A 57,671-nucleotide genomic window follows, 5' to 3' on the forward strand; every position below is an offset into this window, starting at 1 on the left:
TCCAAAAAGAAGAGCTGCAGGGCTTACTGCCACAGTGGCCAAAACCTCCGCAGGGGCGCTCAATTATACTCCGGTGGCCAAGGTGACGAATTTATCTGCCACCATCGAGGAGCTTAAAGAACGGGGACTCTGGTTTGTCTGCGCCGACATGGGAGGCGAGAGCATGTACCGCCTGAACCTGAAAGGGCCCATCGGCCTGGTGATTGGAAATGAGGGAGAGGGCGTGAGCAGGCTCGTGAAGGAAAAATGCGATATGGTGGCGTCCATTCCCATGAAGGGGGATATCGATTCTCTGAATGCCTCCGTGGCGGCCGGTGTGCTGGCGTATGAGATTGTAAGACAGAGAGAGGTTGGATAGCGTCAGGCACAGGAAAGCCGAAAGGAATGCCGATGTCTGGGCGGAAGCCTGATAACTGATAAGAGATAGGGAAAAATAAGAAACTCCTGAAAGCTGACAGAATAGCTGCCGGCTTTCAGGAGTTTTTTATATAACAGGAAACTTCGTCCCCTGTTATATGAAAACGCTTCGCGGGGATCGCACTGCGGCGGAAAGGAAAATGCCGCTTTTGCGGCCCGCCGCAGGCGGAGAATCCTGCGAGGCAGGATTCTTACTTATGATAATGCGGGTGACAGGACTTGAACCTGCACACTCTCGTACCAGAACCTAAATCTGGCGCGTCTGCCAATTCCGCCACACCCGCAAAGACTTATATCATTATAAGAGAGAACAGGGAAATTGTCAAATAGTTTATCGTCTGAAGCAGTGGGGGAAGCGGCAAGGCAGAATAAAAATCGAGAAGACGCAGCTATCGCAGAAAGCCGTAAAACAGGCAGATCCGGGGACTTTGTTCCGGTTTCTTGCAGTCTTTCGGAAGATTGTCCCCACTTCAGGAATATTTATTAAACAGATATGCATAAACTCGCAAAAAGGGAATGACTTTTCAACTGTTCTGTGCTAGAATACACAGGAATCTATATGTTTGTATATATTTGGGAAAGGAAGTGAAGCCATGAAGATTCTGATGACAGGTTTTGAACCCTTTGGCCTTCACAAATTAAATCCATCCTGGGAGGCGGTGAATGCTCTGCCGGACAGGATAGAGGGGGCAGAGATTATTAAGCTGCGCCTTCCGGTTTCCTTTGGAAGATTTACGTCTCCTCTCGAGGAGGCAGTGCGCAGAGAATGTCCTGACTGCCTGATTTCTGTGGGTTTAGCCGGAGGAGAAAGACAGATAAGCATAGAGCGCGTAGGTATCAATCTGGAGGAGGCCAGGATTCCGGACAATGACGGAGAGCAGCCATTTGACACTCCTGTGAGGAGGGACGGACAGAATGCCTATTTTTCCACCCTTCCTGTAAAGCGGATCGCAAAGGAGATCGAGAAGGAGGGAATCCCTGTCTGCGTGTCCTACTCTGCAGGCACATTTGTGTGCAATGCAGTGATGTATACAGGGCTTTATCTGGCAGAGCAGGAGAACCGGAATATGAGGTGCTGCTTTATCCATGTGCCCTACGACGAGACCATGGCGGAGGCCGGGAAGGGAGAGCCGTTTCTTCCAAGAGCAGAGATGGTGAAAGCGCTGAAAGCGGCTGTGCGTGTTGCTGTAAAGGCAGCCGGGGAGGGAGCCGGGGACCTGCGGGAAGCAGCCGGAACCATTTTTTAGGGGGAAAACAGGAAATAAGAAAATAAAAACAGATACAGGGGAAAGGAACTCCAATATGATTTTGATAAAGAATGCCCATCTGTACGGCCCTGAAGACATGGGAATCAGGGACGTTCTGATTGGAGGCGGAAAAATTTTAAGGATTGCGGAAAACCTTCCGGAAGAGGAGGCCTATGGGCTCACAGTGATCGACGGCACGGGGAAAGTTCTGATGCCCGGGCTGATTGACGCCCATGTGCATATCCTGGGGGGCGGCGGAGAGGGCGGTTACCATACAAGAACGCCGGAGCTGATGCTCACAGATGCCCTGGAGGGGGGAGTGACCACTATTGTGGGATGCCTCGGAACAGACGGGACCACGAGAACCATGACAAACCTGATTGCCAAGGCCAGAGGTCTTGAGGAGGAGGGAATTACCACGTATATTTATACAGGCTCCTACCAGGTTCCTGTCCGTACCCTCATGGGAAGCGTGATGGATGACCTGATTCTGATTGACAAGGTTGTGGGAACAGGGGAGATTGCCGTCTCCGATCACCGTTCCTCCCAGCCGACAAAAGAAGAATTTGCCAAAATCGTGGCTGATACCAGAGTGGGGGGAATCCTGTCCGGCAAGGCCGGAATTGTCAACATTCATCTGGGCGACGGCAAGGAGCAGCTCTCCTTTCTGCGCTATGTGCTGGAGGAAACACAGATTCCGCCGTCCAACATGCTTCCGACGCATATCAACAGAAGCCGTTCTCTGATGGAGGATGGCATCGACTATGCGAAACATATGGGAGGATACATTGACCTGACCACCAGCTCGGATCCCGATTTCCTGGATCCCGAGGAGGTAAAGGCCAGCACAGGGCTTAAAATGGCGCTGGATGCGGGAGTTCCCGCGGAGCATGTGACATTCTCCTCCGATGGCCAGGGAAGCCTGCCTGTGTTTGACAGCCAGGGAAAATTCCTGCATCTGGGGGTGGGAAAGGTTTCGTCAATCTACAGAGAGATGCGTGACGCAGTGCTGACGGACGGCGTTTCTCTTACGGATGCCCTGAGGACAGTGACTTCAAATCCTGCCTCCCTTCTGAAATTTTCCCACAAGGGCAGAATTGCCGAAAATGCAGACGCCGATCTGGTGCTGTCTGATTCGGATACATTGGAAATCCACACAGTTCTCGCCAAAGGCGAGCTGATGGTTTCCGAAAAAAGGGTTCTGAAAAGGGGGACCTTTGAATACTAAAAGGAGAGTATGATTATGGAGAAACAGAAGAAAACATTCCAGATGCCTCACACGTATATAATCATTTTCCTGGTTATCTGTGTGGCGGCTATTATGACACTGTTCATCCCGCTGGGGACGTATCAGCAGAAAGAGATTACGTACATCCAGAATGGGGAGGAAGTGACGAAGACAGTTCTCGATCCTGACAGCTTTGAGTATGTGCTGGATGAAAACGGAAATAAGGTAACTAAGGCAGCTCCGCTCTGGGGAACCGAGGATTTCGGCGGCCAGGGAATTCTGAACTTTGTGTTTGAGGGAATGACGGTAGGAGACAAAAACGGGACTGCTGTAGGAATTATCGCCTTTATTCTGGTGGTGGGCGGCGCATTCGGAATTGTGCTGAGGACCGGAGCAGTGGATGCAGGAATTATGAGGGTTATTGCCATCACCAAGGGGCGGGAGATTCTCCTGATACCGATTCTGATTACGCTGTTTTCCCTGGGAGGCGCAGTCTTTGGAATGGGAGAGGAGGCGATTCCCTTTGTCATGATCCTGGCGCCTATGTTTGTGGCCATGGGATATGACGGAATTGTGGGCATTCTCTGTTCCTATGTAGCAACCCAGATCGGCTTTGGCTCATCCTGGATGAATCCCTTCAGCCTTGCGGTTGCCCAGGGAATCGCGGGAATACCGGTTATGTCCGGCGCGCCGCTCCGTATTGTCCTGTGGATTCTGTTTACAGGACTTACCATCGTGTTTACCATGCGCTATGCGGCTAAAATCAAGAAAAATCCGAAGCTTTCTGTGGCATATGAATCAGACGCTTACTACAGAAATGAATTCAGGATGGACAGCAAGCAGGAGCTTCCCTTTACGCTGGGACACAAGCTGGTTCTGTTATCCATTCTGGCCACGATAATCTGGACAATCTGGGGCGTTATAACCCAGGGATATTATATTCCGGAGATTGCATCCCAGTTCTTCGTGATGGGATTTGTTTCCGGTATTATCGGCGTTGTGTTCAAATTAAATGACATGAGGCTCAACGATATTGCAAAAGCATTTGACAAGGGAGCAGCTGATCTTCTGGGAGCGGCTCTCTGCGTAGGTATGGCTCAGGGAATTATTATCGTCCTGGGAGGAACAAGCCCCACAGACGGAACGGTTCTGAATACGATTCTTCACACGATTGGCGAGGGAATGAAGAATTTCCCGCCGGTTATCTCCGCATGGCTGATGTACGTGTTCCAGTCTGTGTTCAACTTCTTCGTTGTATCTGGTTCAGGACAGGCTGCTCTGACTATGCCGATCATGGCGCCGCTGGCAGATATCGTGGGCGTTTCCAGACAGGTTGCTGTCCTTGCCTTCCAGCTGGGAGACGCATTTACGAATTTCATTGTTCCGACCTCAGGCTGTCTTCTCGGCGCTCTTGCCGCTGCGAAGCTTGATTGGGGAAAATGGGCAAAGTTCCAGATTAAATTCCAGGCTATCCTGTTTGTATGCTCATCCCTTGCTGTAATTATTGCAGTGATGATTGGATTCTCATAAAGGGGGATGCACAGGGGAAGTTCTTTTTAGTCCGCTCTTGACTTTCCCGAAAAAAGCCCTTATAATAGCACATAACCTGCAGGGGGCAGATTCAGCTGACAGGAGCTGAAGGCAAGGTTTGAACCGGCAGGAATGACAAACAGATACCAGGCGTTGACGGGAAAAAGTAGCCGCCCCGCACCCCATACAGAGAGCCGCCGGATGGTGAGAGGCGCATGGAGGAGAGGCAGACGAATACATCCCAGAGCCCTGCACCGAAGGGAAGAGAGCGGGAGAGCTTTTGATTTCAGCTTTACGATGTCAGCGGACCGGAAGGCTTCCTGTGTAGGCTGCAGCGGGGTCGCCGCACGTTACAGCGGCGGGAGTATAGCGGCAGGCTGAAAGCAGGTTTGATAATATGCCGATTGTACTCGGTGAGGCGGGACATGCGAGTGTTTCCGCGAAATAAGGTGGTACCACGGAAGTTTAAGGCTCCGTCCTTTTGAAGAAGTTCAGAGGGATGGAGCTTTTTGTAGTTTGAGCTTTTAAAGCGGTAAAAATTTCAGGCCAACGGTTCTGTCCCGGAACAGAAAATGCCTTAAATGCAGTCTGGGTTCATCCTGAAGCGGCATGAGACCGGAGGGGCGAAGCCAGACGATATGAAAAATGAAAAAGGAGAATCAGTATGAAAATCTACGAAGAGCTGGTTGCCCGCGGGCTGATTGCCCAGGTGACCAATGAGGAAGAAATCAAAAACATGGTGAACGAGGGAAAGGCCACCTTCTATATCGGCTTTGATCCCACTGCCGACAGCCTTCACGTAGGGCATTTCATGGCTCTCTGCCTGATGAAGCGTCTGCAGATGGCCGGCAACAAGCCGATTGCCCTGATTGGAGGGGGAACCGGATATATCGGCGATCCGTCCGGAAGAACAGACATGAGATCCATGATGACCCCGGAGATCATCCAGCACAACTGCGACTGCTTCAAAAAGCAGATGAGCCGTTTTATCGACTTCTCTGACGGAAAGGCCCTGATGGTAAACAATGCGGACTGGCTTTTAGGGCTCAATTATGTGGAGCTTCTCCGTGAGGTGGGCCCCCACTTCTCTGTAAACCGTATGCTGACAGCTGAGTGCTACAAGCAGAGGATGGAGAGAGGACTGAGCTTCCTGGAGTTTAACTACATGATCATGCAGAGCTACGACTTCTACATGCTGTTCCAGAAATACGGCTGCAATATGCAGTTTGGCGGCGATGATCAGTGGAGCAATATGTTAGGCGGAACTGAGCTTATCAGAAGGAAGCTTGGAAAGGATGCCCACGCCATGACCATCACCCTGCTTTTGAACTCTGAGGGAAAGAAGATGGGCAAGACACAGTCAGGCGCTGTGTGGCTGGATCCAAACAAGACATCTCCGTTCGAATTCTACCAGTACTGGAGAAATGTGGCGGATGCAGATGTCTTAAAATGCCTGCGCATGCTGACCTTCCTGCCTCTTGAGCAGATTGACGAGATGGATCAGTGGGAGGGAAGCCAGTTAAACAAGGCAAAGGAGATTCTGGCCTATGAGCTGACTGCCCTGGTTCACGGGGAAGAGGAGGCAGTTAAGGCGCAGGAAGCTTCCAGAGCCTTATTTACAAGCGGAAATGCTGCCAATATGCCTACGGCGAAGCTCAAAGAGGAGGATTTTGCGGACGGCTCGATTGACATCCTCTCCATCCTTCAGAAGTCGGGTCTGGCACCGTCCCGCTCTGAGGCGAGAAGAAATGTGGAGCAGGGAGGCGTCTCCGTGGACGGAGTTCAGGTGAAAGATATTAAGGCTGCATTCACGAAGGATCAGCTCTCCGGCGAGGGAGTCGTGGTAAAACGCGGAAAGAAGAATTTTAAGAGAGTTGTGCTGGAATAACGAGGGTGAACAGCAAAAAAAGACAGATTCTGAAAAAACGAAATATTCATACCAGTTCCGGTATGAGATAAACAGATCCAAAAACTGCGGCTCTGCTGAAGCGGGAAATATCCCGGTCCGGTAAAGCCGCAGTTTTTCGGCTTTTTCGCGCAAAATGTTAAACTTTACATGGTTGCCGTGAGGATTGTGAAATGATATGGTTGAAATATACAGTTTCGCAGGATAAGGGGAGTTTACGTGGTGGAAAAGGAAAAAAGGGTGGTGGAACAGGCCTTAATGAACCTGGCGGAGGAGTGTCTGGCACTGGGGAAAAAGGAGCGGCCTGAAAAGCAATGGTTGAAGCGGGTATATGACCGGTTCCGGGCAGAGAATGGACAGATGGGAAAAGCGGCGGCAGACGAGCTTCTTTTCAGGAGAATGTACGCCGCAGAGCCGGACAAACCGTCCGACACGCTGAAGATCCGCTACTGGAGAACCGGCAGGCATCTTCCTGTCAACAGAGAACAGTGCGAGATGTTTGGGCAGGCGCTGAATCTGTCAGAAGGGGAGAGGAGGTTTCTGATTCAGGGATACTGTGACCGGTGTGACCGGGTGTTTGAGGCTGGTACAGAGGAGGCGGTTTACAGGGAACGGCTGGCGATTCTGGAGGAACTCAGAAGGGAGTACCTGGATAAGGTGTATCCGGCCATGAAGAGACAGCTGTACCATGCCGGAGCGAAAATGGAACACAGTTTGCGCCACCTTTACTACACGGATGCCAGGAACTATATTCATTTTCGGCAGGAAGGGACTGCCTTCCAGGTAGGAAGACATATTTCCAGTATCAATTATATGTCGGAGTTTGGCCGGCAGATGAAGCTTCTGGGAGAAATCCCCAGAAAGACCATGATCCGGCATCTGCTGATTTTTTCCATTCCCTTCGTGAACGAAGAGCGGCTCAGCCGGTGGCTTAGGAAGCTGGGATATCTGGGACTTGATGAAAACCACACTCAGGCGGATGCGGGGCGGCTGGACCGGCTGCTGTTGGGATTTTTGAGACTTTATGAAGACTGCTGCGCCGGGAGAGAGCCGGCAGACTGCTGCGCCTGGCTTCGGGAATCCAGTCAGCTCCTGGACAGATATCTGGAGAAACGGCAGAATGTCAGTCTGCGAATTTTCTATTTTAAAGCATTAAAAGACTACGAGTGACGGATCGTTCGGAGCGGGGGGGGGGATGAAATGGTTCGATTTACAGAAAAAATTTCAGAGAGGGAGCTGGCACTTTTTCTGCTTCCGCTCATGTTTTCCAGTATTTTTCAGCAGCTTTACACACCCTTTGGAGCGGCTGCCGCGGGACGGTTCTTAAATGAGGAGGCAGTGGCTGTCATTGGCGCCTGCAGCGCGTGGGAATCCATCCTGGATGCACTGTTTGTGTCTATGACCACGGGTTTTGCCATTTCCATTAACCGGATGGCCGGTCTGGGGGAGGAAAAACGGCTCCGGGAGACTGCTCAGGGAGCCGTTTTTCTCTCTGGAATCCTGGCAGCTGGAAGCTTTTTCCTGGCGCTCTTTCCGGAACCCTTTATGGTGCTGGCCAATATTCCGGTGCAGATGCGTGAGATATCCAGGGAGTATCTGAGATTTCTCCTTCTCGGCGGCGGCTTTCAGGGGATCCAGAATCTGCTTATCTGCGTCATACAGGGAGGCGGTGAAAGCCGTTTCCCGTCTATGGTTTCTATTGGGGCAGCCATCGTCCAGACCGGTCTGTCCCTGACATTTCTGGGATATTTTCATATGGGAGTGGAATCTGTTTCCCTGGCGGTTTTGTTAAGTCAGGCAGGAAGCTCCCTTCTTTTGTCTGCTTATCTTTTGAGGAGTCAGTGGGGAAGGCTGCTGTTTTTGCCGTTTCAGGGCGGAAATCCTGCTGTATGGCGGGAGCTGTCAGCCAGCGGCATGGCCAAGACCATGATGACCATGCTGGCAAACACCGGGGCTTTCGTACTTCAGCGGGAGATTAACAATTTCTCTGTGGACACCATCGCCGGCTACACCTACGCCAATTCTCTGATGAACCTATTTATGCAGCCGCTCTGTGCCTATGCCGTCGCTGCCAATATTATGTCGGCTCAGAATGTGGGGAGGGGCAACTGGGAGCTGGCAGTTTTCTGCAACAGAAGAATGACGGTACACAGCATGGTATGGTGCGCCCTGTATGGAATAGCGGCGCCGGCAGCAGTTCCTGCCCTGATCAGGCTGATGGCGGGTGCAGGGGCCTGCGCGCAGCTTCTCGATGCGGGAACTGCCTGGCTTTTTGTGGCGGTCTATTCGTATCCGTTTCTGGTATTTCTGATGATCTGCCGCAATGCCCTGCAGGGGATGGGGCGGTATTCCAGCCTGATTCTGCTGGGATTTCTGGAGATGCTGGCAAAATTTGCAACGGCCTGGGTTTTGATTCCCCGGCTGGGCTATGGGGCAGTCTGCCTGAGTACAGCTTTCATCTGGGCGGTTCCGGGGCTTACGGGGCTTTGGCTGTATCGGCGCAGGCTGAGAACAGTGAGAAGGGGATAAAAATGGAGACGAGAAAGGATATGGAGTGGGAGCTTCTGGAGTGGAAAAAAAGAATGTTTGAACTCCGGAAAAAGTACACAGATACACCTCCTGGCTTTCGGGACAGCAGGGAGGAGGTGGTGTGCCGGACAGAACTTTTCCGTGCGCAGGAGGAGTACCGGAAAAAGAGGGAACACCGACTGGAGGCATGCTGGGAGCCTCAGGGGGCTCTGTTTGCCGGAAGAGAGGAGCAGATGGAGCAGATCGCAGAAATATTCAGGTGCGCCAAAGGTCCGGCAGTTTTATACGGGATCGGGGGAATTGGAAAGACGGCAATCGCCAGGGCTTACGCCCTTCGCCACAGGGAGGAATATGACACGGTACTTTTTTTATCCTGCAGCGGAGATTTTCAGATGCTGTTCGGCGACGATGTGCGGGTACCAGTTTCGAATCTGCACTATTCTCAGGATAAATATGGGAAAAAAGGCAGATATGTCCGTGAAAAGCTGAAAGTCCTTGCGGAAATAGGAAAAAAACAGCGTCTGCTGCTGATTCTGGATGACTGCAATATGGAAAAGGATCGCTATATGAAGAGGGTTTTTGCTCTTCCCTGCCATATACTGGTCACCACAAGAAGAAATCCGGCAGTCTGGGGCGGCTGCAGCGCCATACCTGTGGGAAAGCTGGGCCAGAGGGAATGGCAGGAATTTGTCCGCGTTTACCGGAGCGGAGAGCCGGGAACCGAGGAGTGGGAAGAACTTTCCAGGTATTGGGAACAGGTGGGCGGTCATACCCTTCTTATGATGCTGAAGCTTCGCGGTGTGGAGGCAGGAACCAGGCTGCCGGATGTTCCGGAAGACTTTGCAGAGGATCTGTTCCGGCGTTTTCCTTTGAAAAAGCAGGAAAAACAGATTCTGCGGGAGCTGTCCCTGATGCCGGTTCAGGGAATCCGTAAAAGCCTGTATTTTAAGGTGTCAGGAGCCGACAGTGCGGCTTTAAGGCGGCTGGAGAGCTGTCTGTTGGTCAGCAGGGAGAGCATAGAGGAGGGGCGTGACAGTCTGATTTCTCTTCATCCTGTCATCGCGGAGGCGGCCAGGAGGGCCTTTTCCCCTACCCAGTCCAACTGCCGCAGGATGCTTCACGGATTTTACGAGATTGCCAGAAATTCCTGGAACTGCACTTACCTGGAGAATCAGAAGATAGAGCCCTACGTATTTGCACTTTTTCAGGCGTTTCCGGAACCGGAGGCCTGGCTTGCCAGGGAGTTTGACGCCCTGTCTACCTGGCTGTGGATCCAGGGATATTTTAAGGAGGCGAAAGAAGCGTGTGGGAAGCTGACGGCTTCGGTGGAGCGTTATTATGGAACCTGCCATCAGATCACCGGAGAAATTTATCTTCGGATGGCGGCAGCCTGCTATAATGCCATGGATTTTGAGGAGTCTGAGCGCTGGTACTGTCAAGGCTTTGACTGTCTGAGCAGATGCTGTCCCTTCGATGACCTTTACTATCACGCCCGCAGCACGGCCTGCTCTAAAATTTCTCGCATTTACCGCTACAGAGGCGGAGAGGAAAATTTGAAAAAAGCTCTGGCAATGATCAGAAAGGCCCTGAAATATGAGAAGAAATACTGGGATTTCTGTAAAAAAAACAGTATCTGGCACGAGGAGAATGATCCGGAAAACACCTACCGTCACTGGCAGCTGAACGAAGCCAGAATCCTTTTTGATATGGGAAGAACAAAGGAAGCCCTGGCGCTGGGAAGGGAGGCCCGGGCGGGGATTCTCCGGGAAATTGGAGAGGGAAAAAATTACCGGTATGAGTTAAATGAATTTGACCGTTTTCTCATAAAAGCCATGGCGGCCCGGGGAGAATTTTCCACGGCAGAAGAGCTGGCCAGGCAGGTAGTGGAAATTGCCCGCCTTTACCGAAACGAGCAGTCGAAAGAAATGGTCAGCAGTGAAGAACAGCTGGCGGACGTGTGGCTGGCGGCGGGCCGGTTTGAGGAGGCGGCAGAGAGGTATGGCCAGATTCTTTGCCGGCTGGAGGAAGATTTTCCATATCAGAAAAAATGGATTGGAAAGATCCGTGAGAAATGGAGACGGGCAGTTCTTCAGGAAGGAAATGGTTAAAGGTTACCTTGTTGACAGGGGAAAAGGGGAGAGATAAGGTACAGGCAGAATGTAGGACTTTATTGTTTTGCTGTGCATTATCAAAAGGAGGAGACAGGTGAAAAAGTGTGTGGTTGGCGCGGTGTGCGCGGCGGTTTTGCTTGCACTTGTGCTGGTGCCCGAGTACCGTAAAGGAAAGGAGTCTGCGTCTCCGGTCAGATCCACCCAGACAAAGGACAGCGAGAAAAGTCAGAGGGCCATGGAAGCTCTCGCAAAGTCAGAAACTCTGGAGACGCAGACGGACGAGTACGGGCTTGTGGAAATGACGGCATCTGTGAAGATACCGGATTACAGCCAGTATTTTTCTCAGTGCTGGGAGGAGGCCGCAAGGGGTGCGAAGGATGAGGCAGATTTTGAGAGACGGCTCTTTTCTCTGGCAGAGGAGAAGCTCCAGGACGGAGAAGTCCAGTGGACTACAAGGGAGGTTTCTGTCAACCTCTCTCTGAAGGACGCGGCGAAGAAAACGTGGAAGGATGAGGAGCTGGAAGAACTGGCCGCAGGAGAGGCCTTTGAGCAGGAAATGTGGGAGTTCGCTCTGGAGATCATGGGGGATGTGATCAGTGAGTACACGAACTGGGAGACCCTGGCACAGACCGGAGAGGAGGAGCAGTAATATGAAAATGAGACGTTTCTTCCGGTCGGCAGCTGCTCTTTTGCTGGCAGTGGCCATGACGTTTCTTACGCCTGCCCAGACAGTCCTCGCTGCCGGGGAAAGTGAGCCGTCTGAGGAATATCTGGACGGACTTTTTGAGCGGTGCTCAGCTTATCTGGGACTGGAGGAAGTCAGCAGTTATGAGAATCTGCTGAATCCGGATAATTATCTCCACTGCATCTGGGCAGCTGAGATCAGACGAATGCTGGGGAGAGAAAGCTACGGGCTTGAAGATGGAGATGAGAAAAGCTTTTTAGAAAAAGCGTCGGAGTATGTGGATACGGCACTTCACAACATGTCTGCTGATGTAAAGATCGTGTTTACCTGGGCGGGTCATGCTCTCACGGATACGGAGCTTAATGAGGAATCGTATATCGATTATCTGTCTAAAATTATGGCCATGCAGGAAAAGGGCTTCCTAGAGACAGCCTGGTCCCAGGCGGACTACAGCATCCGCGTAAATGCCTGGACGGAGCTAAAGAGCGTGGGAAAAAAGAGTCTGAGTCTGGCTTTGAAGGATAAACAACTTCCAGGTTCTGTCACAGTGAAGCTCAACCAGGTGCTTGGGGAAGACACCGTGAAGGAGCTGGATAAATTATTTAAAAAGCTCAAAAAGACAAAAAAATTTGTGGATTTTGCCGACAAGGAGGTTATGAGCCTTGCAGAAGCCGGCGCACTGGGGATTTACGTAAGTCTCCATGAGGAACAGAAGGCATTCCTGGAGGCAATCAGGGACTATGCGGATCAGAAGGATCAGAAGGAGCTTCGCAAGGCGGCAGAAGACCTGATCGATGCCTCCAGCATGAGACTGGCAGGGTTAATCATGTCCGACGACGGCGAGATTGGCGATTTTGCCAAGATGGCTTCCTATCTGACCGGCGGAGAGCTGGATCTGGATAAGTGTGTGGACGATATGGCAGAGATGGTTTCCAAGAAAACGAAAGAGCTGGCAGCCAGTGTGGGGAATACAGCCGGCGCTTATCTGCTGAAGGGCGTCAGCGCCCTGGCATCCAATGCTGCCCTGATCAGCGCCGGATTTGAAATCGGCGGCCACCTGGGCCGGGTTTTGTTTGGAATGGGAGACGAGTATGAGCACTACCGGGAAATGATTATTATGGATGACATTGGAACAGCTCTGGCGGCGGCATTTCCGAAATACGCCGCACCGGCGGGAGATAAGCACGTGGTGGGAGACAGCCGCTATGACACCACCTTCCGCATGGTAGCAGCAGGAGAAGCGCTGTGCTACGTTCGTCTGAAGGGAGAGTACAGCATCCTGGAGTATGAGAAAGGAAAACAAGGAGCACCTGACGATAAGGAACTGGACCGTCTCTATGCAAGTGCTGCAGACAGAATGAATCTGTGCTATATGGCCCTGGCGTCGATCTTTCCGGAGCCGGCTCCCCGGGTATCTGTCTATGCTGACATTGAGCGGGAAAAGGTACCGGCAGGAAACAATAAGGTCAGCCGGGATCTTGCCATTCCTACGGTTTACATTGAAGGAAATGAAGAGGCGGCTGAAAAGATCAATGGCAGCGACAAGCTGAAAGAACTGGCAGACTCATCCATGAAAGTGTTTGAGAATGCTAAGAAGGGAGCAGAGAGAATGACCGGCCCTCTCTGGGTGAATATGGAAGGAGGCGTCCATCTGTGGCTGGAGGATGTCTTCTCCACGAAGCAGGCTGTCAGCATGCGGTTTAAGCAGGTCTCCTATGAGGTTGGCTCCGCCCACCCCAACCATGTGATTGTCTGCACGAATTATGACACTTCTACCGAAGCGTATCTGACCCTGGAAGATATTCTGGACGGGGAGAATACAGAGAAAGCCAGGGAAAAGCTTCAGGAGCTTTTGGGGAAGGCCCTGGAAAAGGCCTATCCGGAGTGGGATTTATGGTATATGGGACGGGTTGAGAGTACCGAAGAGATTGTAAAGACGGCATTTCTGGATGCCTCTGCGGAGCTGAAAAACCGCCACTGGTATTTCTCCTCAGACGGTTTCCACATTGCCTTTGATCCCTATGAGATCGCTCCTTATACTGCCGGCAGCATCACGGCAGCGGTGCCATACAGCCAGCTGAAAGGAGTGATCAAGGAGGAATATCTTCCGGAGGAGCTGCGGGGAACAGAGGTGTCGGGAACACCAAAGCTGATCAGGTGGGATGAACTGGAAAGAGGAGATAAGTCTAAGTTCACCGGCGGCCGTGTATACGGGATGCAGAATGAGAGCTACAAGGCGGTGGTTACGGATGAAACGCCTGCAATGTCAGAGTTCAGAAGGATTACAATGTAGTCTTCTACTCCAGCCGCATGATGCCTAATGATGTGGCATGGATGAATGATATGGAGGAGATCGACAGTCTGGGCGGTGAGGCAGAATATACCATCACCAGCGAGACAAATTTAATCAGATAAAAGAAGGGGGAAAACTATGATTTCACTGACGATACCTTACATACTGACTTTTATAGGAATCATCATCGGAGGCGTTCATGATTTTATGGCCATGGCTGTGTTTCTGACAGTGATCGGCGCTGTGTGGACGGCAATCGCCTGTACCGTTAAGGATTATTCTAAGCAGGGCCTTCTGATCGCAGAGGCGGTTCATGGAGCAATCTGGATTATCTGTAAATTTTTTCCCATGTTTGGGGCAAAGCTGTTAGGAGGCGCCGTTGGTCTTGCAGTGGCGGTTGTCCTGGTTCTTTTCGTTTACGCTTATTTCTTTGCTCCGTCCGATGAAGGAGGAGACAGGCGTTCAGACAATGGGGAGACGGAGAAAGCGCGGCAGCTTCCCAATCGAATTTATGATGAAGGAAATAATGCGTGGGAGTGCACCTGGCGCAGCAAAACCAGCCAGGAGGCGGATTATGTGAATAAAAATACAGGGGAAACAATGCGCATCTACAACTACAATATCAGCGGAAAAAGTGCTCTGACGGACAAGGGGACATTTCGCTGGCATTAAAAAAGGGAGGCAGTTATGAAAAAGGATGTATTTGGAAAAGGAAAGATGGCGGCAGCCGCCGCAGGTCTGGCACTGGCATTTGCTGTGGGAACAACCGGCTGCGCTGCGGGAAGCAAAGCTGAGAGCGGCTCTGCCAGGGAGGCTGCTGCCAATTCAGAAGAAGGCGGGGCGGATGTTCAGAAAAACAGTCAGGAGCCTGAAAACGGGGAAAGCCGGGAGGCAAAACTTTCAGAGTACACGCCGGTAGATCTGGCTTCCGTGGCGGATAGCGCCGAGGAGGATTTCATGTTTGAAGACCTGGGCGACGGTCTGATTTCTATTACCGGCTACCTGGGGGAGGGCGGTCAGGTGAAGATTCCGGAAAAGCTGGGAGGAGCGGAGAGGATAATCATCACATCCGATGCGTTTAAGACCAATGATACGATCACCTACATGTATATTCCGAAGACAGTGACCCTGATTGAGGAGTATTCCTTCCGTGACTGTACGGCTCTGGAGGAAGTTTATGTCGGAGGACAGGTTTCAACGATTGAGAAATCCACATTCCGGGGCTGTACTGCCCTTCGCCGGGTGGAGCTGGCGGGAGGGGTAAGCAGCATCAAAGGAGAGATGGACAGCGGAGCCTTTCAGGACTGCACTTCTCTGACAGAAGTGGTATTTCCCGATACTTTTAACGACCGCATTGATACGAATGCCTTCTACGGCTGCACAGCTCTGGAGACGGTTGATCTGTCGGGCACTCAGCTTCTGGGGATTGGCCAGCTGGCTTTCGGCTACTGCGAAAACTTAAAGACGGTAAAGCTCCCTGCTACCGTGCAGTGGGTGGAGAGCAATTCGTTTTTAGCTACTCCGTCTCTGGAAGAATTTACGATCGAGGATGGAAATTCTGTGCTGGAAACAGAAGACGGAGTTGTTTATACCATTGATTTCTGCGGCCCGGAATCGCCGAATGTGGCACTCTTTGGACTTGAGGGCGCAGCAGGGGAGGATGTGGCAATCCGGGAAGGCACGGAGAAAATTGCCGGACATTCTTTCTCACACAATCATACGATTCAGACGCTGAAACTTCCGGACAGTGTAAAAGAAATTGACAGCAGAGCCTTTTCTGACTGTGCCAGTCTGACGCAGGTAGACTTTGGAACTGGCCTGGAAGAGATCAAAGACCATGGATTTGAGAACTGCACCAGTCTGGAGGAAATTGAGCTCCCCGCATCCCTTACGAAGCTTGGAGACGGCAGCTTTTCCTTCTGCGGGCTGAAAAAGGCAGCGCTGCCTGACGGTGTGAAATATTCTTCCGGGAGCACTACTCAGAAATATGTTTTTGCGGGAAACGAGGACGCGGTTTTTACCTACCAGGGGCAGGAATATACCTACAATCAGGCCGCTCAGCTGGATTCTTTTTTAATGAAGTAAAGGAGAAACACGATGAAATTCCATAGAAATACAGCGTCAGCAATTATGTTTGCCGCAGCTCTTTCCCTGACAGCCTGCAGCGCGGGAGGAGAGAAGACGGATGTTACTCAGAGAGCACCGAAGGAGACGGAGGCAGGGATGGGGGAGCTGATTTCCGAATTAAAGGGAGAAGAGGCGAAGGAGCCCATGAAAGGGGATAATCAGGCTCTGGTAGAAATTGGGACAGCTCAGGAGCTGGAGCAGTTCCGTGACCGTGTCAATGAAGGCGAAGCAGCGCTGGACGCTGTGCTGACAGCAGATATTGACCTGTCGTCTGTATGCGGAGCGGATGCCGGGAACTGGGTTCCTTTTGAAGAGTACAATGGCGTGTTTGACGGCGGAGGGCACGAGATCAGCGGACTTTATATCGAAGCTGAAGAGGGAGACGGAGCACTGTTTCAGACTATCGGATATACCGGAATCGTGAAAGATCTTGGAATTGCCGGAGCCAGAATCCAGGTGCCGGGTACTGCTGCGGCTCTGGCCATCAGAAACGAAGGAATCGTTGAAAACTGCTACAGCAGAGACGGACAGCTCAAGGGCCATGAGGCAATGGGGCTGCTGCGGGAATCGGCAGAAGAAAGTTCGGTCTCAGGCTGCTATGTTACCGGCTCTGTGGAGGGCAAAGACCGGGCAGCCGGGATTGTGGGATTTACCTACAGCGCAGAGCTGTCCGGCTGCCGCAACGAAGCAGGCATTATCACAACAGAGCAGAGCGGGTGTGCTGCCGGAATTGCAGGCTCTGTGCAGAACTCCAGGGTGGAAAACTGCTCCAATTCAGGGACTGTCGACGGAGCCTGGGACACCGGCGGAGTGATCGGCGGGGCCTCGGAACAGAGCATGATTACTGGCTGCTGCAATACAGCCGCCGTAACCGGGAAAGGAAGGACAGCCGGCATTGCCGCCATGCTGGGGCAGTCCGTGATCGACCGCTGCTATAATACAGGTTCTGTAAGCGGTGTAAATGCAGTAGCCGGTATTCTCGCCATGACAAAGGGCAGCACGCCCCAGACCAAGTGCGTGGTGGCAAACTGTTTCAACCGCGGGGAAATCTCTGCCGATCAGCTCTGCGCGGGAATAAGCCTCGGGGGAAACTGCGTAATCGTAAACAATTACAGCAGAGGCTCTGTTCTCAGCGGGAATAACGGAATCTACGGCGCAGCCGGTCTGAGCGACCGGGGAGGCATTATGAGCGGAGACGAGGTGGAAACCTTCCTGTACAACAGCTATTCTGCCTGTACTCTGTCAGAGAAGGCAGGAGGCTTGAGTTACTCCGATACAATGACAGAGATGGATTCTGTTTTTTATCAGAGCGATACAGCGGTAGGGTACTATTTTAACCGGCGGGACGGAGTTCAGGATAAATCTTTCGCTGTTTCAGAGGAGCAGCTTACCGGCAGGGAAATATTAGATCAGCTGAACGCTTATGTGGACGGACACCCGGCTTTGCCCGAAGGCTGCGCCGAAGGAGCAGAAGAGGTTGTGCTGGATAAATGGAAAGCCGGAAATGACGGTTATCCTGTATTTGAATGGGAATAATCTGAAAAAATAACTGGGGAGAGCTGCGAAATACTTTGGAATTTTGCAGTTCTCCCTTTTCCTTTTTCCAGAAGGCTTTTCCGCCGGTATCTCCCTTTCAGATAAAAACAGGAGGCTTGAAGTTTCTTCCCGGCTGTGCTACTGTTAAAAAAACAGAATCTGCCGGATACCGGCAGCAGGAAAACGCATAAGGTTTTGCACAGTGACGGCTGAAACTGTATGGAGCGAATGTGTAAAAAGGCTTGTATTATGGGCCGGACAGGGGGAAAAATGAAAAAACGGGCGAGCACAGGAAAAGTGCAGACAAAAAAGCAGCTGGAACAGGCCATAGCCGCCTACCAGAAGCTGGCTGAGGAGGATTGGCTTACAGGCCTCTACAACAGAGGAGCCATTGAAAAGCGGGTGGATGAGCAGCTGAAAAAGAACAGAGCCGGAAGCATGATCGTGATGGATATTGATCAGTTTAAGAAGGTCAATGACACCTATGGCCACATCATCGGAGATCAGCTTCTCAGAGAGATTTCCTCTGTCCTTAAAAAGATGATGCCGCCTTTCTGCCTGTTAGGGAGAACCGGAGGGGATGAATTCGTTATTTTCTTTCCCCAGACCCTCGGGAAGGAGGAGCTGGAACGGCGGTGCAGCCAGATTCGGGAGAGATTTTCCAGGGTTGAGGTGAACAGCAGGGTGCTTCTGCGCCTTTCTCTGAGTATCTGCTCAGGAACCTACCATCCCGGTTTCGGGTACAGGGAGCTGTTTGACCTGGCCGACCAGCAGATGGTGAAGGAGAAGCGGAGCCGGGACGCGGGAAAATTCGGAAAGGGAACTGTGACGGATACAGAGGGAGACGAGATCCGGATTGACATGAAAATCCTGGCAAAGGAGATGCGTGAGGAGGATCCCCATCCAGGAGCCTACTGTCAGGACTATGAGACCTTCAAGAGTATCTACCGCTTTGTAGAGCGCCGGATGACGCGAAAGGATATGGGCGCCTTTCTGATTCTGTTTACGCTCACAGACACCTCCAATGAGTTTCCCACCCTGGAGAAAAGGGATTACCAGCTGGAAGTTCTGGGACAGGAGATACAGAATAATCTGCGCATGGGAGATCTCTATGCACAGTACAGCAGCTGTCAGTACCTTGTCATGCTGTCGGACACGACGGAGGAAAATGTGGAGATGATTGCAGAACGTATCTGCAGGGCATTTTACAGCGAAAACGGTACGGAGGAGGAGCTGATTCTCCACCACACCTACCCGCTGAAGCCTGCCGGAAAATAGCGGAGGCTTTCCCGGAACCTTGGATTTGCTGGACTGTTCAGGCATCAGGGACGGTTATATGAAAAAAGCATCTGTCTTATAAAAACAGATGCTCAATCAGAATTTTGGAGCCGATGAGAAGGAGAATCGTACCTCCTGCAAGCTCAGCCCGCGATTTGTATCGTATTCCAAATACATTTCCTGCCTTTACTCCCACGATGGACAGGGAGAAGGTGATGATGCCGATAAAGGACACTGCCGGAACGATGTCAACATTTAGGAAGGAGAGGGTGACTCCGATTGCCAGGGCATCGATGCTGGTAGCCAGGGCGAGGACGCACATGGTTTTGAAGTCAACGGATGCGTCCAGTGATTCCTCATCCTCGTCCTTGGAGCGTGATTCCCGAATCATGCTGAGTCCGATGGCTGCCAGGAGCACGAAAGCGATCCAGTGGTCCACCGAGGTGATGGCGTCCTTAAAATGCCAGCCCAGGAGATAGCCGATAAACGGCATTCCTGCCTGGAATCCACCGAAATAGACTCCGATTATAACGGCATGGCGCCAGTTCAACTGTTTCATGGAAAGTCCTTTACAGACTGCGACAGCGAAAGCATCCATGGAAACTCCCACTGCAAGAATAAAAAGCTCAGCTAAAGACATAGGTGAGCACCTCCTGAAGTTATTTTTATAATATCAGTGTTTGGCAGATGAATATGCCGAAACTGCCCTGACAGCGGATTAGAAAAGTCGGGACTTACTCCTCACCGTCCGTATCCCGGTTCAGGCGCAGGCGTTCCAGATATTCCTGCAGGGCCGGATCGGCGTAGTCGAACAGACGCATCTTATAGCTCTTGATCTTGTCGAGATGCTCTTTTTTGATAACAGCGTCCGTTTCACGTATCTCTTTTTCCAGGTCCCTGGCTGACATGCGGACGGCTCCCTTTCCGAGAATGATCACCTGCTCCAGGCGGTCTGAGGTGGCAACTCTCACATGGTACTGGCGTCCGATCTCCTGGGTGACCTTTTCTATGTACTGATCTGCCGTCTCCGCTTCTTTTGTGAATATTACGTGGATATTGTGGTATTTGATGACTGAGCCGGGATTGCCCTTCACCTTGTAGCCGTCAAACACCAGGATCACATTGCATTTTTTAAAGCCCTGATAATTGCAGAGAATATCCTGCAGCTTTGTGCGGGCCGAATCGATATTCTGTTCTGCAATTTTTTTTAAATCTGTCCATGCAAATATGATATTGTAGCCGTCCACCAGCAGATACTCTGAACTCATTGCGCAGGCCTCTTTTCTCTAGTCTATGGGATAGGGAAGGCTCCATATCCTTCGGATAGGGAGACTTAGGCGGGACGAAGTGCCGGGACTTATACAGCAGGAGCTGAAATCTGCCCCGGTAATAGGATCCGCTTCGGGTCATTATACCATTGATGGGAAAGCTGTGCAACGTAAAAAGGTATAAATCCACGGTCAAAAAGAGATTTAAAAGCAAAAGGAGCCTGCAAAAAAATCTTGTCAATAAAACTGCGTTTTGATATGATAAATAGGAAAGACTGAATTTTTTAGAATAAGATGGCCGAGAGAGCCTGATAACAAGGAGGATTTAGAGGGAATGAAGCCTTACAGCGAACTTACAAAGGAAGAATTAGTGGCACTCAGCCATGAACTGAACGCACAGTACCGGGCATTCCAGGCAAAGGGGTTAAAGCTTGATATGTCCCGCGGAAAGCCGTCTGCAGAGCAGTTAGACCTTTCCATGGGCATGATGGATGTGCTGAACAGCTCCACCGATCTCACCTGTGATGACGGCACAGACTGCCGCAATTACGGCGTGCTGGATGGAATCAGTGAGGCCAAGGAACTGATCGGAGATATGATCGAGGTGCCTGCATCTAATCTGATTATCTATGGAAACTCCAGCTTAAATGTAATGTACGATACGATTTCCCGTGCTATGACACATGGAATTATGGGAAATACTCCGTGGTGCAAGCTGGATAAGGTGAAATTCCTCTGTCCTGTTCCCGGTTACGACAGACACTTTGCGGTTACAGAATATTTTGGCATTGAGATGATCAATGTGCCGATGACAGAGGACGGTCCTGACATGGACATGGTGGAGGAGCTGGTTGCAAAGGATGAGGCAATCAAGGGAATCTGGTGTGTTCCCAAGTATTCCAATCCAAGCGGAGTCTCCTACTCCGATCAGACGGTACGCCGTCTGGCGAGATTAAAGCCGGCTGCAAAGGATTTCAGAATCTTCTGGGACAATGCATACGGAATCCATCATTTATATGAGGACAAGCAGGATCAGGTGACAGAGATTCTGGCAGAGTGCAAGAGAGCCGGAAACCCGGATCTGGTTTACAAGTTTGCATCTACTTCCAAAATCAGCTTCCCGGGCTCCGGAATTGCGGCTCTTGCCACATCCCAGAATAACCTGGAGGACATCAAGAAGCAGTTAAAAATCCAGACCATCGGACATGACAAGGTAAACCAGCTGCGCCATGTACGCTTCTTTAAGGACATTCATGGAATGGTAGAGCACATGAAGAAGCACGCTGATATTCTCCGCCCGAAGTTTGAGGCTGTTGAGGAGATCCTGGATCGGGAGCTGGGCGGTCTGGAGATTGGAAGCTGGACAAAACCCAGGGGAGGATACTTTATCTGCTTTGATTCCTTAGAGGGCTGCGCGAAGGCGATTGTGGCCAAGTGCAAGAAGGCAGGTGTGATCATGACAGATGCAGGCGCTACCTATCCATACGGAAAGGATCCGAAGGACAGCAACATCCGTATTGCTCCTTCCTATCCGCCGCTTCAGGATCTGATCACAGCAACAGAGCTCTTCACACTGTGCGTGAAGCTGGTGAGCGTGGAGAAGCTGTTAAGCGAGCTTTAATTCAGGCAGAAATTTGGCAGAGCTCTGCCAGAAATGCAGATGTGAAAGGCCGTACGGCCTGGGATGGAACAAGGGTGTTTGTTTATCCATCCGTTTGAAGGCGTGAAAATAGAAGGGCGGGAACATGTGAGAAAACAGGCTCCCGTCCTTGCTTTTTGCAGAAAAAAACATTACAATAAAAGGCGGCGTTCAGGCGCCGGACATACAGGCAGAGATAACAGAGATAAGACGAAAAGAAAAAAGAGAAAAAGAGAGCAGAGGAAGCAGAAAGTATATGATTAGAAAATTATGGGAAGCCTTGTGGTCAAAGTTTGTGAACAGGGAAACCGTGTCCTACTTTATCTTCGGTGTGCTGACCACAGCGGTAGACTGGGTGGGATATTTTGTCCTTTACTACATGGGATACTCCGTTGTATTTTCCCAGACCATATCGTTTGTGGCCGCTGTCCTGTTTGCATTTGTTACCAATAAGATTTATGTGTTTCAGAGCAAAACCTTACATCCGGCAAAGCTGCTGAATGAGCTGACGTCCTTCGTGGCATGCAGGCTCTTTACAGGAGTCATCACGATTGCCGGAATGGAGATCATGGTAAATGGCCTGGGATGGCCGAATCTGATCGGAAAGATCGCAGTATCTGCGGTATCTCTTGTTTTGAACTATGTGCTCAGCAAGCTGTTCATTTTCAGGAATAAGCAGGAAGCGAGATAGGAAATTTGGAGGTTCTATGAGAGAAGATGAGATAGCCGGAATTTCCAGGGAGTTTGACAGGGTTTTAAATCAGGTGGCTGCAGGGGCAGACAGGGAACCGGGACAGAACGAGGAGAGAGCGGCTGAAAGGAAAGATACCGGTCCGGACAGAGAAGAGGGACGGGTGGACGAAATGGAACCCGCCGGGATAAAAGAGGCTGCAGCCAGCCAGCGGCGGGTGAGAAAGCCGGAAAACGGCACAGAGGACAGACTGAGGCCTGGCAGAGGTCAGAGGGAAGGTCAGAAGGCGGCCGTTTTAGGCGCCAGGGAACGGTATCCGGAGAGAAGCCGGAAACAGGAAGAGGATCGCCCGGGACTTTTGAGGGCGAGAGACTGTTACGCAGCGGCCTTCCTGATCCCTGTGATAATCATGATTATTATTTTTGCCCAGCGCGGAATCTTCCCTTTTGGAGAACAGAGCTTTCTGAGGACGGATATGTACCACCAGTATGCTCCGTTCTTTTCAGAGTTTAAACACAAGCTGTCACAGGGAGGAAGCCTGCTCTACAGCTGGAATATAGGGCTGGGAGTTAATTTTGCGGCGCTTTATGCCTATTATCTGGCGAGCCCTTTGAACTGGCTGATCATTTTCTGCCCAAAGGAGTTTATCATCGAATTTATGACAGGCTCCATCGTGCTGAAGATCGGACTTGCAGGCCTTGCCTTTACCTGGTATCTGAGAAAGCACTGCAGAACTTCCGACTTTGGGACGTGTTTTTTCGGTATTTTTTATGCCCTATCCGGGTATATGGCGGCCTACAGCTGGAATATCATGTGGCTGGACTGCATTGTGCTGTTTCCGGTGATCCTGCTGGGGCTTGAGAGACTGGTCAGTGAAAAAAAGGGGCTTCTCTACTGCGTGGCCCTGGGACTTTCGATTCTGTCCAACTACTATATTTCCATCATGATCTGTATTTTCATGGTGCTGTATTTTATTGCCCTGGCGGTTCTCGACTGGGACAGCTTCAGGGACGGATGGGGGAAGACCATCGGACTGTTTGCCGGGTATTCCCTGCTGGCCGGAGGACTGGCAGCTTTTGTGCTTCTGCCTGAAATTTATGCTCTGCAGAGCACTGCCTCAGGAGAGATGAGCTTTCCGGAAACGGCGGAGAGCTACTTCTCCATCCTGGATATGCTGGCCCGCCATATCGGGAATGTACAGGTGGAAATCGGTCTTAATCACTGGCCGAACATCTACTGCGGCGTGGCTGTGCTTATGTTTTTTCTGCTGTATCTGGCCTGCAGGAAAATTGAACTTAAGGAAAAGGCAGTTTACTGTACGCTTCTGCTGTTTTTCCTTGCCAGCTTTTCCATCAATGTGCTGAATTTTATCTGGCATGGCTTTCACTATCCCAACAGCCTTCCTGCAAGACAGTCCTTTATCTACATTGCGCTGATGCTGACTGTCTGCTGCAGGGCCTATACCAATCTGGAAGGGATTTCTTCCAGGAGCGTGTCCGTGGCCTTCTGGGGCTCTGCGTCCTTTGTCCTCCTGGCACAGAAATTCACGGAAGGGGACGAGGCCTACCACTTTGCCGTATTTTACGGGGCGATCTTTTTCCTGGCGCTCTACACAGGGCTGATTTTCCTCTACAGGAGCAGCAGGGAGAGATGCGGCCAGAGATGGCGGGGCAGACAGGCCCTGATTATGCTTCTGGCTCTTCTTACAGTCAGTGTGGAGGCGGCGGTCAATACGACCTGCACCAGCGTCACCACTACCAGCAGAACTGCGTACACGCAGGACAATGAGGCGGTTGAGATTCTGGCTGACAGTCTTAAGGGGCAGGAGGGATTTTACAGAGTTGAAAAGACGGATCAGAGGACGAAAAATGACGGTGCGTGGATGCACTTTCCTTCAGTCTCTCTGTTTTCCTCGGTGGCCAGCGCGGATGTGACGGATTTCATGAGGCACATGGGCTGCGAGGCCTCCACGAATGCCTACAGCATTACGGGAAGCACGCCTCTGGTGGACTGCCTTCTGTCGGTGAAATATGCATTTTATCCGGAGGAGCAGAGAAATCCCCGGGTGGAGTATATTCAGGATTACAGAGGCGTGTACCTGTACGCCAACCGGTATACCCTGCCTCTGGGATTTCTGATCCCGGATATCATGGAAAATGAGTGGCAGCTTGACATGGTAAATCCCGCTGATGTGCAGAATTCCCTGTGCGGTCTGTTTGACGCGCCGGATGTGCTTATGGAAGTTGGCGGGCTCGGCAGCGGGCCCAGTTTAATCTATACACCGGAGGAGCCGGGAGAGTACTATGCTTACGTCTCCAACAGACAGGTGAAAGAGGTGTCTCTGAAAAAAGGAGAGAAAGAACAGACCTTTGACAATGTAAACAGAGGCTATCTGATTGAAGTGGGACTTGTAGATGAAGGCCAGACGCTGACCTTCCAGAATGAGGAGGGAAGTGAGGATCTGGGAATCCGCCTGTACCGCTACAATGAGGCTGCCCTGGAGCATGTCTACAGAAAGCTGGCCCAGAGTCCCCTTGAACTGACTGTCTGGGAGGACAGCAGACTCAAGGGAAGCGTGGAGACGGAGGCGGGAGGAACGCTGTTTCTGTCTATCCCCTATGACGAGGGATGGAGCATAACTGTGGACGGCGAGAAAAAAACTGCTAAAAAGCTGTTTGACGCGTTTATGGGAATTGAGCTGTCCCCCGGAAGCCATGTGATTGAGATGCATTATATGCCCCAGGGACTTAAAATGGGGGCTGCAATTTCCCTCGGCTCCCTGGCCGTTCTGGCTGCTGCCTTTGGCATTTCCCATGCCAGAAAGCAGCGCGAGAGAAAGCAGATGTACGACAGAAAAAGAAGAGAAAGGGCCAGAAGCCAGAAATCTGGGCAGCGGCAGGAAAAAGAAAGCCAGCTCTCAGCTTTGCAGAGAGAGGGACAGACAAATACAGAGAAACATTCGCAGGAGGGCGCAGAGGCCCAGGAGCAGGGATAAAGGAGAGAATTGCCATGAAATTATGGGGAGGCCGTTTTACGAAGGAAGAAAACCAGCTGGTGCACAACTTTAATGCATCTATTTCCTTTGATCAGAAATTGTACCGTCAGGACATTGAGGGGAGCATCGCCCATGTGACGATGTTAGCCCGGCAGGAAATCATTTCAGAAGAGGACAGAGAAGCGATCACAGAGGGGCTGCAGGGAATTTTGAGGGATCTGGAGAGTGGAACCCTTACGGTTACGCCGGAGTACGAGGATATCCATTCCTTTGTGGAGAGTCAGCTGACTGAACGGATTGGAGAGGCGGGAAAGCGGCTTCACACGGGGCGCAGCAGGAATGATCAGGTGGCCCTTGATATGAAGCTCTACACAAGAGATGAGATTGACGAGCTGGACAGCCTTGTGCGGGGACTTTTAAAGGTGCTTGTAGATATGATGGAGAAAAATCTGGATACTTACATGCCGGGCTTTACCCATCTCCAGAAGGCCCAGCCCATCACCCTGGCTCACCATCTGGGAGCTTATGCGGAGATGTTTTTCCGGGATCTGTCAAGGCTTCATGACATCCGGGAGAGGATGAACTACTGCCCCCTCGGTGCAGGTGCTCTGGCGGGAACCACCTATCCCCTGGAACGGGAATACACGGCTTCTCTGCTGGGCTTTTACGGGGCAACCTTAAACAGCATGGATTCTGTGTCTGACAGAGATTACCTCATCGAACTGTTAAGCGCGCTTTCTGTCATTTCCATGCATCTGAGCCGGTTCTGTGAGGAGATCATTATCTGGAATACAAACGAGTACCGGTTTGTGGAGCTGGACGACTCCTACAGTACGGGAAGCAGCATTATGCCCCAGAAGAAGAATCCCGACATTGCGGAGCTGATCCGCGGAAAAACGGGGCGCGTATATGGTGCCCTGGTGAGCCTTCTCACAACGATGAAGGGGCTTCCCCTTGCGTACAACAAGGATATGCAGGAGGACAAGGAGCTGACCTTTGACGCCATCGACACGGTAAAGGGAAGTCTGGCTCTGTTTACAGGCATGATTTCCTCCATGTCATTCAGAAAAGACGTGATGGAGCAGAGTGCAAAGAACGGCTTTACCAACGCCACAGACGCTGCGGACTATCTGGTGAACAGAGGCGTTCCCTTCCGGGATGCCCACGGGATTATCGGGCGTCTGGTGCTTTTATGCATTGAGAGAGGATGCTCCCTGGATGAACTGCCTCTGGAGGAATACAGGAAGGTAAGCTCTGTGTTTGAGGAGGATGTCTACAGCGCCATCAGTATGGAAAACTGCGTAAGGAGAAGGGTGACTGTCGGAGCGCCGGGGCAGGATGCCATGAAGAGGGCCATAGCCGTGTACAGGCAAAGGCTCGCCGTTCAGGAAGACAGCCTGGAAAAAACGAAACAGCAGGCACAGGAGAGAGGCGCCTGCTCTGCAAAGAGGAATGATAAAACAGTTGATGTAATATAAAATAACAGATACAGGGAGGAAACAGACCATGAAAAAACTTGAAGAGTATGTAAGAAGCATTCCGGATTTTCCGGAGCCAGGGATTATTTTCAGGGACATTACCACGATCCTGCAGGATCCCGACGGACTTCATCTGGCTGTGGACGGCCTTTTGAAAACACTGGAGGGTGTGGACTACGACGTGGTAGTGGGACCGGAGTCCAGAGGATTTATCTTCGGAGTGCCGGTGGCCTATGCTGCCCGCAAGGGATTCGTGCCGGTGAGAAAGAAGGGAAAGCTGCCCTGCAAGACCGTTTCCATGGCATATGATCTGGAATACGGCAGCGCGGAGATTGAGATGCACGAGGATTCCATCAGGCCGGGCCAGAAGGTTGTCATCATCGACGATCTGATTGCCACAGGAGGAACCATGGAGGCGATCTGCAAGCTCATCGAGAGCCTTGGAGGAGAGGTTGTGAGGATCTGCTTTGTCATGGAGCTGGCAGGCCTTGAGGGAAGAAAGAAGCTGGAAAAATATCAGGTGGAATCCCTGATTGTGTACGAGGGTAAGTAGGCACAAAATGCCGGAATGCCAAAGAAATGAGGCATTCCGGCATTTTCCGTAAGGAAGACAAATCTTAAAGGAAAAATTTTAAAGAAAAGCAAAGTGCCGGCTCTGCTGTTATGACAGGCAGAAACAGACAGGATACGGCGAAACAGGAAAAGAAAGGAGCAGTGGAACCATGGGAGAGCAGAGGAGAACAGAAAGAAGAATTTTAGTGACGCTGCCGGTGACAGAGGGGCATAAAAGAAGGCTTGCAGAGGCTGCTGCGGGGGCTGAGCTTCTCTATGAGAGGGACATGGAAAAGATCAGGGAGCTGATAGAGACAGTGGACGGTGTGATCGGAAATCTTCCGCCTGAGCTTTTAAAGAGAAACAGGAACCTTGGCTGGGTACAGCTAAGCAGCGCCGGCACAGACGGGTATACGAAAGAGGGGGTGCTCCCGGAAGATACGGTTCTGACAAATGCCACGGGAGCATACGGGCTCGCCATCTCAGAGCACATGGTGGGAATGGTGTTAAGCCTTCTGAAAAAATTCCCCAAATATCTGGAAAACCAGAGGCAGCATCTGTGGAAGGATGAGGGGATGGTGAGGTCTGTCTACGGGAGCCGGGTCCTGATTGTAGGCCTTGGAGACATCGGGATGGAGTTTGCTGTGAGGATGAAAGCGTTCGGAAGCTATATTGTGGGAATCAGGAGAACGATCCACGAAAAGCCTGACTGTGTGGATGAGCTCTATACCATGGACGCGCTGAAGGAGGAGCTCGGAAAGGCCGATATAGTGGCGTCATGCCTTCCTGGTACGGAGGCTACCAGAGGGCTGTTCGGCAGCGCAATGCTTCACTCCATGAAGAGAGGAGCCGTCTTTCTCAATGTGGGGAGGGGAACGGCTGTGGATACAGACGCCCTGGCCGAGGCGCTGAGGGAGGGATACCTCCTGGGAGCAGGCGTGGATGTGACGGAACCTGAGCCGCTGCCGCCTGAGAGCCCTCTCTGGGACTGCGAAAACGTGATTATTACGCCCCATGTGTCAGGAGGATTCCATCTGGAATACACCCTGGACCGGATTGTGGAGATAAGCTGCAGAAATCTCAGAGCGTATCTGGGAGAGGGGGAGTATGTAAGCCCGGTGGACAGGAGCACAGGCTATAAGAGAGCCGATGCGGGAATAAAATGGGCGCCGTTTCAGGGAATTTCACACCAGAGTGAATAAATGAGATGAAATGGGGCAGGATCTGAAAAACAGCTGTTTGACCTTTGGCGGAAGCCGTACGCCGGAAGGGCAGAAACGTGTTTAAAATCGGGTTCAGATCCGGGAGAACAGAAAATAATTGCATTTTCCGACAAAAAAATTTATAATAGTGATAATTCTCTAACGGAGTCGGCGGCCGGTTCAGGTGCCGGCCGCCGTGAAAACCGCCCTGGATGCCTGGACGCGGCTCTGCGCCGGGTGACAGAAGGCTGGATTTTACGACACAAACGACAGAGGGAAAACGGGGCAGACACCTGAAGCTGGGAGGCAGAGTATGGAAAAGATGGATCAGATGAAAAAACTGGATAGGGAGCTGGAGCAGCCGGCAGACTTTACGAGCCCGGAGGAGCTGTATCAGGATCTGATTGCGAGCATCCAGAGGTATCATCCGTCCGATGATATTTCGATGGTGGAGAAGGCATACAGACTGGCCTTTGAAGCCCACAAGGATCAGAAGAGAAAATCGGGTGAACCATACATCATCCATCCCCTCTGCGTGGCTATTATCCTGGCTGACCTGGAGCTTGACAAGGAAACGATCGTGGCCGGAATCCTTCACGATGTGGTAGAGGATACGGTGATGACCACCGACGGATTGGCCAGGGAGTTCGGCGCCGAGGTAGCTCTTCTGGTGGACGGCGTCACAAAGCTGACCAATATTTCCTGGGACAAGGACAAGGTGGAGATGCAGGCGGAGAACCTGAGAAAGATGTTCCTGGCCATGGCCAAGGACATCCGCGTAATCCTTGTAAAGCTGGCCGACCGCCTTCACAATATGCGCACCCTTCAGTATATGAAGCCTGAAAAGCAGAGAGAAAAGGCCAGGGAAACCATGGACATTTACGCCCCCATCGCTGACAGGCTGGGAATTTCCAGGATCAAGACAGAGCTTGACGATCTGGCTCTCAAGTATCTGGAGCCGGAGGTCTACTATGAGCTGTCAGAAAAGATCTCCCTCAGGAAGGATGCCAGGGAGGCATTTGTGAAGGGGATTGTCGATGAGGTGAAGAGCCATATGGACGATGCCGGAATCGAGTGCAAGGTAGATGGGCGCGTGAAGCATTTCTTCAGCATCTACAAAAAGATGGTGAAGCAGAATAAAACCCTGGATCAGATCTACGATCTCTTCGCCGTGCGGATTATTGTGGATACGGTGAAGGACTGCTACGCGGCTCTGGGCGTCATCCACGAGCTGTATAAGCCGATACCGGGCCGGTTTAAGGACTATATCGCCATGCCGAAGATCAACAATTATCAGTCCTTACATACGACTCTGATCGGAAGCAGCGGCCAGCCCTTTGAGATTCAGATCCGCACCTATGAGATGCACCGTGTGGCTGAGTACGGTATTGCAGCCCACTGGAAGTATAAGGAGAGCGGAAGCACGAAGGCGGCCATGGACAGCGCGGAGGAGAAGCTGTCGTGGCTGCGCCAGATTCTGGAGTGGCAGAAGGATATGTCGGATAACAAGGAATTTCTGGATTCCCTGAAAAGCGATCTGGATCTGTTTTCTGACAGCGTATTCTGCTTTACCCCGTCCGGCGACGTGAAGAACCTTCCCAGCGGTTCCACCCCCATTGACTTCGCCTACTCCATCCACAGCGCGGTGGGAAACAAGATGGTGGGTGCCAAGGTCAACGGAATGTTAGTCAATATTGACTACGAGATCAAGAACGGCGACAGAATTGAGATTCTGACCTCCCAGAACAGCAAGGGACCCAGCCGCGACTGGCTCAAGATTGTCAAGAGCACGCAGGCCAAGAATAAGATTAACCAGTGGTTCAAGGCAGAGCTCAAGGAGGACAATATTATCCGGGGCCGCGACATGATCGACAAGTACTGCCGGAACAAGGGAATCAATTATTCTGAGATTAACAAGCCCGAGTTTATGGAAAAGGTCATGAAGCGGTATGCCTTCAAGGACTGGGATTCCGTCCTCGCCTCCATCGGCCACGGCGGCCTCAAGGAGGGCCAGGTAATCAACAAGATGCTCGAGGCCAGGACGAAGAAGCTGGAAAAGGAGAAAACAGACGCCACCATCCTCGATTCCATCGGGGACGGAAACAAGGTTCCCGTCATCGCTCCGGGCAAGTCCAAGAGCGGCATTGTGGTCAAGGGGATCGACGATCTGGCCGTGCGGTTTTCCAAGTGCTGCAGCCCGGTGCCGGGAGACGAGATTGTGGGCTTTGTGACGAGAGGCCGCGGCATTTCCATTCACAGGACAGACTGCATCAATGTGATCAACCTGCCGGAGGACGAGAAGGCAAGGCTTATCGAGGCAGAGTGGCAGCAGCCGGTTGGAAACGAGACAGGAAAAGAGCGGTACACCACGGAGATCAAGATTTTTGCAAACAACAGGATTGGCATGTTTGTGGATCTGTCCAAGGTGTTTACGGAACGGCAGATTGATATCAAATCCATGAATGTGAGAACCAGCAAGCAGGGGAAGGCCACGATTATGATGACCTTCGACATTCACGGAATAGAGGAACTGAATAAACTGGCCGACAAGCTGAGACAGATTGAAGGCGTAATAGACATTGAGAGAACTGCCGGATAAGCAGTTTTCTCTTTGTGTTTGTATAAAGAGTATGCCGTGCCCTCTGACCGGGAGCAGGGTTCAGAAGCGGCTTCCAGGGCCTGAGAGGCGGCAGAAGAAAATGGAGAGAGGGAAAAGGAGAGAACAGACAGATGCAGATTAAGAAGCTGACAGTCGGTTATGTGCAGACAAACTGCTATATTGTATCAAATGAGGAGACAAGGGAGGCTGTTGTCATTGATCCGGGAGATCAGGGGGAGCTGATTGCGGAGGCCTTAAAGCGTGATTCACTTCAGACAAGGGCCATTCTCCTGACACATGGCCATTCCGATCACATCGGAGGTCTGGAGGCAGTGAAAAAGGCTACCGGGGCGAAGGTGTATGCCCTGGATCAGGAGAGGGAGCTTCTGGCAGACGAGAACCTGAATCTGTCAAAGAGCCTTCTGGGAACCATCATCCGCGAAGAGGCAGATGTGTGGCTGAGAGACGGGGAGAAATTTTCCATGATCGGATATGAGTTTCAGGTGATTGGCACACCGGGCCATACCACAGGCTCCTGCTGCTACTATGTGGAGAGTGAAAAGGCTCTGTTTGCAGGCGATACTCTGTTTGAGGGCTCCTACGGGCGTGTGGATCTGCCGGGAGGCAGTTCCGTGCAGCTTCTCCACTCTGTGCTCGATAAGCTGTTTGAGCTTCCCGATGATGTGAATGTATATCCGGGACATCTGGGCTATACAACCATCGGGGATGAGAAAAAATATAATCCTCTGGCGCCCTACAAGGGAAAGCTGCTGGAATAGAGAAGGCGGCCTTCGGGCGGATGTGATATACAGGCAGAGGGATATTGGATGGTAGAAAAAATGATTGGAATACTGCTTAGCGATAATTCATTTGAACAGGATATAAGAGAGCTTCTGATGGCCTTCTGCCCGGGGAATAAGTTTACCCACGAGGAAGAGGAGGCCGTCTCAGAGGCAAAGCTGATTGTCCGAGGAGAGCGGGCGGGAGATGAATTCTGTCTCTGTGTGGAAACACGGGCAGACGAAAATGGGCAGTCCTTCGCGCCGCCGGCCGGAACAAAAGGGGACGGGGAGGACTGCATGGTACAGGAGGCAGCGGATCCTTCCTGGAAGACTGCCGGGAAAGGCAGCGTGCAGATACTTGACGGGGACCGCCTGGAGACGAAGAACCGGATCAAGAGGGAGCTCTACCGGCTGATGAGCGGGCTCACAGGAAGAACCCTTCCCTGGGGAACCCTTACAGGCATCCGCCCCACCAAGATTGCCCTCACAAGGCTTTACGAGGGGATGTCAGAGGAGGAGATCCGGGACTATATGCGGGAGACCTATCTGACCAGCAGGGAAAAAATCGAGCTGAGCCTGGACGTGGCCAGACGGGAGAAGGAGCTTCTTTCCGCTGTGGACTATGAAAACGGGTACAGCCTCTATATCGGCATCCCGTTCTGTCCCACCACCTGCCTTTACTGCTCCTTCACCTCATTTCCCATAGGAAAGTGGCAGGGCAGGACAGGGCTCTATCTGGATGCCCTGTTCCGGGAGATGGACTATGTGGCGGAGAAGATGAAGGGACGTCCCCTGGACACCGTCTACTTCGGAGGAGGGACGCCTACCTCCCTGAGCCCGGAGGATCTGGATGCCATTTTAGATAAGGTGGAGAGAACCTTCCCCATGGATCAGGTGAAGGAGTTTACGGTGGAGGCAGGAAGGCCGGACAGCATCACAGAGGAGAAGCTTCAGGTTCTGAGAAACCACGGGATCACCCGCATTTCCATCAATCCCCAGACCATGAAGCAGGAAACCCTGAATCTGATTGGGCGCCGCCATACGGTAGAGCAGGTGAAGGAAACCTTCCGCCTTGCCAGAAGGATGGGCTTTGACAACATCAACATGGATCTGATCGTGGGGCTTCCTGAGGAGGACGAGGAGGATGTGCGAAATACCATGGAGCAGATCAAGGAGCTTCGTCCGGACAGCCTGACAGTCCACTCCCTGGCTATCAAGAGGGCAGCTCGGCTCAACATGTTCAGAGAGCGGTACGGGAACCTGAAAATAACGGGGACCCAGGAGATGATCGACATGACGGCCCGCTATGCGAGGGAGATGGGAATGGAGCCCTACTACCTCTACCGCCAGAAGAACATGGCGGGGAATTTTGAGAATGTGGGCTACAGCGTTCCAGGCAAGGCCTGTATCTACAATATTCTTATCATGGAGGAGAAGCAGACCATTATGGCCTGCGGCGCCGGAACCACCACAAAGGTGGTATTTCCAAGAGAAAACCGCCTTGAGAGGGCGGAAAATGTGAAGGAAGTGGAGCAGTATATCGAGCGGGTGGACGAGATGCTTGAGAGGAAGGAAAAGCTGATCCGCCAGCTGGAGGGATGAGGGATTTGATAAAAAGACTTGCAATCCCTGAAATGTCTGCTACTATGTAACATAGACGGCCCTTTAGCCGGCCTGCCGCTGAAGAGACGGCCCTGTGGCGGACCGCTTTTTCGCGGCGCAGAAGAAAACCGCCCCCGCCGGGGCGTGCAGAATAGAAAACAGGAGTGAATACCATGGCTTTAAAGAAAAAACCAGTAACCGGAATGAAGGATATTTTACCGGCAGAAATGGAAATCCGCGACTACGTGCTCGCAAAGATCAAGGAAACCTACAGAAGCTTCGGCTTTTCAGCTATAGAAACTCCGTGCGTGGAGCACATTGAAAACCTGACCAGCAAGCAGGGAGGGGACAATGAGAAGCTTATTTTCAAAATTTTAAAGAGGGGCGAGAAGCTCAACCTGGAGACAGCCAGGGAGGAGAGCGACGTTGTGGACGGAGGTCTGCGCTATGACCTGACCCTTCCTCTGTCCCGTTACTATGCAAATAACTCCGCAAACCTGCCCAGTCCCTTCAAGGCTCTTCAGGTGGGAAGCGTCTGGCGTGCTGACCGCCCACAGAAGGGACGCTTCAGACAGTTTGTGCAGTGCGACATTGATATCTTAGGAGATCCCACCTCCCTGGCAGAGATTGAGCTTATCACAGCCACAACCACCGCCCTGTCCCGTATCTGCCCCGATAATTCTTTTACCGTGCGGCTCAATGACAGAGAGCTTCTGAAGGCCATGGCATCCTACTGCGGCTTCCCGGAGGATGACTGCGACAAGGTGTTTATCACCCTGGACAAGATGGATAAGATCGGCCTTGACGGGGTTGCCGCTGAGCTGATGGAGATGGGCTATGCAAAAGAGAGCGTAGACCGCTACAGAGAGCTCCTGGCATCTGTAAAAAATGATGCGGCAGGCGTGCGAGCCCTCGGAGAAACCCTGAAGGGGGTACTGAAGGAGGGAACCGCTGAGGGGCTGGCAAATATTATGGAGACAGTTTCATCCACAGCTGAGGCAGAGTTTGGCATTGAATTTGATCCGACTCTGGTGAGGGGAATGGGATACTATACAGGAACTATCTTCGAGGTGTCTATGGAGGGCTTCGGCGGCTCTGTAGCCGGCGGCGGCCGCTATGACAAGATGATCGGAAAGTTTACAGGCATGGATACTCCGGCCTGCGGATTCTCCATCGGCTTTGAGAGAATTGTCACCATCCTTCTCGACAATGGCTTTAAGGTTCCGGCTGCGTCAGGAAAGAAGGCATACCTCTTTGAGAAAAACATCGGAAGCGAGAAGCTTTCCCAGGTGTTAAAGGAGGCGTCTGAGGAGAGAAAGGCAGGCGTTCAGGTGCTGGTAGCCCAGATGAACAAAAACAAGAAGTTCCAGAAGGAGCAGCTCCAGAAGGACGGCTACACAGAGTTTAAGGAGTTTTACAGAGAAGCCTTAAAGTAAGAGGCAGACCAGGCATCCAATGAAATGAAACTTTAAAAAAGCAAAAACAGCATTCTGGTTAAGCAGAAGTTCAGGTATGCGGAAGGCCTGTGCCGGAGGGATGTGCCGGAAAGGCTTCTGCAGATGAATATAGATACACAAAGTTCAGGAGGAAACATATCATGGCAGAATCAATGCTGGGACTGAAGCGTTCCCACAGATGTACAGAGCTGTCCACAGAAAATATCGGTGAGAACGTCACCGTAATGGGATGGGTCCAGAAAAGCAGAAACAAGGGCGGAATTATCTTCGTAGATTTAAGAGACCGCTCCGGGCTGCTTCAGATTATTTTCGAGGAGGCAGACTGCGGCTCTGAGAGCTTTGCCAAGGCAGAAAAGCTCAGAAGTGAGTTTGTAATCGCAGTTACTGGAAAGGTGGAGGCCCGTTCCGGCGCTGTCAATGAGAATTTAAAGACAGGAGCCATCGAGATCCGCGCAAATGCCCTGCGGATCCTTTCCGAGTCTGAGACACCGCCATTCCCTATTGAGGAGAATTCCAAGACCAAGGAGGAGCTGAGATTAAAATACCGCTATCTGGATTTGAGAAGGCCGGATCTTCAGAAGAATCTGATGACAAGAAGCCGCGTCACAACGCTGACAAGAGCATTTCTGGCAGAGGAGGGCTTTCTGGAGATTGAAACTCCGACCCTTATCAAGAGCACACCTGAGGGAGCCAGAGACTACCTGGTTCCAAGCCGTGTGCATCCCGGCAGCTTCTATGCGCTGCCCCAGTCACCCCAGCTGTTCAAGCAGCTTCTGATGTGCTCCGGCTATGACCGTTACTTCCAGATCGCAAGGTGCTACAGGGATGAGGACCTGCGCGCCGACAGACAGCCGGAGTTTACACAGATCGATATGGAGCTGTCCTTTGTGGATGTGGACGATGTGCTGGATGTCAATGAGAGACTGCTTAAGAAGCTGTTCAAGGAAATCTGCGGCTTTGACTTACAGCTCCCGATTCAGAGAATGACCTGGCGCGAGGCCATGGACCGCTTTGGCTCCGACAAGCCGGATCTCCGCTTCGGAATGGAGCTTAAAAATGTGTCGGAAACAGTGAAGGACTGCCAGTTCGTGGTATTTAAGAGCGCCCTGGAAAACGGCGGCTCCGTGCGGGGTATCAACGCAGAGGGCCAGGCAGGAATGCCGAGGAAGAAGATTGACGCCCTGGTTGAGTTTGCCAAAGGCTTTGGCGCCAAGGGACTGGCTTATCTGGCTGTCCTTGAGGACGGCTCCTATAAGTCCTCCTTTGCAAAATTCATGACAGAGGAGGAGCTGGCAGCCCTGGTGAAGGCTATGGACGGAAAGCCCGGCGATCTGCTTTTATTTGCCGCAGATAAGGACAAGGTTGTGTTCGACGTACTCGGAAACCTGCGTCTGGAGCTGGCAAGACAGCTTGACCTGTTAAAGAAGGATGACTTTAAGTTCCTGTGGGTGACAGAGTTCCCGCTTCTCGAGTACTCGGAGGAGCAGGGCCGCTTCGTGGCCATGCATCATCCGTTCACGATGCCTATGGAGGAGGATCTGGCTCTGATCGACACCGATCCGGGAGCTGTCCGCGCAAAGGCCTACGACATCGTGTTAAACGGCACGGAGATGGGCGGCGGTTCCGTCCGTATCCACCAGAGCGACATTCAGTCCAAGATGTTCGAGGCGCTGGGCTTCACAAAGGAACAGGCAAACGAGCAGTTCGGCTTCCTGTTAGAGGCCTTTAAGTACGGAGTTCCGCCTCACGCCGGCCTTGCCTACGGCCTTGACCGTATGGTCATGCTCATGGTTGGTGCAGACAGCATCCGCGACGTGATCGCCTTCCCGAAGGTGAAGGATGCATCCTGTCTGATGACAGAGGCTCCGTCTCCGGTTGACGAAAAGCAGCTGAAAGAGCTCGGAATTGAGGTTTCCCAGGAAGAAGAGCAGAAAGCAGAAGAATAGGGAAACACAAGGGAAAAGAAAACAGCTCAGAAAATAAAAGAAAAGAAGATAAAAGAACAGAAGGAGGGGGCACAGGAAACGGGCCTCCTCCTTCTGTGTATGGGCAGGATTCTGAAAATTTTCCACAGCAGCTCCCTGGCATGGAGATTCCTCGCCTGCCTGGCAGAAGAAAATACAGTGTTTGCGTAAAATGTTAAAAATTTTCTGTATAATAAAACAAATATAAAAAATTATATTAAATAATTTTAAATTCTAACCATTTAATTCTAAAATAAGGTTGAAATATCATCCAAAAAGTGATAATATAAACGTAACTTCTGAGAGTGTTCACTCTCGATTAGTTCCGGCCAGATCTGGCCTAAAATTCAGAGTATCGAAACAGATGTTTTCCAACAGAGACATGGAAGAGCGTAAAAAAATTCCGGCAAAATTCTGCCGGGAGGGAGTGCAGTCAGCTTTGAATCTGCCTGCAGGCGCTGAGAAGCTGTGCTGGAAAACGGAAAATGGAGCAGAGAAGAGAGAGGAGGAAGAGAAGGCGGACATGAAATGTTTAAAGCTGCTCTCTGCTTTGAGGGCAGCGGTGAAAAATGAAACAGGAGACGTGAGAGAAAAAGCGGCCAGGGCAGTAGGGTGCATTGGGCTGACAGTGGTTCTGGGATTCATATGGAGCCCTCCATCAGCCGCAGAGGCGGCCCAGGCCCCCAGGGAGACGGCTTTGCTGACAGCAGACCTGAAGACAGGTGAAATCAGCACAGCCAGTCCGCAGAATGCGCTTTTTCAGGAGGAACGGAACATGGGGCCGATGGAGGAAGGTGATGAGTTTTCGGAGTTTCTGAAAAAGGCGAGGCAGTGCGAAAGTCTCATTACAGGAGAGAAGGCAGAGTCTGTGCCGGACACCCGGTTTATCGTTTCCGGACAGGAGGAGAATGACAGCCGGGTTATCAGCATTGCAGCCCAGATCGAGGAGGGGAAGGAGGCTGCCTTCTATGTATTCGGGAGAAATTTTTCGCCGAATGGAACAGCCCTGGCAGAATGGTTTGGAGAGGGCACGGTGTACTCGAACTGTGAGGAAGCAGAGCTGAGGACAGGCAAAGATGTGTGGCATATTGCCAGAATGAGCGTCTTGCGCGGGACGGACCGGGAAGATTCGGGAGGGGATAACTGGGAGCTGAGATGGAAAACAGAGGCGTCCTGTCTGTCCAGGGGAACTGCGCTGTACGTGGGACGGAGGACAGGGCAGGAGAGAAAAATTTATACCGCTCCTCTGGGCCACAGAGATGAAAATGGAGATTCTGTCTGCGACCGATGCAGGACAAGAGCCTTTTATCAGGAAGCAGGCTCAAAAATCAGGGTCAGCCTGGGAGGAAGGGAGCTGACCTTTACCTGTATTGATGAGGATTACAGGGAATATGTTCCGGAACTTAGAGATGGAGGAATGCTCTATCTGTCAGACCAGGCACTGGAGGCCGAATGGTTTGGAGGATATGGGGCAACGGAGTACAGAGACAGCCAGGTACGAAAGTATTTCAGGGACGGGATTCAGAATGGCATTTCCCTTCAGGGAAGTCTTGTGGGGATTGAGATACCGGAAAATGGAGAGACGGATTACGCTATGAGTCTGTCCAGAGAGGAATACCTGAAATACCGGGAGCGTATTTCAGGAGAAGCCTTTTTGCTGCGTGACAGCGGGGAGGGAAAAGTGTGGGGAGCTGGATTGGACGGTTCTCTAAAGCTTGTGGATCCCGATGGCAGTGATTATGGAATACGGCCCGCGATTGTGCTCAAAAAGCCGGATGCGGGGAGAACGGAAAGAATTCACTGGGAGACAGGAGACCTGCAGGAGTGTGAACTGCAGGGCGGGAAATATCTGTTCAGCTGCGTTGACCGAAATTATACAGGAGGACAGACGGGTGAGGCCGGAGCCCTGTTCTTATGCACAGCTGTAATTCCTGCCAATTATGGCTCAGATTACGTTCTGGAGGAACAGGCAGACGGAAGCCACGCATATGTATTCCAGCCGGGGCCGCTTGTAAATTTTGGGGACAGCAGTGATTACAAATATTCCAGAGTAAGAAAGTGGCTGGATGAGGCCGGACAGGAGCTCTATCTGGCAAAGACGGTTCAGGTGGGAAACGACACGGCGTATATGGGAGAAACACCGGAGGGCGAATTTGGAGATTTCCGGTCAAACAGTATTGCGCCCTATTCCATTGGAGATCAGAAGCTCTCGGGGAAGCTCTTCCTGCTCTCTGTAGACGAGGCGCTGAAATACAGGGATTTTCTGTGGAAATTTCAGGGAGAGAGCAGGGACAATCCGGAAAGTCAGATCTCGGCCTTTTCTAAGGGATACTGGCTCAGAAGCCCTATGGGGGATGGAAAAAATCCTGACACGGGCTTCGTCTATGGGGTGGATTTGGAACGGGGGAATATTCACCCTCAGAGGGTGAAGCCGGAGGGAGGAACCGGAGACGAGGAGCTGGATGTGACGGCGGCGTTCGGGGTGAGGCCTGCATTTGTCATGCCGCAGGATTAAAGGAAAGAAAGGGACAAAAGAGCAGGCAGCAGGAAGGACACAGAACAGGGAGAAGAGGAGGAATGAGAGATTGAGAAAACGATGGTTTGCAAAGAGAGGACTTGCCTGGATGCTTACGGCTGCCATGGCAGCAGGAATGGCAGTACCGGCACAGGCAGATGAAAACAGGAAAGAGGCTTCTGCGCTTATGCTGAACAGGGAGGAGGCTGGAGGAGGAGAAGTATTTTTGACAGCTTCGCCTTCTGATGCAGCGGATGAACAGATGAAGCAGAAACCACTGCCTGAGAGGGGGGAGGCGGAAACTGGCAAAAACCAGGAAGAGCGTGAGGATGCGTCGCCATCAGACGCGGAAAAAGATACAGAGAAAGAAGAGGAAACAGGGAAAGAGGGTGAGGAAGAGAGTGATCTGAAAGAGGAGGAAACTGACGGGCCAGAAACTATGCCCGAGATCGGAAGCCTGGACTTTGATAAATGGTTTGAGGAAAACTGTGAGGAAGAGGCACTCTGGCAGCAGATACTGGATATTCTAAAGAACAGTAAAGGGGAGGAGCAGGAGAGACAGAGGGAACAGCTTCTCCTATGGATCTCTGAGCATGAAGAGATGTTTCTTAAGGCCTGCAGCGAATTTTTCGGACAGGAATTTTCTCCTTCTCTGCTCAGCCTTGCCACAGGGGATCTCTGGGACGAGTGGATAGGGGCTGACATGGACTGGGAAGGCCTGGGGACAAAAGAAAATCCATTTATGATAAGGGATCTTTCCGGGCTTATGGGGCTGTCCGAGGCAGTGGCCCGGGGAAACAGTTTTTCCGGCGTTTATTTTGAACTGCAGGAGGATATTCATATCGAAAATTTAGAGCTGAACGGAGGAAGCTGGAATCCCATCGGATGGTTCAGGAGCCGTACAGAGCTGGGAGGAAAGCCGGGAACTGCCTTTATGGGAAACTTTGACGGGGCGGGATATACGATAACCGGGCTGAAATTTGCAAAGCCTGGTCAGGAATATTCCTATCTTGGGCTGTTCGGACGGATAGAGGACGCCCAGATCCGCAATCTGAATCTGGAAGCCGAGGAGATCTCCGGAGGCGATAATGTAGCAGTGCTTACAGGCTGTGCTGAGGGTCAGTCGGTGATCTGCAATGTTTCCGTGTCGGGCTCCGTCTATGCCGACGGGGACGCCGGAGGAATAGCAGGTGAAGTAACGGGCAAAACGAAAAGGGCAGTGCTTGAAAACTGCAGAGCGGACAATGTGATCATCAATTCTGAAGGGAGGAACAGCTTTGTCGGAGGAATTGCCGGCAATGTCCAGAAGGCAGTGATAGCGGATTCAGAGGCCGTCACCCTTGACGGAGACAGCAGCCGGATTCAGGGAAAGGGATATGTGGGAGGAATCGCCGGAAGGCAGAACGATACGGATATATACAATGTCTGTGCAGCGGGAACCATAGGCGGAAGCGGGTCCAGGGCAGCAGGAGGCATGACAGGACTCTATGAATCAGGAAATCTGATCGGCGCCAGATTCGAGGGCGACATAGGGAGAACGGGAAACGGTGCTGCCTCCCATGAGGGAACCTTTATCGGAACCAGGGATCCAAAAAATGGTTTCCGGTATGGCACGGGACGCCAGGACAATGTGGCATTTCTCTTTGCCGGAACTCCGGCTCAGGCAAAGCATGTGATTGGCTCCTCCATTGCAGATGACAATTCCTGGACAATGGATGCCCATATCGGATACTTTACAGACTATCAGAGGAGGTACTGTCTGGTAGCCGGAACCAGGGAGGAGGACGGAAAGGATCGCTTCTTTTACGAGGAGCTGGAGGATGCGGTTCAGCATATTATCACACAGAAGCTGGGGGAGAGCCTGGATGAATTCTGGAAGGACAGAGCCTTTAACCTGGATCACTATGCACCGGGAAACAGCGGAGAGCCGGTGAGAGGCTATCTCGTCTCCATTCCCAGAATAGATGCCCGAAATGCCAATGGAACGTATGACAGTGATGTGGCAGTTATGACGGCCATCTCCTCCACGAACAACAGCTATTACAGGCAGATAGACAAGGAGCACCCGTCCGCCGTGGCGCCCGGATGTACGGTGACCGTTGCCACAGCAGCCAAAAACCAGGCCGGGAACAGGTACCAGATGGTATACGATGAGAATGAGCCGGGAAAGGTTAAGCCCCCTACCTACACAGACGAAAACGGGAAGAGACAGCCTATGACCTACATAAACGGCGGCTCCTACTCCTTTGAGATGCCAGAAGCCAATACGGAGCTGAATGCAGAGTACGTTAAGGTGACGACACAGCTGGCCATGACGCCGAAGGAGACAGAGATCTCCATCAGACAGATCCGTTCCGGCGACAGGAAGAATCCGGATATTACGACAGAGGTAAGAAACCAGGAGGGCACGCTGATAGCAAAATACATAAACGGCAGTGATATTTCTCAGGTGCAGGTACTTCCGGTGTCAGTCCATGCAGAGCACAATGGACAGGGCTCTTCGGCTGATCGGACGGTGCTGTGGTCGATTGACAATACGGATCTGCTTAAGTTTGCTGACGGGTGGGAAGGCGGATACACCGAAGAGGACGCCAGAGTGCTTCCGAATATGGACTCTGACTTTATTGAAACCATTCTGGCCAGAGAGACGAAGGCCCAGGCAGACAGCGGCTACCGGGAGCCGATCAGAAATACCATATATACAGACTCAGCCGTTGTGACGGCGTCCACAAACCCGGCAACGAGCGCTGACAACCAGGCAGTGACGGGAACCTGCCGGATAAAGGTTTCTTTCCAGATTTCCGATCAGACTACACTTCGGGTGGAAGGGCTGACGCTGAACCAGACCAGCCTGACCCTCGATATAACCAGAAGGCTGACGGGAGATCGAAAAAATCCCACGGAAACCTATGTGGCTGATTCGCCGTATGTTCTGGATGCTAGTCTGAACCCACCGCAGCCGTTTTACCAAAATGTGACATGGAAGACCAGAGAAGGAGAAAAAATACTTTCTCTTACCCCTCAGGGGCAGAATGGGCAGAGCTGTGAGGTGACGGCAGTTTTCGATTCAGAGGGAAAGAACCACCCGGCCTGGATTCAGAACATTGTCAATGAGGACAATGGAAGGAAGGCTGCAGACGGAGGATATCTGAAGCTGTCTGGAAGCGGAGCCGTGACAGAAACGGTCACGGCAATCCCAGAGGATCAGACTCATGGGGTGGTAACTGCGGACTGTCAGGTGACAGTCCGGTTCAAAACAGATGATCAGACAGTAATTCACCCGGAGGGAATCAGTCTCGACCGGACACAGCTGGATTATCCCCTCTCCTATGCGTTTGAAGGGGATATCCGTTCCGGAATACGCGAAAAGTCGGGATTCGGGGTAAGAGATACGCTGAGAGCTTCTGTACTTCCTGAGCTTGCGGCAGGCGGGGAGCATGAGCCGTATAACAAAACCGTCCTGTGGACTTCCAGCGATCCGGAAGCGGTATCTGTGAAAGACGGAACACTGACTGTCCATGAGGATGCCGGTTGGATCAAGGAAGCGCTGGAGAAGGCTCCATACCGGGCAGAAAAAACAGTGACAGTCACGGCAGAGACAGAGGACGGAAAAAAGGCTGCAGTCTGTCAGGTAGCGCTCCATTTTCAGGCAGAGGCCGTAGAAGCAGATCGGGAGAAGGAAGATTTTGAGATTATTCTGACCAGGAAAGGACGCCGGTCCAATCCTGTGCTGACCTGGAGCGGGACGGAGGGAAAACAGGTTGCAGCCGCAGTCTACACGGCACAGGGACAGAAAAAGCCCGTATGGACCAGCAGTGATCCTTCAATTCTGACTGTGACAGAGGGAGGGATGGCAGTTCCTGCCGCTGTAAATGAAGATGGTTCAGTGAGTGCAGAATGGATCAGGGAAGCTCTGAAAAAATACCCGCCGGCAGCGGAGACAAGCGCGGAGATTATCGCCTCAAGCCCGGATGGGACAATGGCCGACCGGGTCGGCGTAAAGCTGACATTCCGCGTAGACGATCAGACGTATTCCTCAGGCAGTTCGTCATCCGGAGGAAGTTCGTCATCCGGAGGAAGCTCCTCATCCGGCAAAGGAGGCTCATCATCCGGAGGCGGTTCATCATCAGGACCTTCTGGTTCGGGAGATATTTCGGGTCTTCCGGCAGACTCTGCATCCGGGCCGGCTGCGGCGGCGGAAGGTATTTCGGGAAGCTGGGAGTATACGGAAGACGGATACTGGACATTCGCATCAGGAAACCACAGCTTCAGAAACGAGTGGGCCTATATCTATAATCCCTATGCGGCTCCAGGGCAGAGCACAGTGGATTGGTTTCGGTTTGATGAGGCAGGACATATGATGACGGGCTGGTTTAAAGATACAGATGGAGGCGTCTACTACCTCTGGCCCTATTCAGATGGAAGCAGAGGCCGCATGGTGACCGGCTGGCAGTGGATCGATCGGGATGGAGACAGAAGAGAGGAATGTTATTTCTTCCATACCGAGTCCGATGGCACGAAAGGGCGGATGGCAGAAGGGACAGTGACGCCGGATGGATACGAGGTAAATCAGGACGGCGCATGGACAGCAGGCGGGATCATTCAGACAAGAGAAAAGAAGGCGGAGCCGGCAGGTGAAGAAAGGGAAAGATAGGGACAAGATAAGATAAAACAAGAAAAAATAAGAAAAAGATAAGAAGGTGGAGAAGGAAAAGGGGGAAGGATTTCAGATGGGAAAGAGATAGAGGAGGAGCCAGGAGAAACTTGAAAACGGAACAGACAGAGCCAGAACAGCACAGGCGGCAAAAGAGAGAAGGGAGAGCGGATACGTGAGCTGGACCGTCAGCCGGCGTAATGAAGAGAGCGCCGGCTGCGGTTTTCTGGTACAAAGAAGGAGGGGTGTAGTGGGAACGTTTCATTTGGATTTTTTCAGAGGAAAAAATAAAAAAACAATATCACTGCTTTTGTCGGCTGTACTGGCGCTTATGGTTTTCTTGCCATATTTGCCGCCTTTGCAGCTGGAAGCAGCAGAAAATGATAATCTGGTAACTCTGACGACCGCCCATGGCGATTTCGGAGGGGATCATAGGCTCTACTGCATCGATAAGGGCGGGCTTGCGATCTGGGGTATAGCAGATGACGGAGATCAATACCAAAAGCATTCTGTGAGCAGCATGAGAATTCCACTGTCAGAGAAAGAGCAGGAGTATATATTCTGGGGAATTCTGACGCTTCAGGCATCGCTGGGGATTCCTGAAGCCGCTTCTGCCGTTAAAAATATAAATGCAGAGGCCTTGAAACAGGGGAAAGAGGGGATCAGCAATTTAATTACGGAAGAGGATTTAAAAGCCCTCATCTATCGTTCTGACGTCCGGGCAAAGTACCCCTGGCTGGATACTGCGGCGGCAAATACAGAGGACTATCTGAAAATGGCAGGCCTGATTGGAGGCGGAAGCGGAACAACCCAGAGCGGAAAAAAGATTCCCGATGTGATTGCAGGCAGCACTTCCGAGTCATCTGCTTACCAGATCAGCCGTTCTGATTTTACCATCCATTTCGATGAGAGCGGGGCAGATGCAGATTTTATTGCGTCAGTTCCCATTCAGTTTTCCAGTGACAGTGGCGCAACCTTTACAGATGTACCTCCGGATGGATGGACCTACAGTAAGACAGATACAGGCATTACCTTTTATAATCCAAATCCCAGGCCGCCAAAGGTGCTGATCAAGTTTGCAGTAAGCGGAACAGATTATGCCGCAACTGGTGGGGGATATGCATCAGAGAGGGAGTTATTCGAACACTGCCTCCAGCTCTGGGAGTGTGTCAGATGTTCTGGAACCCATACAGGCGGCACGCCGGCAGTCAGCCCGACGGAGATCCACCAGCGCATGGTCTGGCTGGATTTGGATATGCCTCAAACGGAGTTTTACGCGGTTTTGGGAAGTGATCCGGTTCCCTCCCAGGGAGGGGCAGATCTGACATTTAACGTGTTCCGTCACGCCGAGGATTTTACATCCACCTATAATGTCCAGATGTATAAATACGATCATGAAACCGGGAAGCCTTTGGAGGGAGCCCGCTTTGTTCTGTATGAACGCTTTGACGATCTGGGCAAGATTGACAGGGAAAAGGATGGTCCGGTGCATATCTATGAGGGAGGGGAGCCATATGCCAGCTTCCACATGGATGATCCGGTGATCTGGGATGGATTCCGGCAGATTGGAACCATTGTAACCGGGGAGGACGGTTATGCGGCAAAGACAGTCACCCACGGCTATCACTATGACAAGACCTTCTGCGACGGACACCCGGCTCCTTCATTTGCGGCGGTGCCGGAGCCGGAGGAAGATGAGGAATCAGGGGAAACACTTAATTCAGAGGCCATTGCTGCAGCGAAGGCCGCCAACCAGGCTGCGGCGAAAAAGTGGCTTGACACCGTGGCCGACTGTGAGGAAAAGGCAGGAGGCGATTTCGAGGGAGTTCATTTCCACTGGCTTACAGAGGAAGTCAGCCGGGAGGAAATCGAGAATATTGCAGGTTCCGGAGGAGAGGAGGGAACCACACCGGACGGCGGCTCTTCAGAGGAGCCGTCTGCGGATACGGCCTATGAGAAATCCGGCTGCTATCAGGACATGCTGGATACCTATGAGAAGTTTATTTCTCTGAAATACAGCTATGCACTGACTGAGTTCCAGGCAAAGGACGGCTATATTCGCCATGACATTCACTCAGATGATCTGCCCATTGAGATTATTACAACGGACGCTTCGGAAAATGGAGCCAATGCGTCTTTTTCCGGGGAATACAGCGATCATGAAGCGCTGGAGTCTGAGTCTGCCCGCGGCAGTGCTGCCCTGCCGGAAAAAGCGGTGAAGGGGCAGCAGAAAGGGCAGTCAGTAAATACAGGCGGGGAAGAGACTGGCGGGGAAACCGAAGAGCAGCCCATTTTATTCCAGAAAATCAAAGAAATCAGCCAGGAGATCCTTTCCTATTTCTTCTCAGAGGAAGACGAGCAGGAGGAGACAGAAGAAATGGAAGAGGAGGAAGAAACAAAAGAACAGACGCCTGAAAAGGAAAAATCAGAAGCAGAAGCAGAAGGACAGCTGTCTGAAGAGGCAGAAGAGGAAAAGGGAGAACAGGAGAACGGCTATTCTGAACAGGAGAAACAGGAGGATTCGGCAGAGCTGGTGGACAGTGAGGAGGACAGACGCCGTGAGAATGAGGAGGGAACAGAGGAAGACAAAGAGGCGTCTGCCCCTGCTCAGGAAGCTGCAGAGCCGGAAACAGAGGAAGAGAAGTCAGAGGAGCCTGAAAAGGAAACAGAGGAAAATTCCAAAGCGGAGATTTCCTCCCGCCCTCCGCTTCTCGTTCAGGCAGGTTTCCGTCTGGCGACACCGTCCGGGGCAGATAGCACAGACCGGTCAGAATCGGAAGACGGGGATAAAAAAGAGATAAGACAGAAAAAGCGTACATACCCGGCAACCACATCGAATGCAGTTTTCCGGTGGAGCAGGCACAACTCTGCCTTCCGGTCTCCTCTTGACAGAGAAGAGGGGGAAACAGGAAGGGAGGGCGTCAGCCTCTTCCCGTCTGCCTATGAGGAGGCTCTGACCTCAGACAGCATAGGTTCCCAGGCGGAGCCGGGGCCGGATGACAACTACAGTCACTGCAGCGATAAGGACGGAGAGGGCAATGCCTGGCGGATTTACGACCACCGGACGGAGGCAGAATTTCACATCAACAAAAAAGACCTGGATCTGGCCGCCGGAGAGTCTGAGGCTTTTGACGCCTATGGCGAGACCCAGGGAGACACCACACTGGAAGGAGCCATATACGGTCTGTTTGCAGCAGAGGATATCGTTCATCCGGACGGAAAGACGGGAACCGTCTACAGGGCTAATAACCTGGTGGCTGTGGCAGCCACGGATCGAAATGGCGATGCCTCTTTTCTGGTCAATACGGAGGCACCGGGCCGCACTTACGATTATGAAACAGGAAGGATCGCGGAGACTTCGGACGGATGGGCCAATGAGGCACCGGAAAACCTGTACGTGGCCGATATATCCTGCGATGACTACAGAGAAGATGGAGTCTATGAGCGCGTATACCGGGACAATGAGACAAAAAACGGGAATTGCTGGATCGGCCGTCCCCTTCTTCTGGGAGACTACTATATTAAAGAGCTGTCCCGTTCTGAGGGCTATGAGCTGTCTGTGGGAAATAAGAGCCATAATCTGACGAACCGGGGGCAGGATCTGAGAGCAGAGGCGCCGGAGGGAGGGAAAGGCTGGGCGGTGATTTCTGAGCCAATGTATGCAGAGGAGCAGACCTCCGGGGACGGGGAAGGAGCCGGGCCAAACGAGCTGTATTTCTCTGCCCGCTCCAGAGATACAGAAAATCAGAGGTATGACCTGCTCCTGTCTAATCTCCCGGAAGGGGTTCAGATATACAGGAAAGAGATTGGCACAAAGCAGGTGGAGGTTACGGTGGGAACCGGAGACTATGAGAAGATACTCTTAACGAATCCAGATGGAACCCCCAGGTACCTGACTGCTGAGCACGATTACCAGTATCTGAAATATAATGAGGACGGAAGCCTTATGACAAGGGAGGTTCCAATGAACGTCGAAGCCCATGACATCCGCCAGGTTTCTGTGCGGAGGCTGGAGGAAGGGGCGGCAGACGAAGCCATCCGTCAGGCAGAGGAGGGCATGACAGAGGAAGAGATCCAGGCAGAGTTGGCAAAACCTTTTAAAACAGCCGCTCTTCCGTTCGTTAAGGGGAAGGTGGAAAAGGCTCTCAGAAGGAACGGGAAGTCCACACCCCGGAGCCGGCTTAAAGGAGGCAGGTACGGCTACTCCAGTATCCGGGAGGGTGTGTTTGACAGGGGTGTCAGAGAGGGAGAGACTGACAGCTTCGGTCTGTCCGGCGTGGAGCCGGGAAACCCTGCGGCCTATACAGTTTACGGTTCGCCGGTACAGACGCTTCTGATAGAAAAGACGAAGGAGGACGGAACTGCTCTGACTGTGGGGGATGCCATTCTCTCGGTGCTAGACTATTACGACAGCCATCCGTACTACAGCTACGGAGGAATTGACGCTGTGGAGGAGGACAGGGAACACTACCGGTTTACCGTCTATGCCAGTGTGGACGGAAATCCGGATCACTTTATGGTGCTGGGAAGCGACGCCGTAACAGACAGTATCATCTGCCGCGCTGTGGATTATCTGCCGGCAGACACTTCCAGGCCGCCCCGCCGGATCTATGCAGTCTATTCCAACAATCCGGATTATGGGGCCTTTGGAACTTATGAGGATTACTCAGAGCAGGCTGCAGGTTCTTCCGTTCTGGCATCGGCTACCCTGGTGACAGATGCGGTCGCTGACGCAGAGGGGAATCTTAGGTCAAGGACGAGGCAGGAAAATGTCTATTATAAGACCGGGGAGCTGGTGAGGGATCCTAATGGAAACCTGATCCAGGCCTGCGAGTACCGGGAGATTATGAAAACAGAAATCCAGGAAGCAGAAGAGGTGAAATGGCAGAAGATTCCGTCTGAGCGCCGTGAGGATGGAACGTATATCATTCCGGTGGAGGCGGCCTATACCGACGCCTTTGGAGTGTCCCATACCAATGACGGAATAGATCAGACCATCTCCTTCAAGGCAGTACTGAAGGAAACACAGGTGATTCTCTCAGAGGAGGATGCAAAGAAGCTGAACCATGAGCTGATGGGCGGTTTTTCGGCGGGTTCTCCTATGGGCAGCGCCAGCTACTATATCCATGCAAAGAAGGCCAGAGCCAAGGCATATCTGGACTGCCGAAACCAGAAACTGACAGGGGAGGATGCATATACGATTCCAGTCTCCCTGACATATCCTGGGCAGAAGCAGATATATGCGGACGGAGGGACAAGAAGTCTCCCGGCCCAGGTCTATGAACGCCCTATCCGCCAGCGCATCAAAGTGGTGAAGGATATCCACACCAATCGGGACGGAAGCTATGGGAACAATACCTATGACTATCCAGAAACTGCCAGAGAGAAAAATTTCCGCTTCAAGGCATATCTGAAGAGTAACCTGGAGCGGCTTTACCGGGCAGAGGACGGAACGGTTGTGTGGATGGATCGGAATGGAAATGAGATTTCCTATGAGGAACTGCTTGACTTTGCATACCCGGAAACTCTGCTTCAGGAATCAGAAAACAGGCGGCGGGAAAATGGGAAAAACGGGCAGAACCCTATAAAAATCAACGTGCCGAAGCTGTTTACAAAGGCTCTTCACGACACCGCCTCCACCCTGACCAGTATCAGCGGAAACAATATTCTCTCCTCCTATCAGGATCCGGAAACGGCAGATCAAAACGCGGCCCGGAGAATTCCCTTTGATACTTCTATTGCCCCGGGAGGCATCGGTGTTCTGGTCAATGCTTCCCTTTACAGCTACCGGGGCCAAAATATCAACACCGGGAAAACTCCTCAGATCCGCAGAGAAGCCAACAAAGGGTATACCCGGCTTCTGGAGACAGAGGAACGGCAGGAAAAGAGCGGGAAGGAGCCGGTGACCATCCAGGTCTACAACTATGACAAGTTCTTTGACGCTGTCCGGGTGGCCAATACGGACAAATGGGATGAGAAGCATCAGACCTACACCTCATGGAAGCCTCTTGGAAATGCAGTAAAACGGACAGAGTATGCAGAAAATAACGCCAGAGCCTCTGACATGGTGCGTCAGTTTGCCATTACCTGGTATCTGGACGATGAAGCGGCAAAGCTGTTAAAGGACAACGGGGAAGAGGAGGATGAAGCAAAGAAGGAAGAAGCAGAAAACCTTTCTTCAGAAATGCTCTATGACGAAGCCCTGAACGCAGCCCTTTCTAAAGCATACGACTACCTTAAACCCTTCTTCCTGTATGATCTGGATGAGCTGTACGCTGTTTGCTGGGACGGAGAGGAAGGCGGAGGGGAGGACAAAGATCCCACAACAGTATGCGCAGACAGGGAGGCAGAGGGGAATGGAGCAGAATACTGCTATGGCCTGTCCGCCTATCTTCCCTACGGGACTTATGTGATCGCGGAGCAGCAGCCGACGAAAGAACTGGCAAATAAACACTACCAGATGGATGGGCCAAAGGAGATCCAGGTCCCCAGTGTCTATGAGCCGGGAACCAGCCATGAACCGGGGGCTGAACTAAGCCATGCATACCGGTATGATGCGGATCAGTCTCTGGACGCTCAGGCTGCTGAAGAAAATTATCTGATCCGGTTTGGGGAGGAGTGGGATAAGAACGCTTCCGACCAGAGGGAGTATGTAATCCACGCCCACAGCCACGATGGGGATTTCGAGGTGTATAAGTATGGTTTGGAGCCGGATAAGCTGACAGGAGCGATTTCCTATGGCGGAGAAAGTTATGAGTATAAAGGCTTTTCCATCACCCAGGAGGAATACGATCCCCTGAAGGACTACTATCATCCGGTTCATAAAGCAGGAGGGAGAAATCTGACAAAAGAGGAGGGGGCCAATGAAAACAGCCACTATTTTGCAGACGACGGAAATAAAGGCCAGACGGCAGAGAATGGAAAACCGTATGAAGATGATGCAATAGAAGCCCGATACAGCTACGGCTCCATCTCAGAGCAGGCCGGAAAAGCTGGCAGCATCCGGTTTGAGCATGAGGCCGGAAGCACGGAAGAAAACGGGGCAGGGGCTGTCTACCGTAGCGCCCGGGCCATGCAGGGTGTGCAGACAGCCTACGACGGTCTGTATGCTCCCATGCTGGTTCCCTACTCTGTGCTGGAGCCGGAACAGGAAGGAGCCTATGACCCTGTTTCCTTCAAAGGATATGCTGACGGGAAATTCCGGAATACTTTCTACTCTGCCAGACTGAGGATTGATAAACTGGACAGTGAAACCCATGAAAATCTGCTTCACGACGGGGCTCTGTTTATGATTTACAAAGCGTCCCGGGATAAAAAAACAGGGGAGGTGAAGTTTTACGAGGAGGATACGGTTCTGACGGGAAGCGAGGAGTTTCTAAAAGCTATGGGAGCTTCCGGCATCCAGCCGCTTCACAGAAAAAAGACAGACAAACCCTCATCAGACAGTGAGGAGGCCGGACCGGGGACTCTGTATTCCGGCACTGTAAAGGCCGGAACCCCTGTCTGCAAAGAGCAGGACCAGATTGTCCTGTCTGATTCTCAGGGAAATTTGGTGGGACAGTTTAAGGCCTTTTCTACTGTGAACGATGTGTCCATGAAACAGGAGGATACGAACCAGGCGCCAGACGAATACCGTCTTCAGACTGTCGGTTATCTCACCACTCCGCAGCCTCTGGGAGCCGGAACCTACGTGCTGACGGAGGTGCCGCCCAGAGGATATGTGCGCACGGCGCCTGTTGCCATAGAGATATACTCCGACAAGGTCACGTACTATAAGGAGGGGAAACAGGAGCAGCGTGTCCGCGCTGCCATCTATGAGGAAAGGACGGAGGGAGGAAGCGGAAATGGAAACACTCCCCAGAACCCGGCGGATATTGCTCACATTTATGTGGAGAACATTCCCATCAAGCTTCAGGTGGAGAAGCTGAAGCCCAGGGGAACCGTTACATTCCGGATTGGGGAGCGGATCGAGGGAGGCCTGACAGAAATCGGAGGAAACCCGGCACTCCAATACGCTTATGATGACAATGGAACATATCTGGGCTATGCCTATCCCAAGGGGACCCTGGAACGCCTGGCAGCCCTCAGGGAAGCCGGCGAGCAGGTGGAGATTGTCTACGACGGCAGCCATTTCGCAGGCTATGGCTATGTGACGAAAAGACGCGAAACAGATGACGATGAAAACCCCTATGTGGCCGGGGCAAGGCTGACCTTATTTGATGCCATAGAACTGATTCCTTCCGGAGACAGTGAGGATCTGGCTTTTGAGGGACTTTCCGTTGAGCGGAATCTGTCAAACAGCGTAATAAACATGACGGTAAAGCAGGGCTTTGCCGGAGAAAAGACGGAACTTGTAAGGGAGGAAGATGAGAACGGAGAACCGATTCTGACCGACTATGTTACGGGGCTCGATGAAGAGGGAAACCCTGTTGCGGAAAAAGGCTATGTCTGGAAGGAAGGGACCGTGGAGCGGCCGGATACAGAGATTCTGTACTACCCTCTAGACGGCCTGTCCTTAACCTGGACAGAGCAGCTCCATGGAAGGAGGGTGCTGTATGGATGGGATAAAAACCATCAGAAAGTATCCGTATCTCAGCTCCAGGCAGACCAGACAAGCCAGGGAAAAGCGAATAATGAGCTTTCCCTCTATGCCTTTAAAGGCGGACAGCCTTATCTGGAGCTTGTGGGAGGAGATCTGACGAAGCTCTCCTATGATACCGTCAGCAAGATCCTGAAGGGAGATTTCGCGTCCCTTCAATTTGTGACCGCCAACCGTGAATGGAAGATGGGAGAGGGAACTGCAGTGTACCACCTGGATCGGGACGGAAACCGTGATGCAAGGGTAGATCCCTACACAGGGATGGCCTATGTGCTGGAGCCCAAATTCAGCGATGAGGGAGTGCATGTGGCAGACCGTGTGCTGGTATGGCCGGTGGAGACAGCCAGGGATGCAGACGGAGCCGTGACAGCCAGAGATAAAATTGCCACCTCACGGATTGCCACTGTCGGGGAAAACCAGGACGGCTATGGGGAGGAGGAAGTGCTGGAGCCTAACAATCAGACGGATCAGAAACTTTCCGATTCAGAAAAGCCGTCTTATTCCCACCAGGAGTCCGGATATATCAGCGGAACCTGGCAGTCAGAGAAAGGGGAGGAGAGCCACAGAGAAGAGACCGTCAGACAAAATCAATTCGGCCAGAACATGAATCAGGAGGTCCTGGCAGACATTAATAACGGTACTTTTTTAAATTATATGAGTCCTGTCTACGATGAGCATGGTCTGGTGCTGTACTATCAGAGAAGCAATGAAACCTACGATAAGGGGAGTGAGCTGTATGATCGGAACGGGGATTTTGTCCGATATAAAAACTCTGATAACCTGGAGGAGTACAACGACGGGGCCTACGCGCTGGATGATCATGAGGTTTTGTACGATGGGGATGCCGGGAAAGAGCATCAGACACAGGATCGCCTGTATCATAGGCGCGGCGAGAACTATATTCTGGAGAACACCTGGCTTACCTCTGACAAAACGCCGAACGATCCATTTTCCACAGAGGAACTGGCCGGGCAGGCAGATGTAATTAAGCGTCTGCCGGCAGGAACCTATATTTTAGAGGAGATTTCTGCTCCGGAGGGGGAGGGCTATACGAAATCCTTCCCCCAGGGGGTTACTGTGGAGGAAGATGCCAGGATGAAAAACATTCAGGTGTATGATGACACGACGAAAGGATACTTTGAAAAGATAGACGGTGTGGAGAGCGGAAGAGAGACGGCTGCCAACTATACCAACCGCCAGCTCCCCGGCGCAGGGATTGCCCTCTATCCGGCCAGATATGTGGCTGATCTGGCATCCCCTGAGGGCTACCGGCTGGAGAAAACCTCCGACACCCCCTACCGTCTGGAAACAACAAACAGCCGGGCCGGAGCAGAGGAGTATCAGGAGATGGCCTGGACAACTGAAGAAACACCGTTTTACGTGGAGGGTCTTCCTGCCGGCTGGTATATTTTGGAGGAGCTGACTGCTCCGCCAGGTTTTTTAAAGGCAGCTCCCATGAATATCCAGGTGGACAGCACCGGGGAAATTCAGAACTTCCGGCTGTACAACGACCACACAAAGGTGGCTTTCAGAAAGTATACGAAGCAGGAGGGGGAAAAACCAATCCTTCCAGGTGCAGAGTTTACTTTGTATGAGGCAAAAACAGATGAAGAGGGACAGGTCATATATGATGAAAACGGACTTCCCCGGTACAAAGAGGAACGCCCGGTGGAGTCCTGGATTTCTGACGATGCCGCCGACTATACGGAAAGCATTGATTTGAGAAATTACCCGAATCTGGGTGATATGAAGGGGAAAACCGGATTCACCCTGGACTTTGAAGCGATGTACGAGGAATACGGTATTCACGGTACGGGCTTTACCTGGTATGCAGAGCGGACGGCTGTGCGGGATTCCCGGGATTCAAAGGTGTGGAGGCTTCAGGATGGGAGCCGCGTGCTGATTGGAACTGACGGGGAGACGGGAGAGGAGACTGTCACCTTCCCGCCGCAGATGAAAAAGGAGGACCGGGAGGGCTTTAAGGCCGCTTATGCCGCCATGCTGGGGAAGAAGCGAACTTTAAAGTGGGCTGTTCCCCGCACCGCAGCGGTAACGGATGCAGCCGTCTGGGATGCGTCCTTAGCAGGAGGGGCATCCGCAGAATATCCGGATGTGGCGAAGGTGACGCTGACGGTTCAGGAAACCGGAAAAACTGTGCTGGCTGATGTCCGGTACAACGGAAGCGGTTTTGAGTATTCTTACAAGTTTGACTATCATCAGCTTCCTCAGATAAACAGCTATACGAATGCCTGGCTGACAGGGGACGGAAGCCGCCGGATAGATTATCTTCCGGCGGGTGCCGCCTATGTACTGGTGGAAACGAAGGCCCCGGAGGGCTTTGCAGCTATGGATCCCCTCCTGGTTACGGTGGGGGAAGAAAAGGAACTGCAGCTTCATGAGATCTTAAATGAGAGAAAGGCTTTGGCTCTCTCAAAAGCTTCCTCCGCCACCGGAAAGGAACTGCCGGGAGCAGAGCTTGCCCTCTACCGGGCCGACGAAGCAGGAGAATTAAGCCAGACAGAGGAATACCTGGTGGCCTCCTGGATCACTGGAACCGACGGCGTATACACAGAAACGGACAGAATTAACGGACGGATTTTGGAGGGTTTTGAGGAGGGAGATTTAAAGCCTCATTTCCTCTATGACCTGCCGGATGGAACCTATTATCTTTCAGAAATAAAAGCGCCGGATTATTACCGGACGGCAGAGCCGCTGAAATTTGAGTATACAGGGACACAGAACGAAGCCGTGCAGATTGAGCGGATGATCGATGAGCCCTTTACCGGCGAACTGCTTATCCATAAGACAGATGAAAAGGGAGGCTCCCTGTCCGGAGTGGTGTTTGAACTTTCCGCCTGTGAGAAAAACGGAACTTTGGTTGCAGGATTTCCGAAGAAAATTTCCGATATCAACGGAACCGTCCATGTGGAAGGACTGCCGACAGGCAGGATAAACCCTGAGGACGGAAGCGTGGAGCCATACACCTATCGGCTGAAGGAGCTGGTTCCTCCAGAAGGCTTTGCTGTAAACCCGCAGATTCACTCCTTCCAGTTTGACGAAACAGAAGGCGAACCTGCGGAAACGATCATTCATGAGATGGAGGTGGAGAATGAGGCTACCAGGATCTATCTGGAGAAAAAGGAGCTTTCTGACCTTGGGGATGCAGGGACTGACGGGGCCTTTGTGGAAGGGGCCAGGATGGCCGTCTACCGGGTATCAGAGCTGGATGAAGAAGGCGGCTATACCTGGGCGGAGGAAGATTTGGCCGAAGAGTGGACGACTGCTAAAACGGAGGGACGGCATCTGCTGGAAGGCCTGACGGCGGGACGGGCATATGTGCTGGTGGAGCGGGAGGCGCCGGAGGGCTATACCCTGATGAGACCGGTATTCTTTACGGTGAAAAGGGACGGCCGGGGCATTGACTCCATCTCCAATAACCTTTCTGCCATTTCTGTACACTACAGAGAAGAAAACGGGGATCCCTCCTGTGCAGACAGCAATTCCATTGACAGCATTACTTTTAAGGGAAGAACCATTGTAAAAGCAGAAACGGCGATTCTGAATGAGAAGGGGGAGGAGCTTCTGCGCTTTGTGGAAACCGGGGAGGAACATGTCTTTCACAGGGAGGACGGCCTTCGGGAAAATGGCCTGTACACCTTCGAGGAGCACACGATTTACTCTGATGGAAGCGATGTGATCACGAAGAGAAGCACCCGGCGTGTTCATTTTGATAAGGACGGCGTGTTCAGGTATGCCGGGCGGGCTGCCGCCGGACTTGCGCTTTTGCTGACAGACAGTGAGGGAGCGGCCATCACGGAGTTCCAACCAGAGGAAGGAGCCCTGGAAACTACGGTGACAAATAGAGTGAATCCGGAAAATCCGAAGGCAGTCATCAGAAGCCGGACAGGTCAGGAAGGAGAACCTCTTGAGAGAGGACAGGCAGTCATCAGCACTATTCACTGGTATAACCCGAAACATACACCGCAGGATCTTACGATCCGGGTGACGGTGAAGGAGGGGATGGAGGTGATCGATCCCTGCGACGGAACCCTGGAAACGGCTCAGGAAGCAGAAAAAGAGGAGACCGTTGTGTGGACGGTTTCACAGGCAGCGCCTCTCAGCCAGGGAAGTGTCTCCTTCGCCTCGGAGCTGACAAAGGAGGCGGAGGCGGCCGCCCTGTCTGTCACCGTTGAAAACTCAAATAAAGAAAGCTTCTCCTCAGAAAAGAGAGTTCCCGTCAGACAGGAAAACCGTCTGACTGTCTACAGTGAACTGACTGGCTCCGGAAAGGAGCAGCATAAGGGAGAAACTTCCCGTTTTACTATCAGACTCTGGAATCGAAACGGGGATGAACTGGCCGGAACTTATGCCTACACCGGAAGCTGTGACGGAACCATGAAAAGCGGCGATACCATAGAGCTTTCGGAAAATGAATTTATCACCATCGATCCAGTGCTCACCGGCTGCACCTATGAGGTAAGCAGGGAGGAAAACGGGATGGAGTCAGAAGCTCACCAGCTCAAAGGCCGGATTTCAGAGGAGGGAGCGGCCGCCTGGTTTACCAGGGAGGTGGAAGATCCCACAGAGAGGACAGTTTTTGTCAGGGGAAATACCTATTATCTCACAGAAACCACATTCTTTTCCGATAATACAGAAGAAATAAGCGGCCGCCTGTCCTTTACCATTGATGCTCACGCCGGGATTTCCATTATTGGAGGCTACGATAAAGAAACGAAAACTATCGTAGAAAAGGCAGATCTGCTGACAGGAGAGCCGGTAGTGGGAGC

Annotated in this window: 29 protein-coding genes, 1 tRNA gene and 1 pseudogene (2 of these 31 cut by a window edge); 28 read left to right on the plus strand and 3 right to left on the minus strand. The window is 52.0% G+C overall.

Annotated elements, in window-relative coordinates; genetic code table 11:
• Positions 1 to 358: the 3' end of a 23S rRNA (guanosine(2251)-2'-O)-methyltransferase RlmB gene (gene rlmB, locus DW757_RS02105; RefSeq protein ID WP_118750846.1), read on the plus strand. Its footprint begins 386 nt before the window's first position; the window shows 358 of its 744 coding nt (coding positions 387-744); the start codon falls outside the window, past its left edge; its stop codon occupies positions 356 to 358.
• Positions 359 to 621: 263 nt separating this feature from the next.
• On the opposite strand, the gene DW757_RS02110 is transcribed toward rlmB, so the two are convergent.
• Positions 622 to 701 (minus strand) — tRNA-Leu (locus tag DW757_RS02110).
• Positions 702 to 1,010: 309 nt separating this feature from the next.
• Between DW757_RS02110 and pcp the strand changes: the two genes are divergently transcribed.
• The 13 genes from pcp to DW757_RS02175 all read left to right on the plus strand — a co-directional run bounded on the left by pcp (position 1,011) and on the right by DW757_RS02175 (position 18,887).
• Positions 1,011 to 1,664, plus strand: coding sequence for a pyroglutamyl-peptidase I (gene pcp / locus DW757_RS02115; RefSeq protein WP_118750847.1), 654 nt, complete (start codon positions 1,011 to 1,013; stop codon positions 1,662 to 1,664).
• 55 nt (positions 1,665 to 1,719) lie between these two features.
• Positions 1,720 to 2,892, plus strand: a complete 1,173-nt coding sequence (iadA, locus tag DW757_RS02120; RefSeq protein ID WP_118750848.1) for a beta-aspartyl-peptidase — start codon at positions 1,720 to 1,722, stop codon at positions 2,890 to 2,892.
• 15 nt (positions 2,893 to 2,907) lie between these two features.
• Positions 2,908 to 4,422 carry a putative basic amino acid antiporter YfcC gene (gene yfcC, locus DW757_RS02125; protein WP_015573682.1) on the plus strand — a complete coding sequence of 505 codons (1,515 nt, stop codon included), beginning with the start codon at positions 2,908 to 2,910 and terminating at the stop codon, positions 4,420 to 4,422.
• A 664-nt stretch (positions 4,423 to 5,086) separates the two neighbouring features.
• Positions 5,087 to 6,310, plus strand: a complete 1,224-nt coding sequence (gene tyrS / locus DW757_RS02130) for a tyrosine--tRNA ligase (RefSeq protein ID WP_008394923.1) — start codon at positions 5,087 to 5,089, stop codon at positions 6,308 to 6,310.
• A gap of 240 nt (positions 6,311 to 6,550) precedes the next feature.
• Complete coding sequence (locus DW757_RS02135; protein ID WP_147355623.1) at positions 6,551 to 7,498, plus strand: hypothetical protein; 948 nt, start codon at positions 6,551 to 6,553, stop codon at positions 7,496 to 7,498.
• A 30-nt stretch (positions 7,499 to 7,528) separates the two neighbouring features.
• Positions 7,529 to 8,857: an MATE family efflux transporter gene (locus tag DW757_RS02140; protein ID WP_118750850.1), complete on the plus strand. Its 1,329-nt coding sequence runs from the start codon at positions 7,529 to 7,531 to the stop codon at positions 8,855 to 8,857.
• A 2-nt stretch (positions 8,858 to 8,859) separates the two neighbouring features.
• Positions 8,860 to 10,965: an NB-ARC domain-containing protein gene (locus DW757_RS02145; protein WP_118750851.1), complete on the plus strand. Its 2,106-nt coding sequence runs from the start codon at positions 8,860 to 8,862 to the stop codon at positions 10,963 to 10,965.
• Between the two features lie 97 nt (positions 10,966 to 11,062).
• Positions 11,063 to 11,617: a hypothetical protein gene (locus DW757_RS02150; protein WP_118750852.1), complete on the plus strand. Its 555-nt coding sequence runs from the start codon at positions 11,063 to 11,065 to the stop codon at positions 11,615 to 11,617.
• A gap of 1 nt (position 11,618) precedes the next feature.
• Positions 11,619 to 13,946 (plus strand): RsiV family protein, encoded by a 2,328-nt coding sequence (locus DW757_RS02155; RefSeq protein ID WP_118750853.1) that lies wholly within the window; start codon positions 11,619 to 11,621, stop codon positions 13,944 to 13,946.
• A 138-nt stretch (positions 13,947 to 14,084) separates the two neighbouring features.
• Complete coding sequence (locus DW757_RS02160; RefSeq protein ID WP_118750854.1) at positions 14,085 to 14,618, plus strand: hypothetical protein; 534 nt, start codon at positions 14,085 to 14,087, stop codon at positions 14,616 to 14,618.
• A 15-nt stretch (positions 14,619 to 14,633) separates the two neighbouring features.
• Positions 14,634 to 16,031 (plus strand): leucine-rich repeat domain-containing protein, encoded by a 1,398-nt coding sequence (locus DW757_RS02165; protein WP_118750855.1) that lies wholly within the window; start codon positions 14,634 to 14,636, stop codon positions 16,029 to 16,031.
• Positions 16,032 to 16,043: 12 nt separating this feature from the next.
• Positions 16,044 to 17,609, plus strand: a complete 1,566-nt coding sequence (locus tag DW757_RS02170) for a GLUG motif-containing protein (protein WP_118750856.1) — start codon at positions 16,044 to 16,046, stop codon at positions 17,607 to 17,609.
• Positions 17,610 to 17,879: 270 nt separating this feature from the next.
• A complete protein-coding gene (locus DW757_RS02175; protein ID WP_021966144.1) occupies positions 17,880 to 18,887 on the plus strand; it encodes a GGDEF domain-containing protein in 1,008 nt (335 codons plus the stop codon).
• Between the two features lie 76 nt (positions 18,888 to 18,963).
• Here the strand turns inward: DW757_RS02175 and DW757_RS02180 are convergent, their stop codons facing one another.
• Positions 18,964 to 19,527 carry a manganese efflux pump MntP family protein gene (locus DW757_RS02180; protein WP_008394926.1) on the minus strand — a complete coding sequence of 188 codons (564 nt, stop codon included), beginning with the start codon at positions 19,525 to 19,527 and terminating at the stop codon, positions 18,964 to 18,966.
• A 94-nt stretch (positions 19,528 to 19,621) separates the two neighbouring features.
• A pseudogene (locus DW757_RS02185) lies at positions 19,622 to 20,146 on the minus strand (NYN domain-containing protein); the annotation flags it as partial.
• A 343-nt stretch (positions 20,147 to 20,489) separates the two neighbouring features.
• Here DW757_RS02185 and DW757_RS02190 point away from each other — a divergent pair.
• From DW757_RS02190 to DW757_RS02260, 14 genes are all read left to right on the plus strand, one after another.
• Positions 20,490 to 21,776, plus strand: a complete 1,287-nt coding sequence (locus DW757_RS02190; RefSeq protein WP_008394928.1) for an aminotransferase class I/II-fold pyridoxal phosphate-dependent enzyme — start codon at positions 20,490 to 20,492, stop codon at positions 21,774 to 21,776.
• Positions 21,777 to 22,050: 274 nt separating this feature from the next.
• Positions 22,051 to 22,485 carry a GtrA family protein gene (locus DW757_RS02200; RefSeq protein WP_021966143.1) on the plus strand — a complete coding sequence of 145 codons (435 nt, stop codon included), beginning with the start codon at positions 22,051 to 22,053 and terminating at the stop codon, positions 22,483 to 22,485.
• Between the two features lie 16 nt (positions 22,486 to 22,501).
• Positions 22,502 to 25,480 carry a YfhO family protein gene (locus tag DW757_RS02205; protein ID WP_118750858.1) on the plus strand — a complete coding sequence of 993 codons (2,979 nt, stop codon included), beginning with the start codon at positions 22,502 to 22,504 and terminating at the stop codon, positions 25,478 to 25,480.
• A 14-nt stretch (positions 25,481 to 25,494) separates the two neighbouring features.
• Positions 25,495 to 26,958, plus strand: coding sequence for an argininosuccinate lyase (gene argH / locus DW757_RS02210; RefSeq protein ID WP_118750859.1), 1,464 nt, complete (start codon positions 25,495 to 25,497; stop codon positions 26,956 to 26,958).
• 28 nt (positions 26,959 to 26,986) lie between these two features.
• Complete coding sequence (locus tag DW757_RS02215) at positions 26,987 to 27,511, plus strand: adenine phosphoribosyltransferase (protein WP_008394933.1); 525 nt, start codon at positions 26,987 to 26,989, stop codon at positions 27,509 to 27,511.
• Between the two features lie 169 nt (positions 27,512 to 27,680).
• Entirely contained in the window at positions 27,681 to 28,712 is a 1,032-nt protein-coding gene (locus tag DW757_RS02220; protein ID WP_118750860.1) for a D-2-hydroxyacid dehydrogenase, read from the plus strand.
• A 313-nt stretch (positions 28,713 to 29,025) separates the two neighbouring features.
• Positions 29,026 to 31,311, plus strand: a complete 2,286-nt coding sequence (locus DW757_RS02225) for a bifunctional (p)ppGpp synthetase/guanosine-3',5'-bis(diphosphate) 3'-pyrophosphohydrolase (RefSeq protein ID WP_015573691.1) — start codon at positions 29,026 to 29,028, stop codon at positions 31,309 to 31,311.
• A gap of 131 nt (positions 31,312 to 31,442) precedes the next feature.
• Complete coding sequence (locus DW757_RS02230) at positions 31,443 to 32,090, plus strand: MBL fold metallo-hydrolase (RefSeq protein WP_015544118.1); 648 nt, start codon at positions 31,443 to 31,445, stop codon at positions 32,088 to 32,090.
• 48 nt (positions 32,091 to 32,138) lie between these two features.
• On the plus strand, positions 32,139 to 33,695 hold the full coding sequence (gene hemZ / locus DW757_RS02235) for a coproporphyrinogen dehydrogenase HemZ (protein WP_118750861.1): 1,557 nt from the start codon (positions 32,139 to 32,141) through the stop codon (positions 33,693 to 33,695).
• Positions 33,696 to 33,868: 173 nt separating this feature from the next.
• Positions 33,869 to 35,131, plus strand: coding sequence for a histidine--tRNA ligase (hisS, locus tag DW757_RS02240; RefSeq protein WP_118750862.1), 1,263 nt, complete (start codon positions 33,869 to 33,871; stop codon positions 35,129 to 35,131).
• A gap of 161 nt (positions 35,132 to 35,292) precedes the next feature.
• Positions 35,293 to 37,098 carry an aspartate--tRNA ligase gene (aspS, locus tag DW757_RS02245; protein WP_118750863.1) on the plus strand — a complete coding sequence of 602 codons (1,806 nt, stop codon included), beginning with the start codon at positions 35,293 to 35,295 and terminating at the stop codon, positions 37,096 to 37,098.
• A 457-nt stretch (positions 37,099 to 37,555) separates the two neighbouring features.
• Positions 37,556 to 39,631 (plus strand): hypothetical protein, encoded by a 2,076-nt coding sequence (locus tag DW757_RS02250; RefSeq protein ID WP_243033301.1) that lies wholly within the window; start codon positions 37,556 to 37,558, stop codon positions 39,629 to 39,631.
• 70 nt (positions 39,632 to 39,701) lie between these two features.
• The gene (locus DW757_RS02255; protein ID WP_147355624.1) at positions 39,702 to 44,285 is read left to right on the plus strand and encodes a hypothetical protein; all 4,584 of its coding nucleotides are present in this window, start codon (positions 39,702 to 39,704) and stop codon (positions 44,283 to 44,285) included.
• A gap of 250 nt (positions 44,286 to 44,535) precedes the next feature.
• Positions 44,536 to 57,671 carry the 5' portion of a SpaA isopeptide-forming pilin-related protein gene (locus DW757_RS02260; protein WP_118750866.1) on the plus strand. 1,984 nt of this gene lie beyond the right edge of the window, so the window shows 13,136 of its 15,120 coding nt (coding positions 1-13,136); the start codon lies at positions 44,536 to 44,538; its stop codon lies off the right edge, out of view.

Origin of the sequence: Clostridium sp. AM29-11AC, assembly GCF_003480545.1 — a bacterium.
Lineage (GTDB): Bacteria > Bacillota > Clostridia > Lachnospirales > Lachnospiraceae > Otoolea > Otoolea saccharolyticum_A.

Bases quoted from the DNA above. Each gene is read 5' to 3' on its own strand.
- DW757_RS02200 (WP_021966143.1), top strand. From the start codon at position 22,051: ATGATTAGAAAATTATGGGAAGCCTTGTGGTCAAAGTTTGTGAACAGG.
- hemZ (WP_118750861.1), top strand. From the start codon at position 32,139: ATGGTAGAAAAAATGATTGGAATACTGCTTAGCGATAATTCATTTGAA.
- DW757_RS02160 (WP_118750854.1), top strand. From the start codon at position 14,085: ATGATTTCACTGACGATACCTTACATACTGACTTTTATAGGAATCATC.
- argH (WP_118750859.1), top strand. From the start codon at position 25,495: ATGAAATTATGGGGAGGCCGTTTTACGAAGGAAGAAAACCAGCTGGTG.
- yfcC (WP_015573682.1), top strand. From the start codon at position 2,908: ATGGAGAAACAGAAGAAAACATTCCAGATGCCTCACACGTATATAATC.
- iadA (WP_118750848.1), top strand. From the start codon at position 1,720: ATGATTTTGATAAAGAATGCCCATCTGTACGGCCCTGAAGACATGGGA.
- DW757_RS02230 (WP_015544118.1), top strand. From the start codon at position 31,443: ATGCAGATTAAGAAGCTGACAGTCGGTTATGTGCAGACAAACTGCTAT.
- DW757_RS02220 (WP_118750860.1), top strand. From the start codon at position 27,681: ATGGGAGAGCAGAGGAGAACAGAAAGAAGAATTTTAGTGACGCTGCCG.
- pcp (WP_118750847.1), top strand. From the start codon at position 1,011: ATGAAGATTCTGATGACAGGTTTTGAACCCTTTGGCCTTCACAAATTA.
- DW757_RS02225 (WP_015573691.1), top strand. From the start codon at position 29,026: ATGGAAAAGATGGATCAGATGAAAAAACTGGATAGGGAGCTGGAGCAG.
- hisS (WP_118750862.1), top strand. From the start codon at position 33,869: ATGGCTTTAAAGAAAAAACCAGTAACCGGAATGAAGGATATTTTACCG.
- DW757_RS02180 (WP_008394926.1), bottom strand. From the start codon at position 19,527: ATGTCTTTAGCTGAGCTTTTTATTCTTGCAGTGGGAGTTTCCATGGAT.
- DW757_RS02140 (WP_118750850.1), top strand. From the start codon at position 7,529: ATGGTTCGATTTACAGAAAAAATTTCAGAGAGGGAGCTGGCACTTTTT.
- aspS (WP_118750863.1), top strand. From the start codon at position 35,293: ATGGCAGAATCAATGCTGGGACTGAAGCGTTCCCACAGATGTACAGAG.
- DW757_RS02190 (WP_008394928.1), top strand. From the start codon at position 20,490: ATGAAGCCTTACAGCGAACTTACAAAGGAAGAATTAGTGGCACTCAGC.
- DW757_RS02155 (WP_118750853.1), top strand. From the start codon at position 11,619: ATGAAAATGAGACGTTTCTTCCGGTCGGCAGCTGCTCTTTTGCTGGCA.
- DW757_RS02205 (WP_118750858.1), top strand. From the start codon at position 22,502: ATGAGAGAAGATGAGATAGCCGGAATTTCCAGGGAGTTTGACAGGGTT.
- DW757_RS02175 (WP_021966144.1), top strand. From the start codon at position 17,880: ATGAAAAAACGGGCGAGCACAGGAAAAGTGCAGACAAAAAAGCAGCTG.
- DW757_RS02165 (WP_118750855.1), top strand. From the start codon at position 14,634: ATGAAAAAGGATGTATTTGGAAAAGGAAAGATGGCGGCAGCCGCCGCA.
- DW757_RS02215 (WP_008394933.1), top strand. From the start codon at position 26,987: ATGAAAAAACTTGAAGAGTATGTAAGAAGCATTCCGGATTTTCCGGAG.
- DW757_RS02170 (WP_118750856.1), top strand. From the start codon at position 16,044: ATGAAATTCCATAGAAATACAGCGTCAGCAATTATGTTTGCCGCAGCT.
- tyrS (WP_008394923.1), top strand. From the start codon at position 5,087: ATGAAAATCTACGAAGAGCTGGTTGCCCGCGGGCTGATTGCCCAGGTG.
- DW757_RS02145 (WP_118750851.1), top strand. From the start codon at position 8,860: ATGGAGACGAGAAAGGATATGGAGTGGGAGCTTCTGGAGTGGAAAAAA.